A 57671-nucleotide genomic window follows, 5' to 3' on the forward strand; every position below is an offset into this window, starting at 1 on the left:
TCGCAGGCCATTCCGGTCGCCGCACCATACCATTTCAGATGTTGCCCTTGTTGGCGGTGGCGGAAATCCGCAGCCCGGTGAAATTTCGCTGGCACATAATGGCGTATTGTTTTTGGATGAATTGCCCGAGTTTAAACGTACCGTGCTCGAAGTAATGCGTCAGCCGTTGGAAGAACGCCGCGTAACTATATCACGCGCCCGTTTTACGGTTGATTACCCATCGAGCTTTATGCTGGTGGCTTCCATGAACCCATGCCCTTGCGGCTATTATAATCACCCCGAAAAAGAATGCGTATGCCCGCCGGGCGTAGTACAAAAATATATGGCCAAAATTTCGGGCCCGCTGCTGGACAGGATAGACTTGCACGTAGAGGTTACCCCGGTAAACTTCAGCGAACTATCATCAGACCGTTTGGCCGAAAAGAGTGAACTGATCCGCGAGCGGGTAATTAAAGCCCGCGATATACAAATAGAAAGGTTTGGCGAAAGGCCCGATCTTCATGCCAATGCACAAATGAGCCCGCAAATGGTGCGCGATATTTGTAAAATAGACAATGCCGGGCAAACACTACTCAAAAAAGCGATGGAAAAGCTGGGCCTGTCCGCCCGTGCTTATGACCGCATACTCAAAGTAGCCCGCACCATAGCCGATTTGGCAGGAAGCGAAGATATATTATTAGAACATTTAGCTGAAGCCATTCATTTCAGAAGCTTGGATAGAGAAGGTTGGGCGGGGTAAGAGATCGTTGCCTGCTGCTTAGAACAACAATGGTATAATGAAAAATATAAGAATAGTTTTATTTTCTATCATTCTTTTTGCTTGCAAAGTATGCGAGGTTAACGGGCAAGATAACCCATCTTCTGTTGTTGTATTGCGAGGATATCTTGTAAGGCAATTTAAGATTCAGGAATTAAAAACCAAATCAGATAAGAGGTCTGTCCCTATTGACCATCACGAAACAACATTCTTTGTTCCGTTTGGCGAAAGTGGTTTAGATGCTGTAATGGATTCTTTAAATGTGTTTGAGCCAAATCAGGTTGTTTTTCTGCAATCTAAAGTAACAGATCAGTATATAAGAACCTATTGCAAAGGTAAAGAGCATCTGGTTTTAGCAAACAACAAGCCCCCTGTTTATGGAGTAAACCCTAATTATTTTTATGTTAAAAAGAAGGGCGATGACGATACTTTGTTTGCCTTTTACTATATGGAGTGTAAGGCGATAAAAAATATAATTCCTAATAATTCTTATAATACATTTAACCTGAATATTCCGCATAAAAAATCGGTAGATATGCTCACTTGTTATTTCATATATCAAACTACAGTGTTGCAAAATATAGCATCTGTTAACAGTGAAAAAATACTTCGGTATAAAATGTAAGGATCAACATGCTTATTTCTGAATTAATCCCGGATACTTTATAAGTACAATGCCCGGAATAATTATACTTTTCGGATCTTCCTTTTGAATTTTAATAATAGGGGTGGCTATTGCATCGGCTACCTGGTATGGGGAAATCATAAAATCGCCGGGTTGAGGTTTGCAGATCTCCGTATTGTCGACCGAAAAAATAAAGACTATCGGGTGCTGATTGATCTTCATCCTCTTGGGGAACTGGTACCCGATCAGGAAATTAAAGTTTTTAAATGCTTCAAGGGCCTTATTGACTACTATATATTTTACAACCCGGTTCTGCTTATTTGTGGTAACTTTTACAATAGCGTACATCCACTCGCAATTGTTTTTTAACTCTTCGGGCAGGTTGTAATTTTTGCCTACAAAATTAGTGAAATCGGTAAGCGGATTAGTTTGTGCCTTTGTACTCAAGCTTAATATCAGCAAACAAAAAGATATGATAATGGCTTTCAGGTTCCGCATGTTTGAGTTGTTATTTTGCAAAAAAATGCCTGATGCAAAATACTATTTTAAAAATAAATAGGTGTTGCTAAAACAATTATACCATTTTGAAACTTATAGTTAGTTTTACAAGCAACAATACCACAAAACCCACAATGACTACCCCCTCTAAAAAGATCATCATTTTTGATGATGATGAAGATATACTGGCTATATGTAATTACGTATTGGAAGAAAACGGCTGGGATATTACCACCTATAACAACTGCAATAACATTGTAGAAAAGGTATCTGCCACCATGCCCGATGTTATACTGATGGACAACTGGATACCCGATGCCGGGGGAATAAAAGCCACGCAAACTTTAAAAGCTACTGAAGAACTGAAAAATATTCCCGTGGTTTATTTTTCGGCAAACAGCGACATCCAAAAACTGGCCGAAACTGCCGGAGCCGAAACCTGGCTGGCCAAGCCCTTTGATCTGGGTGATTTGGAACGCATTATTACCAGCGTGATTAAACAGTAATTCATTTATCATATACAAGAAAGGCGCTCCTGTATTCAGGAACGCCTTTCTTGTATATTTTACATAGCACCTGGTCCGCCCGGACCGCCACCACCCGGGCCTCTGTCGCCACCGCCGCCTCTGAAATCGCGGGGTTGCTCACTTGGGGCTTTACCGGCAAATTTTTGCAGGCGTAAGCTGAAGGTAAGCAAAAAGTAACGGCCAAGTTTGTTAACATTGGTTTGCGTGGTAATGTTACCTACGTCGGTACTTGAAAAGCCGGTGTTTTGATTAAATAAGTCGAACCCTTGTACACGAACTGTCGCCATATTGTTTTTCAGGAAACGGCGTTCAACATACACGTTCAATATGTTAGGATTTTTAATTGGCACGCTGTAACCGTAGTTTAATGAGCGGGTAAAGTCGTAGCTTAAAGTCCAGTCTTTCCAAAAATAGTTTTTACCGTTAACACCTAAATTAAGCGTACGCACATTGGTGTTTTGGTTAAACAAAGGGTTGCTGTTTAACGAGTTGGTTGTTTTGTTGATAGAATAGCTGGTGTTTACTTCGGCATCAACAATATCGGTAAAGTTGGTACGGAAACGTATGCCCGGACTAACGATCAAACTTTTCGATATATTCTTCGCGATGGCCGACGATACGTTATTGCTATCGATAGAGCCCGAGAAACCGATGTTGTTGGTGTACGATACGTTACCGTTGATAATAAGGGTATACTTACGCTGAGCCCATGGTTTCGAGAACAAACCGAACGCGCTGGCCTGGTAGTAGCCGTCGGCATTGGTATAGGTAGTTAAGTTGGTGTTCTGAAAGTTTTTAAGATTTGGGTTAGCGCTAAGTACACTTTGGCTGAACCTAACCGGGTAAGTGATGGTAGAGGTTACTACCTTATCATTAGTTTGCGTGAACGACAAATTACTGAAAAATACGTTACCTGTTTCAAAGCTGGCATTACGGTACCTTAAATTTAAACGGTTGCTGAACGATGCATCCAGATTTGGATTACCCTGAACCGGGTAAAGCGCGTTTGAAAGATCGACCACCGGCTGTAACTCATTAAACTGCGGCTGATCGGCAGAACCATTGTAGTTAAAGCTTAATGATTTTGCACGGGAGAAGTTATACGTAAAACGGGCCGTAGGCACAAAGTTAAAACCAGTTACACGGGTGTTGGTATTGTTAGTGATAGATTGGCCGTCGAGCACCGTAGGCTGGCCGCCAACACCTAAGGTTAAATTGTATTTGCTTTCTATTAAGCGGTAGTTGGCACCAAACAGGTTGGTAGTAAATGTATAATTATAGTTATTGCTTAACAGCGCGTATTGGTTAAAGTTATCCTGTAAGCCACTGGTAATATCAAGCGTATCGGTTCTTTTATCGCTGGTGGTGTACGAGTGGTTAAAAGCATAGTTTAACTCCAGGAAAGATACCTTGCTTAACGGCTCCATGTACGATAGGTTAGTCCCGTAAGTAGTGGTGCGGCTGTTGGTGTTAATGCGTTGGTTTAACGGCGATGTTGGCACACCTGCGGTATAGTTATATATCGGGTTATCAAACTGTGTATTCTTTGTAGAGTTGAACGACATGTTTACGCTGAAGTTACGGCCATGCGAGTTAAACTTGTGGTTATATAACGCGTTCAGGCCAAAATTTGGCGATGTTGAATTGGTCACCGAGTTTACATTATAAGCCAGATTGGTGCTGTCGCCACGGGTTGACAGTACATCTTCAATGCTGTTAACATCATTTTTTGAATACGAGAATGACGGTACGAACTTAAAGTAGTTCATAGAATCGAGCCTGTACTCAATATTGAAGTTGAAGCGGTGGTTAATCACCCCACGATCCTGGTTACTGGTAGAGTTACTGGTACTTGGGTTTACAAATTTATTGATCTGTAATGATGTTGAATTAGTAAATGTGCTGTTATCGTTAAAGCTGTAGCTACCGTAAACAGATACCTTTTTACCCCACTCGTCCCTAAAGTTTAAGCCGATAGATTTTGAATTGGTGATACCATTGGCGCCTGTTGTTTGGCCGCTGCCTTGCAATGCGTTACCACGACCACCGCCGCCACCACCACGATTACCGCCTCCGCCGCCAACACCGCTGCCGCCCGAGGCAGAAGTAAAGTTGAACGTATTAACGTTGGTGTTGTTCAGGTTACCCATAACAGATACCTGTTGATCGCCATTGAAACGATAATAGTTTAACAAGCCGATGTGCCTGTTATCATTACTAACGCCCGGATTACTTGGTAGTGCATCACTGCCATCACCGGCTGTAGCCTGTAGGGTGTAGCCGTAGTTTTTATCCTTACGGATGTTGATGTTCAATATCTTGTTAGGCTCCCCGGTTTTAATACCGGTAAGGTTGGCCTGATCGCCATAATCGTCAACAATTTGTATGTTATCGATAATATCGGCAGGCAGGTTTTTAGTGGCCGATAATACGTCGCCGCCAAAGTAATCCTTTCCGTTAACGCGCACTTTGGTAACGGATTTACCTTCGGCGCTTACGTTGCCGTCTTTATCCACATCCACACCTGGTAGCTTTTTGAGCACATCCTCAATAGGCGCATTGGCGCGTACCGGGAAGGCGCTCACCTTGTATTCAACCGTATCTTCTTTTACGGTAACGGGCGTTACGCCCACTACGCTAACCCCGGCTAACTGGTTGCTTTGCATTTGCAGCACAATAGTGCCCACGTTGGCGGGTTTTGTATCGGCATCAAGCGTAAAGTGTTTTAAAAGGGTTTGGTAGCCTATTGATGATATGGTGATATTCAGTTTGGTGCCTTTTACTGATGGAAAGCTGAACTTGCCATCAACATTGGCTGCAACAACAGTACTGTCGCCTTTGTCTGATGTTAGTTTAACGCTGGCGCCGGGTACCGATAACTTGGTAGAATCGAGTACCGTTCCGCTAACTTCCCTGCCCGATTGAGCAAAGGTGCGGGGTGTAGCGAGGCAGATAACTGCCATGATAAGTAATAGATATTTCATATATGGTTTAGCAAAGTCTACTGTATATTTTGCAGTAGAGACAACAATTATTATACAAATGTTTAACTATTAAATGTTAAAACAATATGTATACATAGCATTGTTACATAGGCCTGTAGGCCATTTTTGCTACCGGATATGGCGAAAACTAACCGGATATGTCATTATTTGACCTCTACAAGGCTTAATTGGCCACATTTAATATTAAAACAGTATTAAATATGTGTGTTTATCACAATTTAACAATGTTGTTACCATGGCTGCACTAATTGCCATAGTGTTTTATACCGCCTGCATTTTAGTTCAACGTTGTAACATCCGTATTAAATTATGTACGATAGTAGGGAAAGGGTAGCATCGGCGAAAATGCCGTAAGCGGTTGGTTAAGTAATACGAAAGTGTGGTTAATAGCTGTATTATAGCAAATGTGTGTTGTAACAGAGGTTGTTACAATTGTCGCTAACAAGAGGAATCCACACCTGTTGGTAAAATAATAAACAATGGGTTGTAACAAACCATTGGTTGTGTGCGTTAAAGTTAAATTACATCGTCACAATATTAACCTATGGCTAAAAACAGAGCATCGTTGCACTCACGGGTGCACAAGTGGATCAACACGATCGGATTCAGGCTAAATGCCTCGCAAACGGGTAAGGATAACGTTACCACGAACCATTATTTTTTTGAAACTTTTAATTTTATTGAAAGCGAAAAGAACAACGATCATTCAAAATCAAAGTTTCTTTGTTTTGATATGTATGGCGAAAAGATGAACGTAAAGTCATTGCTTGATCTGCAATCGGCGTTTTTCGATAACATCAGTCAGCTTAAATAAGCAAGGGATTTAAATTCTTCGTTTTAATGTTATGATCACCCTTTCAAGAACCTTATCATGGTATATGTCAAGCAGCAAGGTTCGCTGGTCGCGTGACCGGAACAAATTGTCTATTTGTTCCAGTGTCATCTCTGTAACGGGTTTAAAGTTGATGGCTACAATTTCATCATCTTTTTCAAGCCCTATATCATAGGCCGGCGAACCGGGCTCCACCCGGCTAATGATCACCACTTTGTGATCTTTGCCGCTGCCAAAATATTCAAGTCCGCTCATGTCGTGCTCAAAGGGCTCTTTAAAACCGCGGCCTTTTTTTAAATACATGGCGTTGCCGGTATAATCAAATACTATCGTAAACCGCTTTAAAATATCCATCCCCAAATTGCCATCGCGTGCAATAGAAGGCCGTGTATTGGTGTTCTTATCGCCGGGCATGGAAGTGAGCACATCTTTAATCTTATAATTGCCGAGGTCAACCTCGGCCACCCGGCTGATAAAACCACTGATCGGGCCGTTTAAGCCTATACCCAGGTTGGCCGCTATAAACTTTTGCGGCAACCCTTTATTCTTAATAAAATTATCCAGCGAAATGGGGTGCCCAGCACCAAGATCAATGATGAGTTTGTTGATAGACAATGTACCGTCGGTAAGCTTCACTATAGCATCCAAATAAGGCTTTTTCTCTTCAACGGTGATGGGTATACGGGAGCCCTTCTTAAGCATTTTAATATCCGCCGGCCTGCAAACGGTAACGGTGCTATCATTAAAATTTATTTTAACTGCCAGGTTATTAAAAAACTCATACCCCAATAAACCATGAATAGGCATACCTACATAGCTACTCAAGTTGAAATGGTCCCTTTTTAATATAGCAGCCGATACCGCGTAGCTTTTTAAGCCGGGGATATCTACATTCAAAGGCGGGGTTACAAAAGCCTCGGCATCACCACCCTCGCCAAGTCCCGGAATTTTAACGGTTCTTTTATTGGTAAGGTGGATAGAATCAACCAAATTGGGCTCGGTGATGAGCATAAGACCTACGCCGGTATCTAAAATGAAGTTGTACGGGCCCGCGTTATTAATATGCAGTTGTATAACCAGCATGTTGCGCACATGCTTAAAGGGCATGGTTACCTTCCTGCGGCCTTCTTCCAGATCAAAATACTGGGCGTTGGCTGTAGTAAAACAAGCACATAAACAACAAATAAGAAAAATAAAATGTAGTATGTGCTTACCGGTAAATGAACGGGTTAGCAAGGCTTTATAATTAGTATTTAAATTTACGATAAATACTAATTATAAAGCAATTTATATTATTGCCGAAAAAAGCGGGCGGGGGGTAGCTTTGACAACTTTTTAAAAGTTGTCAAAGCTGAAAGTTCATGATAGCAATTAGCAGAGGCTCGCTTCCCGTCAGCAAACAGCTTCGGGTGAAAACGGGCAGAACTGTGATGGCCAATGAGCGCAAAGGCGGGCATAGCGAACTTGTTGCATGTGTGCAGGAATAAGCGCAGTGGGGCAAAAGTTCCAGCCCTAAGTTCTGTACGGTTTGCAGGGAATGGCCTTGTGCGGCAAAGAAGCCTTTTGCTGGACAAGGGTTTTGTTACTTTTGCCCTCAAAAGTAATGGGCCCTGCGGCCAAGAGCAGACTAATGTTAATCATAGCACCACCGAAACCTACGTAGAGATTGCTTCGTTCCTCGCAATAACGCGATTTATATAAAAGCAGAACGCAACCAGATTACTTCGTGCCTTGCAGCAATGACAATAGTAAATAACGTGTTAGACAGGATTACGCCTTCTTATCATCCTTACACTCATCCTTATCCTTATTAGCATCATCATCACATTTTAAAGCGCCTTCCAATTCGGGGTTTTGTGGTGGAATTTCTTTAACATTTCTTTCTACCTCGGTTTGCTGTACATGTACAGCATAATCAGCCGGCTCAATGTGGCTGCCATTGGCTTCAGCATAAACCTGCGTAAACTCGGCTCCGATGTAAAGTATTGCGGCCGTGTAATAGATCCACACCAAAATAATAATGATAGAACCCGCCGTACCATAAGCCGAACCCTGTGCGGTATACTGAATATAGTTACTGATAATGTACTGGCCTAAAATAAATAACAATGCGGTGAAGATAGCACCTGCACGTACGTCTTTCCACTTGATCTTAACATCGGGAAGTACTTTAAAAATGATACCGAACAACACCGAAATCACCAGGAGAGTAATACCGAAATTAATAGCGAAGATGATAGTCCGGCCAACGACTGCCGATATGGAAGACCCCAGTACATGTGGCAGGAATTTAGTGATCTGGTCGCTGAAAGCACTGATAACAACGCTGACCAACAGCGATGTAAGTAACAAAAACCCTAAGCTGACTATGAGCGAGAAGGAGAGAAAGCGGTTTTGGAGCATCTTGACCCAGCCCTTTTTTGGCTTTGCCTTTACCCGCCATATTATGTTCAACGAATCTTGTATCTCTAAAAAAATACTGCTGGCACCCAATAGCAAGGTAACAATACCAACAGCAAGACCAATACCGCTTTTACCTTCAATATCCTGACTTTTAACGGTTGCTTTTATCTGGTCGGTAGCCTTGGTGCCTACATATTGCTCTATTTGTACATAAAATGTATCCCTGTTTTTTTTATCCTTTAAAAAGATACCGGTAACAGACAATATCAATATCAGCAATGGCGCTAACGAAAATATGGTGTAGTAAGCCAATGAGGCGCTAAGCTTTAAACCGTTATCGTTACCAAAACCGCTAAATGTGGCCAGGATAACCTTCCAAAACTGTTTAAGATATTCTTTACTAAATATTTTCATATACAGGCATTGTGTTGATGTTGAATAATAGAACTTACTCGTTAAGCAATTACGCGCGAAAATTGTTTAGCAATTTTGATGCCTTTATGGCCAAAAGCCCAATATTCATGCATATTGCAACAGCACCGTTACGCTTACAGGTCCTCAAACGGAATATCAAGCAAGCCGAATTTATCCCACCCTTTAAAATCGTAATGCCACCATTCGGATGGGTATACGCTGAAACCGTTAGCTTCCATTACCTTTTTTAACAACTCGCGGTTATGCAGTTTTTGGGGCGAAAGCGGACCGTAATTGGCAGCGGCTTCCTTTTTAAAACTATCGTAACCGGTAGGCATATCCAGTTCTTTGCCGGTTTTAAGGTTGATAAGGGTAAGATCAATAGCGCAGCCCCGGTTATGGCGCGAACCCTTACGCGGATCGGCCACGAAGGTGGTGTCCTTTGCAATTTCGTAGAACTTTACGGTAATAGTGTACGGCCGGTAGCCATCAAATATTTTTAAGCCAAGGCCAAGGGGCTTTAAATCGGTCTGTATTTTTTGGAGCGATTTGACCACCGGCAAGCGCGCGAACGCCCGTGCCTGTTTATACACCGGCTGCCCGGTAAAATTGTTTTTTGTAGCATAGCGGATGTCGAGCACGATGCCCGGTATGTACTTCTTTATTTCAACCAGCTGGTTATCCGGATTTGCTTTTACTTCGGCAGCGTATTTTGCGGGTGATGTAATTTTTGAGGCATCAATAAACTTGTACTGTTGCGCATACACCGGCAGCCCGATGGTCAGCAGCAAAAAGTACAGCAATTGTTTCTTCATAAATTATAAGCTGGAAACGATCAGCAGGTCGAGATCTTTACACGGGATGTTGAAACGTTCGCCAATATGTTTATTGGTTAAGTGGCCCTGGTAAATATAAACCGCGTTACGCACCCCGGCCTTTTGCCATATCACATTCTTAATGCTGCCATGTTCTCCAATATCAAGCAGGATTGGCGCGAAGATATTGGTAAGCGCGTAAGTAGCCGTACGGGCCACACGTGAGGCGATGTTAGGCACGCAATAATGGATCACATCATACTTGCGGAAAACAGGATGGGTATGATTGGTTACCTCCGAGGTTTCAAAACAGCCACCCTGATCAATACTTACGTCGATAATTACCGAATCGCGCTTCATGCGGCTCACGGTTGATTCGGAGATGATACACGGACTGCGGCCATCTTCGGCACGTAAAGCGCCAATGGCAACATCACAGGTGGTAATGGCCTTTTCCAAAACAATAGGCTGCACTACGGATGTAAATACCCGGTTGCCAATGTTGTTTTGCAATCGGCGAAGTTTATATATCGATGGGTCGAACACCTTTACCTCGGCTCCTAATGATAAGGCGGTACGTGCGGCATATTCGCCAACGGTACCCGCGCCTAATATTACAATTTCAGTAGGCGGAACACCGGTGATACCACCCAGCATCAGGCCTTTACCTTCAAAAACGTTGCTCAGGTATTCGGCTGCTATCAGTATGGAGGTAGCGCCCACAATTTCGCTCATGGCGCGTACTACGGTAAGCGAACCGCCTTCATCAAGCAGATGTTCAAAACAAAGAGCGGTAATTTTTTTGTTGAGGAGGGCTTGCAGGCTCTCGGCCTTCATGGTAGCTATTTGCAGGGTTGAAATAAGCAGCTGACCGGGTTTCATCAACTCAATTTCGGCCGGGGTTGGCGGCGCTATTTTGATGATCACGTCGGCCTCGTATACCGTTTTGGTGTCGTATACAATTTGCGCGCCTTGCTCGCTGTAATCCTTATCTAAAAAATTAGCGGCTTTACCGGCATTGCTTTCCAGTATTACATCGTGCCCGTTATTTACCAGTAGGGCTACCGAAAGAGGGGTTAGCGGAATGCGGTTCTCCTGGAACGAAACCTCTTTAGGAATACCGATGTAAAGTTTGTTTTTCCTGGTTTTTACTTCCAGCATTGACTCCTGGGTTTGTCTTAGCGCCTGCCTGGCTACATCAGAAAACCCACTGTATTTCCCTGAACTCATTACGTATCAATTTCTGGATGATGAAGATAAGGAAAAAACGCAAATCGCGCTCAAATGTTTTCAACGTTTATCAGCCTCGGTCCATCGTTTTGCGCGGTGATGCTTACACGGGTATAATGGTCGGGCAGCAGATCGGGTATTTTTTCGGGCCACTCAATAAAGCAGTAGTTGCCCGAATAAAAGTATTCTTCATAACCCATATCCAGCGCTTCCGACTGTTGCTTGAGCCGGTAAAAATCGAAATGGAAAATATTATTGCCCCCGCCACGATATTCATTAACAATAGAAAAAGTAGGACTGGTAACCGGTTCTTCTACACCTAACGCGGCACATAATTGTTTAATAAGCGTTGTTTTACCCGCGCCCATGTCGCCATAAAACAAAAATATTTTATTGGTACCGGCCTCGGCCAGCAATTGCGTTGCCGCTTCGGGCAGGTTTGATAATGAGTTGGCGGTAATTAGCACGATTATGATTTTTCGTACAAAACTAAATCAAGTTCTTTAAATTTCTGAAATCCCTTGTCTGCGGTAAGTAAGGGAAGATTGTATTTTAATGCAGAAGCTGCAATTATACTATCAGGTAATTTAGCTTTGGAATCTCTTCTTATGGTTATTGTTTTAGATTTAATGGCATCATCAATATTAACAACGTGCACCGATTGAATAAATTCATCCAGCGCTTTTATTGCAGATAAACTATTGCCATGATAAGAGTAAAGTTCCATTTCAGTAATAATAGAAATGTAAATGCTCTGATCTTGCAATAGTTCAGTCAATACCGAATCGCCATTTAGCAAGTAGATGCAAACATTGGTATCTAAAAAGATATCAGTTCCATTCATCCCTTAACCTTTGTTGAATTGCTACCGCATCTTCTTCAACCTTCAGGATACCACTGAACTTTTTTGCATCAAAAGATTTTTTTAATTGTCTTTTAGCCAGTTCATCCTTTAGTTTATGAATATCCTTATTCGTTTTCAGTATAAGTACCATATTCAAAAATAAGCAAAATAATAATTATTTCGGTCCGTAAGTAACCACCGGAATAATCATTTCTTCTAACGAGATACCGCCGTGCTGGAAGGTTTCGTTATAAAAATTCACAAAGTGGTTGTAGTTGTTAGGGTATACAAAGTAACCATCGCTTTTTGCAAACACAAAGCTTGAGCTTACATGCAGCTTGGGCAGCATGGCATCGTGCGGGTTACGAACATGGAATACCTCTTTCGGGTTAAAATTAAGGTTGCGGCCTTGTTTATAACGCAGGTTGGTATTGGTGTTACGGTCGCCGATGATCTTGCTTGGGTTTTTAACCTTGATGGTACCGTGGTCGGTAGTGATCACTACGCGCACTTGTTTTGAGGCCAAAAATTTCAGCAGATCAAACAATGGCGAATGCTCAAACCATGATAATGTTAAAGAGCGGTAAGCGGCATCGTCGCTGGCCAGCTCGCGGATCATCTGCATATCGGTACGGGCGTGCGACAGCATATCCACAAAGTTATAAACCACCACGTTCAGGTCGTTAGTCATGTAGTTGCTTATCGATTCGTTAAGCGATCTGCCCTCGTCAATGTTCAGTATTTTATGGTACGAGAACTTGCATTCCTTACGTAACGAGCGTTTGATCTGGTCTTCCAGGAAATCGGCCTCATATAAGTTCTTGCCGCCTTCATCCTCGTCGTTCTGCCATTTTTCGGGGAAGCGTTTCTCCATATCCAAAGGCATCAGTCCCGAGAAGATGGCATTACGCGCGTATTGTGTAGCGGTAGGCAAAATACTAAAATAAGTATCCTCTTCTTCCAAACGGAAATATTCTGATATAATAGGGTTGATGATCTTAAACTGATCATACCTTAAGTTATCTATCAATATAAAGAAAACCGGCCCGTTGCCATCAAGCTTAGGGAATACTTTTTTCTTGAACAATTGCGGCGAACTGGTTGGCGCGGTATCCGGGTTTTTAACCCAGTTGAGGTAGTTCTTTTCAACAAACTTGCAAAACTGTACGTTAGCCTCGGCTTTTTGCAGGGTAAGTATCTCGTGCATGCCGGCATCTTCCAGGCTTTCCAACTCCAGCTCCCAATAGATCAGTTTTTTGTATACATCCACCCATTCCTGGTAGCTTAGGTTATCATTAAGCGTCATCCCCAGGTTACGGAAATCCTGCTGATAGGCCATAGTGGTTTTTTCGGTCACCAGGCGCTTGTTTTCGGTAAGTTTTTTAATGGTAAGCAGTATTTGCTTAGGGTGCACCGGCTTAATCAGGTAGTCGTCTATCTTCGATCCGATGGCATCTTCCATCAGGTATTCTTCTTCGCTTTTGGTGATCATTACAATAGGCACATCGTTATTGATGTTCTTGATCTGCGTAAGGGTTTCCAAACCGGTAAGGCCGGGCATGTTCTCATCCAGGAAAACCAGGTCGAAATAGCCATTTTTAAAAGCCTCAATGGCATCGTTTCCGCTGGTTACGGTACTTACCTTGTATCCTTTTTCGTTTAAAAAAAGTATATGTGGTTTTAACAGATCAATTTCGTCATCGGCCCATAATATTGTTGTATCCTGCATGTTGTTAAATATTTAAGATGCCCTTAACCTTTATTTATATTTAAACTGATCAGTTTATAGGTATGGGGCAGTTTGTAATTCTAAAAAAATTTGATCAAGCCTATAACCGCAAAGCAAAGGTTTTGTTGTTGAATATTATATGGTTTAACAAAAAATAACAAATATAAGATACTTTAATAAAGCATATTTGACACATTTGCAAAGTTTTAAAATTAGCATTGAATAAAAAGAAAATTATAAACGACCCTGTGTATGGTTTTATCAGTATCCCATCAGAGCTGATATTCGATCTTATTGAGCACCCATACTTTCAGCGGTTAAGGCATATTAAACAACTGGGGATGACGCACCTCGTATATCCCGGTTCGTTGCATACCCGCTACCACCACGCGTTGGGCGCCATGCACCTGATGGACCTGGCTATTGAAACCCTGCGCGACAAAGGCCACGAGATCTCTGCCAAAGAAGAAGAATCGGTTAAGATCGCCATCTTGCTGCACGATATTGGCCACGGCCCGTTCTCTCACGCGCTGGAGCATACCATAGTTAAGGAGATCAGTCACGAAGATATATCGGCCATGCTGATGGCTCGTATTAATGACGAGTTTGATAGCCGCCTTGAAATGGCAATCAGTATATTCAATGATACGTATCCTCGCCGCTTTCTGCATCAACTGGTTTCAGGCCAGCTGGATATGGACAGGCTGGATTATCTTAACCGCGACAGTTTCTTTACCGGTGTTACCGAAGGTGTGGTAGGTTCAGAGCGGATCATTAAAATGCTCACTGTTAAGGATGATCAGATGGTGGTAGAAGAGAAAGGCATTTATTCGGTAGAGAAATTTTTGGTGGCCCGCAGGCTAATGTACTGGCAGGTGTACCTGCATAAAACAGTAATAGCGGCCGAAGAAGCCCTTGCCAAGATCTTGGTACGAGCCCGTGAGCTGGCATTGAGCGGCACCGAACTGTTTTGTACGCCTGCGCTCCGCCATTTTTTATATAATACGATTACTAAAGAGCAATTCATCAACGAGCCGGTACACCTTAAAACGTTTGCCTGTTTAGATGATACCGATATTATGTCGGCCGTGAAGGTTTGGGTTGATAGCGAGGATATAGTTTTGGCTATGCTATGCCGTAATTTGGTTTACAGGCGCTTGTTTCATGTAGAAATTACCAAAACACAGCCCGATGAAAAGGTTGTTGCCGAATTGCGCCAAAAGGCGATGGAAGTGTACAACATCAGCGCACATGAGGCAGCGTACTTTGTATTTACCGATACCATACTGAACAATGCTTACAAGGTAGATGATGCTAACATACGCATACTGATGAAAGACGGCAGCGTAAAGGATATTACCTCTGCCAGCGATAATTCGAGCCTGGAAGCCTTGACGAAAACAGTAAAAAAATATATTATTTGTTATGCCAAGCACTTATTATAAATATGAGTGTATGTATAATTTGTTGCTTTAATATTAACATTTAAATTTGTACGATGCAATTTACCGCACAGCAAATAAGCTTATTGTTAAACGGAACGGTTGAGGGTGATGCTCTTGCAGCGGTTGATAAGCTGGCTAAGATAGAAGAAGCCACTACCGGAGCCTTGTCGTTTTTGGCCAACCCCAAGTACGAACCGCATTTGTATACCACAAATGCATCCATAGTAATTATTAATAACGACTATGTGCTCACCGAGCCTGTAAAGCCCACGCTGATACGGGTGGAGAACGCTTACAGCGCCTTTTCGATACTGCTGGAGCAGTACAATACCATAAAGCTTAATAAGGCAGGCATAGAAACGCCAAGCTTTATACACCCCTCGGCAACCATTGGTAAGGATGTATATATAGGCGCGTTTGCATACATAGGCCCTAACGTTAAAATAGGCGACAAAAGCAAAATATACCCCAATACATATATTGCCGACAATGTTGAAATTGGTGATAATGTTACGTTATTTGCAGGCGTAAATGTGTACTTTGATTGTGTTATAGGTAACAATGTCATCATTCACTCGGGCGCGGTAATTGGCAGCGATGGCTTCGGCTTTGCACCCGCGGCTGATGGCAGCTATAAAAAAGTGAGCCAGATTGGCAACGTTATTATAGCCGATGATGTGGAAATAGGCGCTAATACCGCTATTGACAGGGCCACAATGGGCTCAACCATTATAAGCAAAGGAGCTAAAATTGATAACCTGGTACAGGTAGCGCATAATGTGGAAGTAGGTACCAATACTGTAATTGCCGGTCAGGCCGGTATATCGGGCAGTACCAAAATAGGTAGTAATGCCGTTATAGGCGGGCAGGTTGGTATTGCAGGCCATTTAACTCTTGCTAACGGTACGCAAATTTCGGCGCAAACAGGTGTTAACAGCTCTATCAAAGAAGAAGCAAAGCAATGGGGCGGATCGCCTTATTTGCCTTATAAGGATTATTTGAGGGCGCACGTTAACATACGCCGCTTGCCCGATATGGAAAAAAGAATATCAGAACTTGAAAAAATAATTGCTGAACTGCAAAAAGCAAACGGCTAATGCGGTTAATGTTAAGTATATGAACATAAAACAAAGAACTATTAAAGGGCCTGTTTCAGTATCAGGCACCGGTTTGCATACCGGTGAACGTGTTACCATGACCTTTAACCCCGCGGCAGAAAACCACGGGTACAAATTCAGAAGGGTAGATATTGCCGGGCAGCCTGTTATTGATGCCGATGTGGATAACGTTACCGATACATCACGCGGTACCACTATTTCGCAAAATGGCGCCAGCGTAAGTACTGTTGAACACGTGCTTGCGGCATTGGTAGGTTTAGAGGTTGATAATGTGCTGATTGATTTAGATGGTCCGGAAATTCCTATTATGGATGGTAGTTCTATCCAGTTTGTTGAGGCATTGATCAATAATGGTTTTTTAGATCAGGATGCTGATCGCGAGTATTACCACATTACCCACAACATTCATTATACCGAAGAAGACAGGAAAGTAGAGATGGTGGCCATGCCGCTTGACGATTACCGCTTTACCTGTATGGTTGATTATAACTCGGATGTGTTGGGCAGCCAGCACGCCAGCATCTCTACCATTACCGAATTTACTAAAGAGATAGCCTCGTGCCGTACCTTCTGCTTTTTGCACGAACTGGAAATGCTGTTAAAGCACGACCTGATAAAAGGCGGCGACCTGAACAATGCCATTGTTGTTGTTGATAAAGAGGTTGATAACGAAGAACTGGCGCACTTAGCCAAGCTGTTTAACCGTAAGGATATTAAGGTAGCCCCGCAAGGCATATTGAACAACATAGAATTACGCCACCAAAACGAACCGGCAAGGCATAAACTGCTGGATATGATAGGCGACTTAGCCCTGGTTGGTGTTCCGTTAAAAGGTCATATTATGGCGGCTCGTCCGGGTCACGCGGCTAACATCGCCTTTGGTAAAAAAATAAAGGCGCTTATTAAAAAAGAAAGAAGCCGCAAATACCAAAAGGTGTACGACCCCAACATGACCCCGGTTTACGATACCGTACAGATCATGAACATATTGCCGCACAGGCAGCCGTTCCTGATGATCGATAAAATTCTGGAACTGACCAAAACGCACGTAGTAGGTTTAAAGAACGTTACCATGAACGAAGATCTGTTTATGGGGCACTTCCCTGGTCAGCCTTTATTTCCGGGGGTTTTACAAATTGAAGCGATGGCGCAAACCGGTGGTATACTGGTGCTGAATACCGTTCCCGATCCGGAAAACTACATTACGCTTTTCCTGAAAATAGAAAACGCCAGGTTTAAAGATAAGGTTACCCCGGGCGACACCGTTATATTCAGGTGCGACCTGATCGCGCCTATCCGCCGCGGTATAGCTCAAATGAGGGGAGTAGGCATGGTTGGCTCAAAAATTGTAGTTGAAGCAGAGCTGATGGCTCAAATTGTACGTAAAAAAGCATAATAACAAGCATGATACAACCTTTAGCATATATACACCCGCAAGCCAAAATAGCCGACAACGTGGTTATTGAACCATTTGTTACCATTCATAAGGATGTTGAAATAGGGGAGGGCACCTGGGTGGGCTCAAACAGTGTGATAATGGATGGTGCCCGTATCGGTAAAAACTGCCGTATATTTCCGGGTGCTGTAGTATCTGCACCGCCGCAGGATCTTAAATACAAAGGAGAGCAAAGTACGGTTACCATTGGCGACAATACGGTAATCCGCGAATGCGTTACCCTTAACCGAGGTACCGCGCTCGATAAAAATACTACCACCATAGGTAAAAACTGTTTGCTGATGGCCTATGTACACGTAGCGCACGATTGTATTATCGGCGATAACGTGATCATTGCCAACGCTGTACAATTGGCCGGGCACATCAACGTATATGATTACGCCTTCATCGGCGGCACATCTGCCGTGCACCAGTTTGTTGAAATTGGCGCGCACAGCATGATCTCTGGTGGTTCACTGGTGCGTAAAGATGTACCGCCTTATACCAAGGCCGGTCGCGAACCGCTGTCATACATCGGTATCAACTCGGTAGGCTTGCGCCGCCGCGGTTTTGCTGCCGAAACCATTAACGAGATCCAGGAGATTTATCGCATCATTTTCCTTAAAAAATACAACGTTACCAAAGCCCTCGATATCATCGAAGCCGAATTTAACCCAACGGTTGAGCGCGACGAGATCGTAAATTTCGTGCAAAACTCGCAACGCGGTATCATGAAGGGCTTCGGGATATAATTTGTCTTCGACCGGAATTTATAGAATTTAGGAATTATCTGAATTTTATAAATTCCAGCAAGCTAAAAGCAACTGTCATTGCGAGGTACGAAGCAATCGCGAACATAAAGAGCCGGTCTGCGTAGCCAAGAGATTGCTTCGTACCTCGCAATGACGAAGTTTTTTAAGTAAATTCTTTAATTGTAAAAATTCCGGTTCCGACGAAATGAAGATCACCCTCGAAAACATTGGCCGCCGCTTTAACCGCGACTGGATATTTAAAGGGGTTGATCATACCTTTACTGCGGGTGAAAGCTATGCGATATTGGGACCTAACGGCTCGGGCAAATCCACGCTTTTACAGGTACTTAACGGCAGCCTTGCACCATCTTCAGGTAAGCTGAACTATTTTTATGGCGATAAACCGCTGGAGGTAGAAAAGGTATTTAACCACCTGAGCCTTGCCGCCCCGTATTTAGAACTTATTGAAGATTTTACGCTGACCGAAGTGATCGATTTTCACTTTCAGTTTAAGGCCTACAAAACTGGGATAGATAAAAACGCGGTGGTAGATCTGCTGAACATGGCTGCCAGTAAAAACAAACCTGTACGCTATTTTTCATCGGGCATGAAACAGCGCTTGAAACTGGCGCTCGCTTTTTGCTCTGATACCCCAATGCTGATGCTTGATGAGCCAACTTCCAACCTGGATACCCAGGGCGTAGATTGGTACCTCGGCCTTGTGCAACAATTCGCCGCCGGCCGCCTCACCATCATCTGCTCGAACCAGCAGCACGAGTACGATTTTTGTAAACACACTTTGAATATTGTTGATTATAAGTAGAGTTGTGGGTTGTGTGTTGTAAGTTGTGAGAAAAGAGTTTTTAATTTACCAATTTATGCTCCACGCAAGCCACACAACTTACAACACACAACCTACAACTAATTTGCATCTTTCCGTGTAAGTGGCTAATTTTGCGCCTCAATATTAAGTTTTTATGGCTAAAGCATCTGAAGTAAAGAATGGTAATATACTACGCTTCAACGGGGAGTTGTTGCAGGTAGAAGAGTTTTTGCACCGTACCCCCGGCAACCTGCGTGCCTTTTACCAGGCCCGTATGCGTAACGTTAAATCGGGCAAATTGGTTGAATACCGTTTCCGTACGGATGAAGAAGTAACCATTGCGCGTGTTGAAACTAATAACTACCAGTATTTATATGAAGATGGCGATTCGTTAGTGGTAATGGATAACGAAACTTACGATCAGCATAATATTCCGAAGGCATTGTTTGGTCCGTCGGTAAAGTTTTTAAAGGAGGGTATCAACGTAATTATAGCTTTTGAAAGCGAAGAGCCTATTATGGGGCAACTGCCTGCATCGGCCGAGTTGGAAGTTACTTACACCGAACCTGCTGTAAAAGGCGATACCTCAACCAACGCGCTAAAATCTGCCACGGTTGAAACCGGTGCCGAAATCCGCGTTCCGTTGTTCATCAACATTGGCGATAAAGTAAAGGTAGATACTGCTACCGGCGCTTATGTTGAGCGTGTGAAAGCATAAGTTTTTTAAAGAAACATATACAAGAGCGCCCTGCACAAGGGCGCTTTTTTTATGGGTTAACATTTTTTGTTAATTTTATTAACAAGGTTGTAACAAATACGCTCAATTGCAATCCAACCAGATAGTTATACTAAATCCTGTAAGTTATGGCTATGAAATGGACCAATATCCTATCCCGCAAAAAGACGGAAACCCCTAAAAAAAAGAAAACAAAAGCCCGCGAATGGCTTGATGCCATTGTGTTTGCAGTGGTGGTATCCACTGTTATAAGGGGGCTGCTTTTCTCGGCTTATGCCATTCCTTCCGCATCAATGGAAGGTACGGAGCTAACCGGCGATTATCTTTTTGTGAGCAAATTATCTTACGGTCCGCGTATGCCGATGACACCTGTATCCATTCCTTTCCTGGAATCGCATGTGGGTGGTTTTAAAACTTTTTGGGATGGCGTAAAGCTGCCTTACTTCCGTTTGCCGGGCTTATCTAAAGTTAAAGCAGGCGATATTGTGGTATTCAACTACCCGCCAACACACGATAACGACCCTGTAGATATGCACACCCACTACATAAAACGCTGCCAGGGCATAGCCGGCGATGTGGTGGAGATAAAAGACGCGCAGGTATATATCAACGGCAAAATAATGCCTAACGCGCCGCAGGCACAAACATCTTACCATGTTATAGTGAACAGCAACGGTATTAACCCTAAACTGTTAACCGATATGCATATTGAAGTAACAGGGCAGGCCGGAGATGCCGATTATATAATGATCATCCCGGCGGATAGCTATAAAGAATTTAAGGCTTGTACAGGCGTGGCTTCTATAAGTCCGGTAATTGAACCTAAAGGCGCGCAGGATTTAAGTGTGTACCCACAAAGCTCATTATTTAACTGGAATCAGGATAATTACGGTCCGCTTACCATACCTAAAAAAGATTGGACAGTAAAACTGAACGATTCGACAATGGCGCTATACAAACAGGCCATTGAGCGCTACGAACACAACACCGTAAGGCAGGAAGGCAAGGACTACTATATTAACAATAAAAAGACCGGCAGCTATACCTTTAAAATGGATTACTACTGGATGATGGGCGACAACCGCCACAATTCATCCGACTCTCGCTATTGGGGTTTCGTACCCGAAGATCACGTGGTTGGTAAAGCGATGATCACTTGGTTGAGCATCGACAGCACCCAAACACCATTGAAAAAAATTCGCTGGAACAGGATATTGAAGCCGATAAATTAATCTAAAGAGATTGTCATTTCGAACGAGGTACGAGGAGAAATCTTCTTCATCAAGCAAATCGCAGACAGGTATGGCGAAGAAGATTTCTCACTCCGTTTCGAAATGACACAGGAACGCCTTAAAATTCCAACTCCAACAAAACCGGGCAATGATCCGAATGCCTTGCTTCGGGTAATATAGCCGCACGTTTAATGTGTGGTTCTAAGGGCGATGTGGCCATGGTATAATCAATACGCCAGCCTAAGTTTTTAGCCCTCGCGTTTGCGCGGAAACTCCACCATGTATAGTTATGCGGCTCGGGGTTTACATGGCGAAAAGTATCTATAAAGCCCGAATTAATAAAGTTCTCCATCCAATCGCGCTCGGCGGGTAAAAAACCGGATGAATTGGCATTTGATTTAGGGTTGTGGATGTCGATAGCGCGGTGGCAAATATTATAATCGCCGCATACTACCAGTTTGGGGAAGCGGGTTTTCAGTTCGGCCAGGTAAGCGCCAAACTCATCCAGGAAACGGAACTTAAAATCCTGGCGTTCCTCACCGCTTGAGCCTGATGGGAAGTAAACGCTCATTACCGATACCTCATCAAAATCAACACGGATATTGCGGCCTTCACGGTCGAAATCGGCAATGCCGCAGCCGTATTCAATGTGGTTAGGGATTCGTTTGGTAAATATCGCGGTGCCGCTATAGCCTTTCTTTTCTGCCGGGAACCAGTAATGCTGGTAGCCAAGCTCCTCAACCAATAAGAGGTCGGTAAGCACATCCGGCGTAGCCTTTATTTCCTGCAAGCAAACCACATCGGCATTGGTAGCCTGTAGCCATTCGAGCCAGTTTTTGCTCATGGCCGAGCGTATGCCGTTAACGTTATAGGTAATTATCTTCATGTATATGAGTATCGAACACTGATTTTGAACGCCGAATATCGAAGTATTAAATCAAAAATAAGAATGGAGCTGTTTATTTCACTGTCATCTCGAAACGCACTGAGAGATCTTCTTCACAATGCCTGCCTGCTACTTGCCAGTTATATAATTCCGCTTGATAGTAGACTTACGAAGTTTTTAAAAACTTCGTAAGTCTTAAAAAACTTGTTGGGTTGTCATGGTGAGCACGTCGGGCAAAGGCCTATGCACGCAGCCTTCGACAAGCTAAAGGGAGTTAGAGAAGATCCTTAGCAATTATCTCTTTTGCCTGCTCATCAAGTTCTTGTTCCAGATCTCCTTTTGTAGGATAGTCTCCAATACGTTTTAACACAGCTATTAGTTCAGCATCAAGCTTATTCGTTGACAGGGCAATTACAGTCATAACGCCTTGCTTCCACTCTGTATCATTATCGTTTAAGATTTTGATAAGTTCATGTTTTATTTCATTTACATAAGGCCTGAAATACGCGACAATTTCTTGAGAGGCATCCCAATGCAAATCTTGCAACCAGATTAAAAGTTCAGGAACGTCCGTTAATATCATTTCAAGCGGAAGTACCTTTAGATACTTGGCGTATTTTGTATCATCCTTAGCTTTTGGAATATAATTTTTCATTTGTTTTTTCGCTATATGTTTAACGGATGCTTATAATAGTTTAAACTTACTTCCTCTCTAAACCCAGCAATTTATCCAACTGTTTACATTCACCTTTACTAAGCAATTCAACCGTCATCGGCACATCAGCCAGCGGGCGATCGTTGCCATCGGTTTTTACCACAGCGATGAGGTCAACCATTTCTATACCTGTAACCACTTCGCCAAATACAGTATAACCCATATCAAGGTGAGGGATACCGCCCACAGCTTTGTAATATTCGCGCTGACTTAGCGGAATCTTGCGGCCTTTCAGGCGGGTTTCCTGTACTTTATCGAGCGTTTCATCAGTAAATCGTTTGCCCTCTGCAATGTAAAACTGCGATCCGCTGGAAGCCTTGTCGGGGTTATCGTCCCTCGCGGCTGCAAGTACGCCCTTTTTATGAAAGATGCTATCTCTGAACTCTGCCGGGACTGTATAACCTACCGATCCTTCGCCAAGCTCGGCACCGGGTTTGGCATTTTTCGAGTCCGGATCGCCTCCCTGTATCATAAAGTCTTTTATCACCCTGTGAAAAAGCGTACCGTTAAGCGTGCCTTGCTTAGCCAGCTTTATAAAGTTATCGCGGTGCAGCGGGGTTTCGTTATATAGCCTGATGATGCACTGGCCATAACTGGTTTTAATGCGCACATACTGGTTTTTAGGAGGTTTGGCAAAAGCGCAAACCGATATGAGCAGCAGCGCGATGGTAGTCAGTTTTTTCATGCCCTAAAATACTATTCCTGCGGATTATCAATCTCATCAAAATAATCAACCATTAACGATTTAATGAGCATTTCCTGCTCAAGCAGGGTATAATTAGGGATGGGTTTAACCGCTTTCCAATGCGGCCAGCCATCCTGATCAAGCCCCTCCAGCTCATAAAAGCCCATTTTGCTGAACAATTTACAATTGGCAATATGCATCAACTCCTCCTTTTGACGCTTGCTGAATTTACGAGGGCCTTGCCCGAGTTCCTGCACGCCTATTAAAAACAGCATCACCTTTAAATCAGGCTTCTCATTGTCAAAATCATCGGCAATGCGTTGCTGTAACTCCTCCCATCTCTTATTTACTTCTGCTGGTTTCATTTGTGGGCAAAGATACGCTTAACAACATTGTTACCGTTAAATGATACTTTGAATATTTTATTAATTATCTTTGCAACTTAGTTACATTACTGGTCTTGAAACGTAATTCTAAAAAGATTATCACCTCAGCAATATTACTGATCTGCTTTATAGCGGGCCAGCTAATAGTGTATACGCACCAGCACCACCTCATTAAACAGGCCGATAAGATCAATACGGCAAAAAATCAGCACCAGCAGATCTTTACAGAAAAGTGTCAGATATGTGATGCCATGCACCATACCAGTATGGATGTGGTACATCACAATTATGCTGTACACTTAACCGCTGCCCCTTATGTATACCATACCGGCGATTTTGATTTTTTAAGTTTCGCGCTTATCCAGTCCGACGGGCTTTCTCCCCCGGTTGCATAACCCATTATGCAACTAACGCTGCTGCTTTTTACGCGGCGGCAATTATTTTCTTGAAATCCCCTTAAAACACTTTAATGAAACTTAAGCTATTTATAGGCATGCTTTTACTATTGGTACAAAGCATCGCGTTCGCTGATAATATCAATTTAAAAGGCCGCGTAGTTGATGGCAATAATCAACCATTACCGGGCGCAACCATTACCATTCCCGATCTTAAAATATCAACCCAAACCAATGTTGATGGTGAGTTTTCTTTCAAAGCCATACCCAACAGAGGCAAGTTTTTAATACAGATACAGTATGTAGGCTTTAAAACGCTTACGCAGGTGATCGATCTGGCTGGCGGAACCGATTTGATTTTTAAACTTCAGGCATCAGTTATTGAAGCCCGTGAAGTAGTAATTACCGGCACGCCTATCAGCGGCAATAACCGTCAGAACAGCACATCGGTAAGCGCGCTTAACCGCGAGGAATTACTAAGACCCGCAACAAACCTGATTGACGCTTTGGCCAAACAGGTACCGGGCGTATCGCAAATTACTACAGGCCAAGGCATTTCTAAACCCGTAATACGCGGTTTAAGCTATAACCGTGTAGTTACCCTTAACGATGGTATTAAGCAACAAGGCCAGCAATGGGGCGACGAGCACGGCGTGGAGGTTGACCAATATGGCGCCGACCGGGTAGAGGTACTACGCGGCGCGGCTTCGTTACTATACGGATCAGACGCTTTGGGCGGTGTAATTAACTTGCTGGAGCCTTTAACCCCGGCCGACGGACAAATTCGTGGTGAGTTTTTAACCAACTATTCTACCAATAACGGTTTAACAGGTTCATCATTAATGCTAACCGGTAATGAAAATGGTTTTGTATGGCGCGGCCGCGGATCATATAAAAACGCGTATTCATTTAAAACCCCAGCGGGATATTTCCCTAACTCGGGCTTTAACGAAACTAACCTGAGCGGTATGCTGGGCCTTAACAAAAACTGGGGTTACTCGCATATCAACTTCTCGTACTATAAAAACAACATCGGCTTTTTTGATCCGGAACCGGGAAGTGGCTATAACTTTTTAAAGGAAGATGGCGATGCATTTACCGATGCCGATTACAAAAACCGTAAACTATTATTCCCGAGGCAGGACATCCGCCATTACAAGATCAACTGGGATAACAATATTATAGTAGGCAGCGGTCACCTGAAATTGAATTTTGGCTACCAGAAAAATCAGCGCCGCGAACTGGAGGACAGTCTTGATCCATCATTGTTCTTCGACCTGAATACTTACTCGGGCGATGCGAAATATTACCTGCCCGAAAGCAATGGCTGGCAGCCCGTATTTGGTGCAAGCACCGAAATTGGCCATAGTGTAAATAAAGGAGCCGAGTTTTTAATACCCGATTATGATACCTATGGCATTGGCGCTTTTGCCTACGCTAAAAAGGCATGGGGTAAAAACACCTTTAACATTGGTGTACGTTATGATTACCGCAAAAACACTGGTAAAGAACTGTTGGAAGATGGCGAACAGAAATTCGGTGCGTTTACCAACAAGTTTTCGAACGTGAGCGGCGCGCTGGGTTATACCCACGAGTTTAACGATAAACTGAACTTTAAAGCCAATGCAGGTTCGGCCTTCCGTGCGCCAAACCCTGCCGAACTGGCTTCAAATGGTGTACATGAAGGCACCTTCCGTTATGAAATAGGTAATAGCAACCTGTCGCCGGAGAGAAGCTACCAGGCCGACGCTACCCTGGAGTATGATGATAAATTTTTAAGCGCGAGCGCGAGCATCTACAATAACTACATCCATAATTTTATTTACTCAAGCCACACGCCCGGCGATATAAGGGAAGAAACCGCAGCCGACGGTAGCACCAGCAGCTATGATGTTTACCATTACGGACAGGTAAACGCCAACTTATATGGCTTTGAAGGTAGCCTTACCCTACACCCGGTGAGCTTTATCCATTTCGAGAACGTATTTGGCTATGTACACGCGCAAAATACTACGCTTAACAGGCCGCTGGCATTTATCCCGGCAGGTTCGCTGAGGAATACCCTGCGTTTTGAGCCTACAATCAGGGGCTTAAAACAATCGTTCATTTATGTGGGTATCGATAACTTCTTTAAACAAGGCCGTTTCGATAGCACCTTTGAAACCGCTACATCGGGCTATACCCTGTTAAACGCGGGCGTGGGTACTACAGTTAACCTGGGCAAACAGCCACTGAAACTATATGTATCAGGTAATAACCTGCTCGATAAAAAATACTACGATGCTTTGAGCCGACTGAAAGCCGGTCGCATCAGCACAGAGGATCCAACCTTTGGTATTTACAACCCGGGGCGTAATATTACGTTCGGTGTTTACTTGCCGTTCTCTATAAAATAAAGCTAATATAAAATACCCCTGTTAGCAGCATCATTTCCTGTAAAAAGGAATGATGCTTTTTTGTTTGTAAACATTTTTAAAGCTATTGTGTATAATTATTATGTACAGAAAACCCGCCCTGCTGATCCTGTTCCTGCTGATCAGATTTGCCGCGTTCGCGCAGCCCGATACCATCTCCATTACGCTGGATAATGTTCAATACCCGTACCCGGTAAAGTTTATGCCGGTAAACACCCATGGGCAGGATCTGCGGATGGCCTATATGGATATTGCACCGGCCAATGCCAACGGTAAAACGGTAATGCTGTTTCATGGCAAAAACTTCGGCGGCTATTACTGGACTAACGAGATCAAGGCGTTTACCGCCAAAGGCTACCGTGTGATAGTGCCCGATCAGCTGGGTTTCGGTAAATCGTCAAAAGCGTTCATCCACTACAGCTTTCATAAGCTGGCGCGGTTAAACAAACAACTGCTGGATACGCTCGGTATAAAAAAGACCTATATTATGGGACATTCAATGGGCGGCATGCTGGCCACACGCTTTACGCTGATGTATCCCGAAACGGTAGAAAAACTATTACTGGAAAACCCTATCGGCCTGGAAGATTACCACGCCTTTGTACCTTACCTGAGTGCCGAAGAGCAGTACAAAACAGAATTGAAAACCACGCCCGAAAGCGTAAAGAAGTACTACCAAAACTCCTACTTTACCCAGTGGAAACCTGAGTACGATTACCTTGTTAAGATAGGCGCCAACGTAAGCAAAAGTGCCGATTTTCCGCGGTACGCGAAAGTGGCAGCATTAACCTATGAAATGATTTACGAGCAACCCGTTTGCTACGAGTTCGGAATGATAAAGGTGCCGACGGTGCTTTTTATCGGTTTAGAGGATAATACCATTGTAGGCAAGGGTCTGCTTTCACCGGCAGAACAGGCCAAACATGGCCAATACAAAATATTGGCCCCCGAAACCGCAAAGAAGATCCCGAACGCAAAACTGATCGCCTTTGAAGGTGTAAAACATATTCCGCATATTGAAGCGCCGGAGAAATTTTTAAAGGCGCTGGAGAGGGAGTTGTAAGTTGTGTGTTGTAAGTTGTGAGGTTTGGGGTTCGAGGTTTCAGTTTCGGGTGGAGAAGGGGCGCGCTATCCGTTAGCAAACAGCTTTGGGCGAAAGCAGGCAGAACTGCGGAAGCCATGAGCCGCAAGGCGGGCATAGAAACTTGTTGCATGGGGGTAGAAATGAGCTTTAGGGCAAAAGTTCCAGCCCCAAGTTCTACACGTTTTGCAGGGGATGGCCTTGTGCGGCAAAGAAGCCTTTGGCTTGACAAGCCGTTATTCGCTGTTTGTTTGTTATAGGTGCTCATGAGATCGCTTTGCTTAGTCTATTACTTTTGGGCTCAAAAGTAATAGACTAAGCGGCCAAGAGCAGACTGGCGTTAATTACTGCACAAGCCTAACCTAAGTAGGGCTTGCTTCATACCTCGCAATTGACAAAAGCCAATTCAGCTTAAATCAGTCCTTTATACAATCCATAATTCTCATCGTCAAAGCAAATAAATATCACTTGCTCAATACTATCGTTCTCCGCTAAAAAATCCTTTACGGTGGTAATAGCAATTTCGGCGGCTTTATCCTTCGGGAAGTGGTATATCCCGGTACTGATATTAGGGAAGGCTATCGTTTTAACATTGTTTTCCACCGCAAGCCGCAGGCTGTTTCGATAGGCGTTGGCCAGCTGCTGTTCTGCTTTTGCGGCACTGCTGCTATTCCAAACCGGACCAACGGTGTGTATCACATATTTAGCAGGGAGATTACCGCCTGTGGTAATTACCGCTTCGCCGGTTTTGCAGCCGCCTTGGCGGTCGCGTATTTTTATACAGTCATCTAAAATGGCTTTACCACCTGCGCGATGGATGGCGCCATCCACGCCGCCCCCACCAAGTAAAGACTTATTTGCCGCGTTAACTATAGCATCAACCGTTTGTTTGGTAATGTCGCCCTGTATTAGTTTTATTCTGCTGTTAGTCATGTTTATATAATTTTAAATAACCCAAGATGTTCAAAATATAAGTTGTGCCCCAATTTTATGAAGAGATCAAAACCGCTTCAGGTACTTTTTATCCACCAATTCCCCATAAGGGATATTAGCCTGTTTATCAAGACTGAACCATGGTCCATGCTGATCTTGTAACACCTGTATGTTTTGCGCGGGCATAAAACTCTGTGCAAGCAGGAATACCTTTTTGTTCTGGCTGTTGGTTGTTACATTAAGCACGATGAAACAATGCCCCGGCGAGCCGCCCTTTATAAATACATCTCCAACTTGCAGCTGATCGGCATTGCCGACCGTTTTTAATTCTTTATCTAACGATAACGTTCCGGCATAGGAGAATACCAGTGTGAGGTAGCGTAAAAAGTTATCGTGTCCGTAATCTTTTTTGCCTTTTAGTATCCAGCGTTCGTTCGCGTAACGGTAGCCATCGGCATAGTGTACCCAATCGCACTTAAAACCGCTGGTAAAGTTAAAGCTAATGCCTTTATGGTTTTGTTTACTGTACAGGTATTCGGCCCGCAGGCGAATCACCGCGTCAGCGCATTGTTGCAGGTCCCGGCTGCCAATGCTCATATCGACTATGGCAGCGGTGTACGCATCGGTACGGGCAATGTCGCCCTTGTAAGTTTTGGCCGGTGTGCCTGCCGGTTTCAGTGTTAAAGTTTGCAGCCAGTGCGCAAAAGAGCCGCTTTCTGTTTTCGCTATCGCATAGCCTTGCGGTGCTTTAAACCTATCGGCAATGGTGTTGTTAGCAAGCGGTAAATAAAGTAGTGTGATTAAGGCAAGGATGGTTTTCATGATCGTTTACTGCTGATGAGTTGCTGATATGGGTTAATAGGCTCAGGGAACTTATTGGTAAGCCCGAACGCGGAGAAATGCAGATGTGTAGGCGAACGTTTTTTATAAGCGTTTAACCCGGTTCGACCAACTTCGGCTATCTTTTGCCCTTGTTTAACCACATCGCCAGGTTTAACAAATATGGCGTTATTGTGGGCATAATAGCTGATGATGTTTTGCTGCGGATGATACACCCAAATATACTTTCCGCCACGCAAAGTACCCTCTGGCAACCACACATTGCTGCACGCGATCACGATGCCGTCATCAACCGCGAGTACATTAACGGGTTGGCGGGTATTGTCGTCGATGCCGTCCTGGTTCTTATCCTTTATAAAAATATCGTGTGCCGGGTGTGCCGAATGTTTGTTGCCATCAAAATAACTATACCCTTTGGCCGAATACCCACTGCCCTTATAGCCGCCAATCGCGCTGGGTCCATAGCCTTGCAGCGGGAAAACCCATGAGCTATGTTTTACGGCAATTGTTGGCGTTGCCTTAAGCTTTAATATAAGCGGGGCGAATTGTGCTGCTGCTGCTTTCTTACTGATAGTATTGTTCAACACGTCGGTATTCAGCTGGTCTATCTGCTTGCAAATACTCGCTGCGTCCTGCGCTATGGTTTGCGCCGATATGCTTAGAAATGTAATAAGGGTTATTAATTTGGTTCTCATATTGGTTTAACAAGATAAAGCTAAAAATATTGTTAGAAGAAGTAACAGTTAAAATTCGGGAGGTAGTATACCCCATTGTTACGGCGAGAAGATTCTGAAGAGTACAGGACGAGGTGACCGGTTTTAAACAGTATTTTTAATTCCCTCCTTGGGGAGCATAGCCGTCAACTTAAATATTGATCAATGAAATATTTACTTGAGAGCGTAAATATTATAGCAGAATATCGACTCACCCCAACTTTGCTTCGCTCGTCACCCCTCTCTCCGCAAGCGGAAAGAGGGGATTTTGTTTTTTTTAGCCCTCTTTGCGCTTGCGCAGAGAGGGCAGGTCCAGCGAAGCGTAGACCGGGTGAGTTAACTATGCGGTTTGCTTAAACCCTTAAGTTGAAGACTATGTCCCAGGGGAGGAAATCCCGCATTGCCACCCACTTATTTTACGCTATCTCGATATCGCCCTCAAATACCTGTACGGCGGGGCCTTCTAAAAATATATCGGTAAACAGTTCGCCGTCGTAATTAAAGCGGATGTTGAGGTCGCCGCCTAAAACCTTGATGGGGGTGGTGATGTGCCCGGTTTGGTTTTTGTGTTTGGCCATGGCCAGCGCGACTGCGGTAACACCTGTTCCGCAGGCAAAGGTTTCATCCTCAACGCCGCGTTCAAAGGTGCGTACAAAGTAGCCCTCATCCTTGGGTTCCACAAAGTTAATGTTGATGCCCTCGGCACGGTAAGTATCGTTATTGCGTATGGCTGATCCTTCGTGGTATACGTCTTTATCTTTCAACCCGTCGGTTAATTGCACGTAGTGCGGCGAGCCGGTATTTAATACATAGGCATCGGCATCGCTGGTGATGGTGTTCACATCTATCATTTGCAGGCTCACCCAATCGCCGCTTGCTGTAATTTTGGCATAATGCGGGCCATCGACCGCCAAAAATTCCGTTTCGCTGTCTATCACCCCTAAAAACTTAGCGAAGGCTACAATGCACCTGCCGCCGTTGCCGCACATGCTGCTTGGCTGCCCGTCGGCATTATAGTATACCATTTCAAAATCAAAACCTTCCTTTTTTTGCAGGAACATGATACCATCGCCCCCAACACCGAAACGGCGGTCGCAAAGGCGCTCCAACAGCTGCGGATCGTTATGATTTACAATGTTTTCGCGGTTATCGATCAGTATAAAATCGTTACCGGCACCCTGGTATTTATAGAAATGTACTTTCACTATATTTTAAAATAATATTCAGCGTTTAATATTACCAATAAGTATAAATATATCTGTCATTTACCTGTTAATTAAGTTTAACATTTTTTAACAAAATAGGCAATAACATACGGGGTATCATATCGTCTATATGGTATTATATTTGAACTAAAGGTTTTAACCCTAAAAAAAGAAAGAATAATTGATATGAAAAAAGTTGGTTTAACATTATTAACCGCGTTTGTAGGCGGTGCAATGGCGTTAGGCACATACAAAGTGTTCGAGAAAAAGAGCGCTGATAATATGTCCTTTGAGGATCGCCAGAAAGTTTATTTTACAAACAACCCTGCAACGGTATCATCTGCCGGCGCGGTTGATTTTACACAAGCGGCGGGCGCGGTAACGCCCGTGGTGGTTTATATACGCACAAGTTATTCATCAAATCAGGGTGGTGGCCGTAATCCGCTCGAAGAAATGTTTGGCGATATGCTGGGTCAGCGTCAGCGCCCGCAGGGAGTGCAGCAGGCTTCGGGCTCGGGTGTTATCATCTCTCCGGATGGTTACATCGTTACCAACAACCACGTAGTTGAAAAGGCCGACAAGATCACCGTTAACACGAATGATCACCGCCGGTTTGAAGCTAAGGTAGTAGGTACTGACCCTAATACCGACCTCGCCCTGATCAAAATTTCGGCAACAGACCTGCCTATCGTAAAGTTGGGTAACTCTGATGAGGTGAAAGTAGGCGAGTGGGTACTTGCAGTAGGTAACCCCTTTAACCTTACTTCAACCGTAACAGCGGGTATAGTAAGCGCTAAAGGCCGTAACATCGGTATCATCGGCAGCGAGAATAACGACGAGGATGAAAATCCGTTTGGCCGTACGCAAATGTCGCAAAAGCCAAGGCTGAATAAGGCTATCGAGTCGTTCATCCAAACAGACGCGGCCATTAACCCGGGCAATAGCGGCGGCGCGTTGGTAAATACCAAAGGCGAACTGATCGGTGTTAACTCGGCTATCGCTTCGCACACCGGTTCGTACGAAGGTTATGGCTTTGCCATCCCTATCAACCTTGCTAAAAAAGTATTGAACGATATTCAAAAATATGGGTCGGTAAAACGTGCCTATGTGGGTATCAGCTTTACAGATCTTGATCCGGATAAGGCGAAAGAACTGAACATCAGCAGGACTACCGGCTTATACGTTAGCGACATTGTTGACGGCGGTGGCGCTGCCGCGGCAGGTATTAAAAAAGGCGATATTATTACCAAGGTAGAAGGTGTACCGGTTTATGAGTCGTCAGACTTGCAGGAACGTGTAGGCCGCCTGACTCCGGGCGATAAATTGAAGATCACCGTACTGCGAGATGATGCGGAGAAAGATTTTAACGTTACTTTAAAAGGTGATATTCCTGCGCCGAAAACAGCAGCCGTATCAAAATCGGCCGAGGAGTTGTTTAACCGTTTAGGTGCAAGCTTTCAGCCGCTTACTAACGCGCAAAAAGCTAAATACCGTGTAAGCAGCGGCGTAATTGTAACACAGGTTCGTCCGGGTCGTTTATTTGACGATACCGAAATTCCTGAAGGTTCTATCATCACCAATATCAACAGGCAGCCCATAAACAGCATTGCCGATATTGATAAAGCGATCACTAACCTGCGCAATGGTCACCTGGTAATAAAAGGTTACTATCCTGATGGTACCGCGTTTAACAATATGTTCCAGGTGCAATAATGCATTGAGTGTATTGAATAGTTTTCTGAAAAACCCGGTATTAGTTTGCCGGGTTTTTCTTTTTTATAGCTGCACCGTTTTGTAACTTAGCCACATGAACGCGCCTAATGATAATGCCTTTTTAAGCCTTCAGTTTGTGCGTAGCATAGTTATGCCCCTGCCCGGTGTAACCGAAAAAATATGTTTTGATACCCCCGCGTTTTACGCCAATAAAAAAATATTTAGCAGGCTTAAAGAGGACGGGCTTTCGTGGGTAATGTATACCGAAGAGCGCGACAAATGGATGCAGGCCGACCCCGAAACATTTTTTATAACCGACCATTATGTTAATTACAACTATATGCTGGTTAACTTAGCCACCGTAAACCCGGCCGATCTGCAATTGCTGCTGATTACCGCGTGGAAGAACCGGGCTTTGAAAAAGCAGGTTGAAACCGCGCTGGCGCAAGGTCTTATCAACGAATAAAACAATACTTAACCGCTACTATGACCCCATTACAGGCCCTGCAAAAATATTTTGGATACAGTGAGTTCAGGCACGAGCAGGAGGCTATTATACAGCAGGTACTAAACGGTCGCGATGTAATGGCGCTGATGCCAACGGGCGGCGGTAAATCATTATGTTACCAATTGCCCGCGGTGTTGCTTAATGGCTTAACCATTGTTATTTCGCCGCTTATAGCGCTGATGAAAGACCAGGTAGATAGCCTGAACGTGGCGGGCATTCCGGCGGCCTTTATCAATTCGGCACAAAGCCCCGATGAGCAGCGGGTGATAGTACAAAAATTGAGAGATAACCAGATCAGGCTTTTATATCTTGCCCCGGAACGTTTGTTCGGCTCGGAAAACAAACTGGTCGACTTTCTGAAATCGCTGCCCGTGGTACAGATCGCCATTGATGAGGCGCACTGTATTTCACACTGGGGGCACGATTTTCGCCCAGAATACCTGATGCTCGCCGGGTTGAAAGTGCACTTCCCCCAAATACCGGTGATCGCACTTACCGCCACGGCCGACAAGCTCACCCAAAAGGATATCCTCGAAAAACTGAACCTGCACCAGCCTGCGGTGTACGTGGCCTCGTTTAACCGGGCCAATATCACGTACCGGGTAATGCCCAAAAACAAAAGCTTTAACCAGCTGCTGGCTTTCTTGCAGGATAGAAAAGAAGATTCGGGTATTATCTATTGCCTCTCGCGTAAATCAACGGAGGCATTAGCCGCCGATCTTCGGGATGAGGGTTTCTCCGCAAGCGCGTACCATGCCGGGTTAGATACCGCCCTTAAGGCCAAAAACCAGGAAGCGTTTTTGCGCGACGAAGTGAAGATTATGGTGGCTACCATCGCTTTTGGTATGGGCATCAACAAATCGAACGTGAGGTATGTGGTCCATATCGATCTGCCTAAAAATATAGAGGGCTACTATCAGGAAACCGGCAGGGCGGGCAGGGATGGTTTGCCGTCGGATGCGATGCTGTATTATTCGCCGGGCGATGCCGTTAAGCTGAAAAGCTTTGTGGCGCTGGAGAACAATGAAGAGCAAAGTCGCATCATGCTCGAAAAGCTGAACGACATGGTGAGCTACAGCGAGCTGCACACCTGTCGCCGTAAGTTCTTGCTTAATTACTTTGATGAGCCGGCCGGCGATCATTGCGGATCGTGCGATATATGTTTGAGCGAGTTTAAAAAGTTCGATGGTACGCTCATCGCTCAAAAAGCACTTTCGGCCGTAACCCGTTTGGGGCAGCGTTTTGGCAGTACTTACGTGGTCGATTTTCTGCGCGGCTCAAAAAGCGAAAAGATCCGCGAGGAACATAAACAATTAAAAACCTACGGCATTGGTGTCGATGTAAGCAAGGTACAATGGCAGCGTTACCTGCGCGAACTCATTGCCTTTGGCTATTTGCAGGTAACGGATGATGCCTACCCGGTGATAAAGCTGACCGCCAAAAGCGAGGCTGTGCTTAAGGGCCTGCAAAAGGTAGAACTCACCGAAGCGCAAATCATTGAAGAGCAAATTACCGAAACACCATATTTTGAGGCCGATCTGCTCAATAAGTTAAAAGACGTACGCCGCGGCATTGCCGAACTGGAAAACGTGCCGCCTTACGTGGTGTTATCAGATGCTACCTTATTGGAGATAGCCACTTACCTGCCACAAAGCCTGGATGAACTAAGATTGATCTCCGGCTTTGGCGATATTAAGCTGGCAAGGTACGGGCGCGAGTTTTTAAAGCCTGTAAAAAGCTATTGCGACGAAATACAGCTATCGTCACGCATCAGCCAAAAATCAGCTAAGCGCGAGCGCAAGGCAAAACCACGCAGCGAAAAGGTGAACGATACCAAAAAGGAAAGCCTGAACTTGTATCGTGCCGGTAAAACTATACCCGAGATAGCCAAAGACAGGGGCTTGTCACCTGTAACGGTAGAAGGGCACCTGGCCTTTTTTGTGCAGTCGGGCGAGATGAACGTATCCGAAATAGTGGTTGAGAGCAAGATCCCGGCTATAAAAGATGCCATTGAAAGTTACGGACAAGAACGTCTGGCCCCGCTAAAGGAAGTTTTAGGCGACGATTACAGCTACGGCGAAATAAAAGCTGTAATAAGCTGGCTGAACCGGGAACAATAAATTTTAACTTTGTTTATAATACAAAAGCGCGAACCCTTTAGCCGGGTAAACAAGCTTACAAAATACCATTGCTTATGATCATCGAACAACTATACCAGCTATTTTTGCAACACCCTGTAATTAGTACCGATACCCGCAGAATAGCACCCGACAGTATGTTTTTTGCCCTGAAGGGAGATAAGTTTGATGCCAATAAATTCGCGGAACAGGCCATTGCATCCGGAGCGGCTTACGCGGTAATTGATAACGCGGCCTATAAAATAAGTGAACAATATATTTTAGTAGATGATGTACTGGAAGCCTTGCAGGATCTGGCACGATACCATCGTAAGCAATTAAATATTCCCGTGGTTGGCCTTACGGGTACCAATGGTAAAACCACCACTAAAGAACTCATTAATGCTGTATTATCCCAGCATTTTAACACACAGGCTACGCAAGGCAATTTAAACAACCATATTGGCGTACCGCTTACCATACTTACTATTAACAGTACTCACGAAGCTGCAGTAATAGAAATGGGGGCCAACCATCAGCTCGAAATAGAGTTGCTGAGCAGTATAGCGCAACCAACACTTGGCCTTATTACCAATGTAGGTAAGGCGCATCTCGAAGGCTTTGGCGGTATAGAGGGTGTTAAAAAAGCAAAAGGCGAATTATACGATTACCTGGCCATCCATCCGGGAGTAGAGCGAGAACTGCGTACGGTGTTTATTAATCATGATGATAGCACGCTGCTAACAATGGCAGGCGCACGTTCCTTTGAAAATGTGGTGTACTACGGCACACAGGGAGAAGGCAATATCATCACCGGTAAGCTGATCGAAAACTCACCGCACCTTACTTTGGAGTGGACTAAGGATGATGCTGCTGAAAACTACACGGTAAAGTCGCAGTTAACAGGTGTGTATAACCTTGATAATATTTTGGCGGCCATCAGCATCGGTACTTACTTGGGCCTTTCGGCAGATGAAATTAATAAGGGCATTGCCGAATATCAGCCTAAAAACAACCGCTCGCAAATAGTACAAACCGGCACCAATACTCTTATCTGCGATTATTACAATGCCAACCCAAGCAGCATGTTTGTGGCTATTGATAATATTGGCAAAATTACTGCCGACCGCAAAGTATTAATACTCGGCGACATGTTTGAAATGGGTGATGAAGCCGCTGCCGAGCACAAAGCCGTTATTGATAAAGCGATGGATACCCCGGTAGATGAACGCATTTTTATCGGCCCCGATTTTTACGGTCAGGCACCACAAGGGTACGAGGGTTTTTATAAAACGGTAGAAGATGTGATAATGGCATTGCAGGCAAAACCGATAAAAGATTCGACCATTTTAATTAAAGGATCGCGCGGTATGGCACTCGAAAGATTGGTAGAACTGTTTGGTTAACAGTTTTTATTTAGAAGGCTTGCAAAGCTTGATTTTTTTTATGTAGTTTGCGGCAATCAATTGCCAACCAATGCGTAAACTTTTATCAATCCTCTGTATTGCTGCGTGCGGTTTTACCGCCCAAGCCCAGCAAAAGCTTTATTTAAGCAAGCCCAAATTCAGTACCGGAAACCAGGATGAATGGAGCGATCCGAAATTTAACGACGCTTCGTGGAAAACCATCGACCCAACCATCCTTTGGGAAAAACAAGGCTACGATTATACCGGCTTTGCCTGGTACCGTTTCCATGTGGTTATCCCTTCGTCGTTAAAAGAAAAATCAGCTTTAAAAGATTCACTTACCGTATACCTTGCCCGTATCGACGACTCTGACGAGGCCTACTTTAACGGCGTTAAAATAGGTAAAACCGGCACTACAATTGAAGATCCGCAAGGCTATAACGGCATGTTTGGCGCCGAAAGAAAATACACCTTCGCCCTCAATAAAGTACCCGTAAACTGGGATAAAGAGAACGTTATTGCCGTAAAGGTGTATGATGGCGGCGGCGATGGCGGTATGTACAGCGAAAAGCCATACCTTGCCATGCGCGATTATATTGACGGCGTAGTTGTAAATACAAGCAAAGGCTTCAGTTTTGCCGGCGCTTTCGCCACCAAAGACATTATTTTAGAGAACAACAATAGCGTAGCCTTAAGCGGTTCGTTGAGCGTTCAGCTAAAAGACGGTCCTGATAAAGTGTTAAAGCAAACGCCTTATACCTTTACCCTTGCCGCGCACGAAAAAAAGGTATTCAAGGTAAAAGAAGCCAACAAAGAAGGCGCGTACCTTAACTATGTTTTCACCGAAAAAACAACGGGTAAAAAAATAGAACAGCGCGAAGAAATTCCATACATACTTACTCCTAAAGCACCGCTTACACCACGCATAAACGGTGCAGAAGTAACCGGGGTAAGGCCAAATTCGCCGTTCCTGTACAAAGTTGCGGCAACAGGCCAAAAACCAATTCAATACTCAGCCGCTCAATTACCCGAAGGCTTAACTATTGATAAAGCAACCGGTATTATCACAGGCGCGGTAAGCAAAGCGGGCGATTACCCGGTAAAACTTACCGTTACCAATAAGTTAGGCAAAGCACAACGCACGCTTACCATTAAAGTGGGCAGTTTATTAGCGCTAACCCCGGCTATGGGCTGGAACAGCTGGAACTGCTGGGGCCTTTCTGTCACTACCGATAAAGTGAAGGCATCGGCGCAAGCCTTAATTGATAAAGGCCTTATCGATCACGGCTGGACGTACATCAACATTGATGACGGATGGGAATCAGCAAAACGTAATGACGACGGAACCATCGGCACTAACGAAAAATTTCCTGATCTGAAAGCGCTTGGCGACTGGCTTCACAGTCACGGTTTAAAGTTCGGGATCTATTCATCGCCGGGCGACCTTACCTGCGGCGGTTATTTAGGCTCGTACAAACACGAGTTACAGGATGCCGAAAGCTATGCCAAATGGGGTGTGGATTATTTAAAGCACGACTGGTGTTCTTATTCATCAGTAGCGGGCAGCGATACTTCGCTGGAAACCTTTGTGAAACCTTACCGTGTAATGGAGCAGGCCCTGCGTGCCCAACCACGTGATATTTACTATAGCTTGTGCCAGTACGGTATGAAAGATGTTTGGAAATGGGGCGACAAGGTTGATGCCAATAGCTGGCGTACTACCGGTGATATTACCGATACTTGGGAGAGCCTGCACGATATCGGCTTTAGCCAATACAAAATTGCCGACTACCCTAAACCCGGCCGCTGGAACGACCCGGATATGCTGATAGTAGGTAAAGTAGGCTGGAGCGGAAACCTGCGTAATACCCGCCTTACACCTAACGAGCAATATACCCACATCAGCTTGTGGAGCCTGCAAGCTTCGCCCTTGCTGATCGGTTGCGACATTAGCCAGTTGGATGAATTTACGTTGAGCCTGCTTACCAATGATGAAGTGATCGCTGTTAACCAGGATGTGCTGGGCAAACAAGCGCACAGGGTATTAGCTAATGACGATTTCCAGGTATACGTAAAAGAACTGGCCGATGGCAGCAAAGCGATAGGTATCTTCAACATGAAAACTACCTACACTAAAGCCTCGGTTAAATGGAGCGACATTAAGTTAAGCCTTCCTAAAAAGGTGCGCGATCTTTGGCGCCAAAAAGACTTAACTGCCGTAACAAGCACCTTCAGCAACACCCTGCCACCGCACGGTGTAGTGATGGTGAAAGTGAAATAAGCGGGGTTAACCTGTTTTAAAGTTGGAATGTTGTAAGGTTGAAATGTTCTGATAACCGTTTAAAGGTTGGAATGTTGCAAAGTTGAAATGTTGTGTTTCGCTTCGCAGTGTTCCAACTTTTTTATCTTTGGGGCAACGTTACAACATTCAAACCTTTAAACCTTTCAACATTAGGGCAACCTTACAACTTTCAAACATTCCAACCTTCCAACAAAAACATCATGATCTTCCCTGCTCAATACTCTACTTTATCATCATCTGCTTTAAATGTGCGTTTGCAGGAGAGGTATGGCTTAACAGGTAGCACCTGCCGCTTGTTGATGCGTAATGTGAGTGATACCTATTTACTGGAAGATGCGAACGGCAGGTATATTTTCAAGATATATCGTGATGCCCACCGTAAGCACGATGAAATAAAGGCGGAAGTAGAGTTACTTAATGCTTTAAAAGAAGGCGGCGCAAAGGTTGCGTATCCGCTAACAGATCTTTCGGGGCAGCAAATACAGGAATTTAACGCCATTGAAGGTACCCGCTACGGCGTAATGTTTGCCTATGCCGAGGGTAAAGTGGTGGCTGACCTTACCGATGAACATCTCGAAACTATAGGCCGTGAAATGGCCGCTGTACATAATATCTCCTCATCAATAAAGCTGAAATATCCCCGAAAGCCCTACACTGTTGAAACCATGCTTCGTGAACCGATAGCGACCATAGTGCCCGCGTTTAAGGAGCTTCAGGATGAGTACGCGTACTTATCGTCGGCTTCGGCAAAAGTAGCGGCGCATATTGAAGCGTTTGATCTTAGCCAATTCAGCACAGGCTATTGCCATTACGATTTTCTGCCCAAAAACTTTCACTTTACCGATGCCGCAAATGTCACCTTTTTCGATTTCGACTTTGCCGGATACGGATTGTTGGCTAATGATATCGCCTCGTTCTATATCCATTTATTTTTAGAGGTAATGAATGGCAAGCTAACACAAGAAAAAGCCGATGAACAGTTCGCCGTATTTGTGGCCGCCTACCGTATGGTAAGGCCATTATCAAATGAAGAATTGGCTGCGGTGCCTTATCTCGGCTTCGCGTTTTGGGTGTTCTATTTCGGTTTTCATTATGAAAATTTCGACGACTGGTCGAGCATATTTTTCACCACCGGCTTCATTAAAGGCCGCGTAGCGCTGATAAAGAAATGGGCGGATAGGTATTTTGTTGAGGTGAAAGCGGAAAGGTAAAAGGAGAAAGCGGAAAGCTTAAAAAAAGCAGCCTGTAAGGTGGGCTTAGTTGATGTATTAACTGCTTGTTGATCTGCCTGTTATTTGCCGGGGTTTGAATAGTTGTTTTTTCTTGCTTTCTTTGTGTGGAATTATTCTAAATAACAAATGAAAAAACTATACATCGTACTGCTGCTGGTTTGTGTTGCCGCGGTTGGCGCTTCAGCACAATCAAAATTGGAACAGGACAGGCAGGCTATAAAGGCCTTTGCGGGCTTTTACAAGGTGACCTTTAATTATGCCGAAACTTTTGCGCCAGATACTGCTTATAAATTCCACCCACGTTACAACTCCTGGGGTTACGAGTGGGCGGTAATTGAAGAAGACTCGCCGAAAAGAATAGTGATACAGCACCTTTTGGTAGTTGCCGATAGTATGGTTATTAAGCACTGGCGCGAGGATTGGGAGTACGAACAACCAACCATGCTGGCCTTTGATAAAGAAAACCGCTGGACCAAAGTAACCTTAAAGCCTGCCGAAGTAAAAGGCCGCTGGGTACAAAAGGTATTCCAGGTAGATGATAGTCCGCGTTACGAGAGCATAGGCACCTGGGTGCATGTGGATGGCCGCCACCAATGGCAAAGCGAAACCGACTCGCCGCTGCCGCGTCGCGAGTTTACCAAACGCAGCGATTATAATGTACTGCGTCGTGGTAACCGTGTTTACCTAACGCCGGAAGGCTGGATGTTTGAGCAGGATAATAAGAAGATCATCCGCTCGGAAAGCGGCGATAAACTGCTGGCACAGGAAAAAGGCTATGAAGAATTTACTAAGGCCGACGAAGCTAAATTTGCTTTCGCCAAAGGCTGGTGGGCCGAACAAAAAGGCTATTGGGCCGATGTTCGTAAAGTATGGGCCGATACCTTCGCTAAGAATGCCTCGATAAAACTTACCTCAAAGGTGAATAAAAAGCTGCTATTCGAACAGTTGTTTGAACTTGGCGATCAATCAGTAAAAGAAAAATGGTCGTCAGCAAAAAACAAGGAAGAGGCGGAGAAAGCCATTAAGCCATATTTAGGATCGTAAGGATCAGATTTAATTGTGATAATATAAGAAAAGCCGCTTGTGAGAATTTCACAAGTGGCTTTTTTATTTATTGAATATCTGTCATCTCGAAACGCAGTGAGAGATCTTCTTCGCCCTTCTGATCTGCTACTTGTTTGAAGCAGAAGATTTCTCCTCGTACCTCGTTCGAAATGACAAGTTTTATATAGTATTAACGCTTTAATTCCCTGATCACATTCCTACAGCCATTCTCTATTAAATCGTAAACCGGGGCGAACTGATTATCGTCGTAATAAGGATCGGGTACTTCTTTGTCGGTTAATAGTAACCGTACCTTTTCAATATCATTGGCGTTGCGGGCTTTGGCTATCACATCGCTCAGGTTGTTGCGGTCCATCACCAGTATCAGGTCGAAATTATCGAAATCTCCGGTTTTAAACTGGCGGCAAACCTGTTTGCTGATATCCACCCCACGGTTAAGCGCTGCGCGGGTAGAACGCCTGTCGGGTCCTTCGCCCACGTGCCAGCTGCCTGTCCCGGCCGAATCAATGGTCCAGTCTAAACCTTCTTCTTTTACCAGGTGCTGCATAATCCCCTCCGCCAGCGGCGACCGGCAAATATTACCCAGGCAAACCATTAGTATCTTCATGTGGGATGTTTAATGTTGGAGAGTTTTAATGTTGTAAGGTTGGAATGTTTTAATGTTGTAAAGTTTTTTGCTTGGTAACCTTACAACCTTAAAACATTCCAACCCTTAAAACCAAGGTATTACCCAAATATCTCATTAAGCAAGCCTGCCAGGCGTACGCCGCCTTTAAGCAGTTGCTGGTTTACAATATCTATATTATTATAGTTGTATTTATAACCAAGGTCATCATCGGCTTTAACTTCGCTATACAGCTTTTCTGCCAGGTGATGCGACTCATAGATCCATTGGCTTAACGGTGATTTTTGCCATGCTGCGCGTTGCGCGGCGGTGGTGTGGTTAATCATGGAAGTATATTCGGTATAGCTTAACTGCTGAAAATCTATCAGTTTTGTATCCCAAACCGAATGCAGGTTGGTTGGCGCCTTAAACCAGGTAAGTTTAACATCGTTACCACCTTTATCGGTAGCATGCCCTGCATGGAAGGGTTGGTGAATATCCTCGGTAATGTGGATGAGCATGCGCAGGTAAAGCAGTTTTTTAGGCGCGGCGAGATTTTTCTTTTTAAGCTCGGCGGTTAAAAATTGCAGTTTGGTGTAGGCGTTTGTTGTGGTGTCTGTTTTTAAAAATGCCTGCATTTCAACAGGGGTATAATCCTTATCAAAATCAACAAAGTGCCAGTTGTAAAGATAATCGTAAGCCGGGTTTGATTTTATAAAATCGGCCCAGTTGCTGGTAATAGCAAGGGTTTCGGTACCTAATATGGCCTGTATGGCTTTGCGGGCTTTAGGGTTAAGGTAGCTATCGGCTATTTGCCCGCTGATGCGGTGACCCAATGTACCCCATGCCATGCTTTGCGCGGGAATATAAAGTACGGCAATAGCCAGTACCATCTTTTTTAAGAAATTGATTTTCATACGAAAGGGAATTAATATGCGGTAAAGATAAAGCTTAGGTTACGCAATTAATTGTTAATATTTTGTTACGAAGCCTTTAACTACAGCGGTTTAGGATTGCAGGTGATGCGTTTAACCAGGTGAAGGTCAACCGGGATCATATCGGCCGAGCCGGATAGTTGTATAACAGAATCTGTCTTTGTGGTTACCCTCAAAAAATCCTCATACACACCTACACGTAAGCAAGTGCCCGGCGATTTGATGCTGTAATCGGCATTGCAAAACAGGCCTTTGAGGTGCAGGGTATCATTCTTTTGCTCATAATGACCTTTAGCGTATTCGGTCCATTGGCCTTTGCCCATGCAGCTGTCGGCAACGTATTTTACTTTGGTGGTGGTATTTATGCGTACGTAAAAGGAGTCGCAGGTAAAGGTAAAATCTGCCGAAGCGTAGGTGAGTAGTTTTTCCCGTCCGGCTAAGCTGTCCTGCTGCCATTGGCCCTGCAAATAGGCTTCGCCGCTTCCCTGTACAGCAGGATTTATATGACAGCCGCTCAGTACTAACCCTAATGCCAAAAACAAAAGCGGAAAGCCGGTTAACAGAAAACGAAAAGTATTGCGGGGTTTAAACATATAAAGTAAAAAGCCCCTTTCCGTATACCGGAAAGGGGCGAAGGTGTTTTCTTATTTCAGGCTGCCGATCATATCTTCCGGGCGTACCCATTGGTCGAACTGCTCGTTGGTCAGCAATTCAAGGGCAAGCGCCGCTTCGCGCAGCGACAGGTTTTCTTTCAACGCTTTCTTAGCTATTTTAGCCGCGTTTTCATAACCGATGTGCGGGTTAAGCGCGGTAACCAGCATCAGCGAGTTTTCGAGGTGCTTTTTAATCCCCTCGTAGTTTGGCTCAATACCAACTGCGCAATGATCGTTAAACGATACGCAGGCATCACCAATTAAGCGTGCCGATTGCAGGAAGTTAGCCGCCATTACCGGCTTAAACACGTTCAGCTCGTAGTGCCCGTTTGAACCACCGATGGAAATAGCCACATCGTTACCCATTACCTGTGCGGCCACCATGGTAACAGCCTCGTTTTGGGTAGGGTTTACCTTGCCCGGCATAATTGATGAACCCGGCTCATTATCAGGAATGTGGATCTCTCCAATACCCGAACGCGGACCGGAAGCCAGCATACGGATATCGTTAGCTATCTTCATTAATGATACCGCGATTTGCTTAAGCGCGCCGTGGCTTTCTACAATTGCATCGTGCGCGGCAAGGGCCTCAAATTTATTTTCGGCAGTAATAAACGGCAAGCCGGTAAACTGCGCTATGTATTCGGCTACCTTAACATCATAACCTTTAGGGGTGTTGATGCCAGTACCAACAGCGGTACCACCCAAAGCCAGTTCGCTCAGGTGATCGAATGTGTTGCGAAGGGCCTTTAAGCCGTGATTTAACTGCGATACATAACCCGAAAATTCCTGACCTAATGTAAGCGGTGTGGCATCCATCAGGTGAGTACGGCCAATTTTAACCACGCTTTTAAATGCCTCGGCTTTAGCTTGCAGTGTATCGCGTAGTTTTTCAATCCCCGGAATAGTTACGTCGATCAATATTTTGTATGCCGCGATGTGCATAGCGGTAGGGTAGGTATCGTTTGATGATTGTGATTTGTTCACGTCATCATTCGGGTGTATAAAGGTTTTGCCTTCGCCCAGTTTGTTACCCTGTAACACGTGCGAGCGGTTGGCAACCACCTCGTTCACGTTCATGTTTGATTGTGTGCCCGAACCTGTTTGCCATATTACCAGCGGAAACTCACTTACCAGCGCGCCGGTTAATATTTCGTCGCAAACCTGTGCTATCAGGTCACGCTTTTCGGCGGTTAACACGCCCAGATCGGTATTGGTATAGGCGGCAGCCTTTTTTAAGTATGCAAAGGCATCAATTATTTCCTTCGGCATTGATGATTCGGGCCCAATTTTAAAGTTGTTGCGTGAGCGCTCTGTTTGTGCTCCCCAGTATTTGTCGGCAGGTACCTGTACCTCGCCCATGGTATCATGTTCAATTCTGAAACTCATAAGGATGTGTTTTTGCAGCCCCAAAGTTAGGGTTTTATCCTATGCGAGTAACCCTTGTGCAGGTAAACTTTTTATAACAATTTATCAGGCCGAAAGCCTCAGCGCTTAAAACTGACGCGGATTGGTATTAAACCAGGTTTGAAAAGCAGGCAAGGCATCCTTATGGTCATCAAACCATTTCAGGTTTTCATCTTTATAGGCCGAAAAACTAACGTAGCGTGTAAACGCAGGCATATTGGTGGTTTTGGCCAGGGCCGCGAAATAGTTGATATAGCCGTTTTTAAAGAATCCCTTATCCCTCGGGTCGGCTTGCTTTTCGCTCGCAAGCTCAAAGGCCGATTTTAAAAGTTCCTGTAACTGCTCAACCGGCGCCAGGTTTTTACCAATAACATTCGCTGCCGAAAGTTGCAACGACATGTTGGAGAGAGAGCTTTCATCTTTGGCATCTAAGGTTGATGCAGGTAAGCTGATATTGATGTTTTTTTCGTCCTTTTTGGTAACGCCGAAGGTCAGCAGGTCTTGTAAACGTACAAATGCTTTCTCTGCACGATTGCCCGAGGGTTCAAGCAGCAGGTAGCTGCTAAAGCCCAATATGGCTTTCATTTTTTTATTTTGTTCGGCATTAATTGTGGCATATAACCATTGGCAGCCGGGGTGTTTAGCATCCAGTGTGATGCCCTTAATGGCGCAATCTTCGGCTTCGGTATATTTTTTTAAGCCCATGTATACAATACCCAGGTTATAACGCAGGCGCGCGTAATCGGGTTTTTCGGCTATGCCCAGGTTATAGGCCTTAATGGCTTCATCCTGTTTGCCCTGTATATCGTAAATATTACCCAGCATCTCGTACGATTCATATTTGGATGCACCGGGCGATTTAATAATTGTTTCCAGATAAGGGATAGCCTCGGCCATTTTATCAGATGAGTATAGTGTATAGGCCAGTTCATAATCTGCCTGCAAGTTGCCGGGCTCTACTTTTAGGGCTTCTTTGTATTTGGCTATCGCTTCGTCGTATTTCTGTTCATCGTGCAGTTTTATGCCTTCTTGCACCAGTTCTTTAGCTGTTTTGGTGGTGGTTTGCGCTGTTGCGAATGTAGTGCCGAAAAGCACGATAAGGATTGTAGCTTGAATAATGCGATACAGGTTTCTCATGCCTTAAATGTAAATACAGGTTTTTAAATAAACAATGGTGCAACGTGTATTTGAGAAAATATTTGTGAAATAGTGTGCTGTTATTTTTGTGGTGATTATCAGCAATATTCAACATCAACTCAATGTTAATAATATTTAAAAACAAATGTTATTTACCTGATGTATAATTTCTATTTTTCGCCCTCGTTTTATCGAGGGATATATTTTATATGAGATTAGTGTTTAAAAACGTTTCCGCATTTACCGCCGCTTTGCTTTTATTAGCATCCTGTTCATCAAACAAAAACAAAACCGACCAGCAAAAAAAGGCCGAAATAGCCTTTGATACCACCGCGCTTTTAAAATACGACCCTAAAAACGAGGATAAAAATATTGATGCCGTTATGAACGACCTGCATAAGCACCGTGGGTTTAACGGCAACGTACTGGTAGCTAAAAAAGGAAAGATAGTTTACGAAAAATCTTTCGGGTGGGCTAATTATCTCATCCGCGATAGCCTGGAGTTAAGCTCGAAGTTTGAGCTGGCCTCGGTAACTAAAACCATGACGGGTACCGCCATTTTAATGTTGCTGGAAGAAGGCAAACTAAAGCTTGATCAGGATGTAAAGGAGTTTTTTCCGAACTTTCCTTATACCGGTGTTACTATTCGCTTGCTGCTTACGCACCGCTCGGGTATGATGAACTATGTTTATTTTGTTGATGATTTGTACCGCAAGCAACACCTCGATCAGCGTAAGGGCCTTACCAATGCCCAGGCAATGGATCTGATAGCAGAATACAAGCCCAATCCTTTCAATAAACCTAACGCCCGCTTTTTGTATAACAATTCCAACTATATGGTATTGGGCGCTATTATTGAAAAGGTAAGCGGTAAGCCTTATGCCGAGTTTATGAAAGAGAACGTTTTTAAACCGGCAGGCATGTCTCACACGGCAGTGTATTCTAAGGCGGTTTACGAAAAAATTCCGGTGGATGTGGTTGGGCATGATAGGGGCCAGTGGCGTTACTCGGTAGCGCAAAACTTTTTAGATGGCCCTGTTGGCGATAAAGGTATTTACAGCACTGTTGCCGATCTGTTCCTGTTTGATCGGGCTTTACGCGCGGGCAAACTGTTGCAACAAAAAACGCTCGACTCGGCCTACGTACCCCGCAACCCGATGCTGCACGGCCACTTTAGCTATGGCTACGGCTGGCGTACATTTGATGCCCCGGGGCAAAAGGTAGTATACCATACCGGTTGGTGGCATGGTTTCAGGCACATATATTTGCGCGATCTTAAAAACGATGTAACCATTGTGTTGTTATCAAACTTAGCCAATGGCAGCTTGCTTAAACTGGACGACCTGTTTAAAGCGGCGGGCATGCCGATAGTGCGTAAAAGCGCTTACAACGGTAACGGCGATAACACAGAGGATTAATTAAAAACACAAGCACCATGTTTGATAAATTATTTGAAGCCCAGCAAAAGGCCGGCGAAGTAAAGAAAAGATTAGACGGCATCACCGTAACCGGCACAGCCGAAGGCGGCAAGATCACCGTTACCGCTAACGGTAATAAGGTGATACAATCTATCACCATTGCGGATGGCTTTTACAAGGAAGCCGATAAAGAAGAACTGGAAGAGTTGCTGCAATTAGCCGTTAACAAGGCCCTTGAGCAAGCCGAAAACGTAAGCCAAAGCGAAATGGCGGCCATGACCAAAGAAATGCTTGGCGGTATGGGCGGTTTGTTTGGCCAATAAGCGATTATAAAGACTCTTTAAAACAGAAAAGCCCGGACATTTGTCCGGGCTTTTCTGTTGTTTGGCGGCATTACATTTTTGAAGTAGTATCCTTCATTTTCATGTCGGTACTATCTTTCATGTGATGCTTTTTCATCTTTTTCTTGTCTTTCTTCACTTTCTTGGTGGTATCCTGTTGCATAGTTGTTGTTGGTACGCCCGCCGCGTAAATGCTGCCGAAAGAGAAAGCCCCGAGAGCTAACATACAAAGTGTCTTTTTCATGGTGGTTGGTTTTTAGTAGTTTAGTTATTATATCTACAGATTAACCCATCCGATAGTTTTTTAATTTTCAAAAAATGAGTATTACTGCGTGCGATAGCAGTGTGAACTATTTAAATCGGTTACGTTGTACCTACAAATTACAACCCTACTGCACCATAAACACCGCGTTACCGAACAACAGTTTTCCGTTTTCCCAAAAACTGCGGAACAGGGGATCGTCGGCTAAGTAAACGATAGTGCCGCGACCTGATGATTGCGTGCCGATCAGCATACCGTCGACCAGTTTGGCTTTACTTTTTTGGCCTACAAAGCCCGATACGTAGGCGTTCTTTTTAATAGTGCCTACATTCCAGCCCTCATTATCGCCAAGGTAATCGTACACCTCATCGTTTAGTTTGATGGTGTAATAATCGCTTGGTAAGCCGAAGCCCAGCGGGTGGGTATTGTCCAGTGCCATTTTGTATATGGCACCCGGTACATTTGTTTTTATGGCTTCGCGATCTCGATCTGCATAAATGCGGGCGCTGCCTTTATCGTCTTTCTTTTCTTCCTTCTTTTTAATGGCGAATGTTTTTTTATCGGCCAGTTGCGATACCGCGTTCTGTAAAGCGATCAGCTTGCCGCCGCCCTGCACCCAGCTTTGCAACCTTTCCGTTGGGAAGTCATCATAATCACCATCGGGAAAAATGGCTACATCCACATCGGCCCAGCGCACACGGTTAAGGTTATCATAGTTCACTAATGTTACGGGATAGCCTATTTGCTGCTCAAAAAAGTGCCATATTTCACCCATCGCTTCTGATGATACATCGCTTCCGCTTACCAATACAATTTTAGGCGCCCGGATGTAGCGGATATAATCTGACCCGATATCGGCCCCTTTATCTACAAAGCCCGAATTTAGCGCGACCAATGAGCGTTGGTTTTTATCGGCAATAGTGTGGATCACTTTGTCAAAGTCGGCACGGTCATTCCCGGCACGGGTAATAATGAGCGAACCTGCCGTAAACTTTTTGCCGCCCGCCTCAAACGGTTTTTCAGAGTAACGTACTTTTATCTTGTTTTTTAGCAGCTCTGCCAAAAACTTAACATCGTTTACCGATTGCCATTGCGAAACGTACGCATAAGCATGCTCCGCATTGGTGGCGTTAACTACAGGTGCCGGTTTATAGGCAGCACTTACCGGTTTTACACTTTCTTTTAAAGCATAAGCTTTTAGGCCATACGCGTAAGGCAACGACCAGCCCGTGATATCGTACGTGTTAGAATCAGCAATGAAGGTTTTAGGCTCCAGCAGTACATTTAACAATACCGATTTTGGCTGATACGCGTTGATTACCAGATCGCCATCGCCGGGTTTATATTGCTCGGTTTTACCCGATGTGTAGCTATAGCCGCTAACCGGCTTACCAACACCATAGCCATATTCAATGCCGTTTCTGCTTAGCAATTGGGCAAGGGCGGTTATCTTATCATTGTTGTCGTTTTTAATAACAAAGGTTTTGTATTCGCCCGGCGGATTGGTGCGGCTGTTATCATAATACTTTTTAAACTCGGCAAGTCCTTTTTGCGCATTTGCCGAAGCGGCTTCCACGGTACTTAAACCATTGGAATGGTGATGCGCGATGCGATCTGCAAGGGTAAGCGTATCTCCAACGCGGGTTTGTACCGCCAGACCAGCTCCTATTCCCCCCTGCTCATACGTCATGCCGATAGATCCATTATATAACGGATAAGTATCACCATACGATGGGTATAGCAGATCGAAGATCTCTTTAGTAAAATATGTCCAGCCGTTTTGGTCAAAGTACTTGGCATTGTTTTTACCGATTAGGGTTTGAAACTCGCGCTGCCACGGCGTAATGTCTTTATGAAAAGGCTCTGCCGCCGGGGCGAAATAATAGGGTGAGTTATAGCCTTGCTCATGAAAATCGACGTGTACCTCGGGTAGCCATTTATTGAACAAGGCGACACGCCCCTGGGTTTCTTTTTGCAGTTGCCAGGCCCAGTCGCGGTTAAGATCGAAAAAGTAATGGTTGGTCCTGCCGCCAGGCCATGGTTCGCTGTGTTCGCGAGCCGCGGGCTCGGCATTCGGGGTTTCGCCCTTAACCGCATTGTAGAAGTTTACGTAGCGGTCGCGGCCGTCAGGATTTAAACAAGGGTCGATAACCACCACAGTGTTTTTTAACCAGGCCTGTGTACGGGTATTGCTGCGGTCAACCATATCGTACAGCGTTTGCATAGCCGCTTCGCTTGAGCTTGGCTCGTTGCCGTGCACGTTATAGCTTAGCCATACTATTATAGGTGTATTTGCGCTAACTGTACCGCTGCCGCCGATACCGGCAAGGTGCAGGTTATTGTTGCGAATTTCTTCCAGCCGGCCAATGTTCTCGTCGGATGCGATGAACATGGCCATCAGCGGCCTGCTTTCATTGGTGGTGCCATAAGGTACCAGCTTTACATTTTTAGCCGTTTTGGCCACATAATTAAAGTATTCGGCAATGCGGGCATGATAGGTAAACTGCGAACCAAGTTTGTATCCTAAAAACGCGGAAGGGGATTGTATGCTTTGTGCAAAGGCCGAAACAACACAGCCAAGGCAAACCAGCAGAACGTAAAATTTTTTAGCCATATGATAAAGGCTAAGCTAAAAAATAATTACCTAATTAAATAGCAAGTATTTGCGCGGCAGTGTGGAATAAGTAAGGTGTATAAATAACAAGGGGCGATAGATGATTTATCTATCGCCCCTCGTTAAGAGTGATCAGCCATTATAACTAATAAAAAACGCGTCTTTGCGAGAATTTACTTCTTTTTGGACTTTGAAGGTAAAATGACTCACAACCACTCTCCACTGTCATGCTGAGGAACGAAGCATCTATCGCAGATAAACATAGCGAAGAAGATTCTTCACTATGTTCAGAATGACAGCTTTTTTAACGCGTCGTTCCTCCTCGCAATGACGGCTTTTTTGTTTTTTAACACCTTCTTTGGTTATTTAATACCGGTGGTTCGGCGTTGGTGATTGTATTAAGCAACATTTTCCTGCGGCAAATCATACAATGCCATTTCATCGGCACTCGGACCATAGCTCCCCGGGATAGGGATATCAAGCAGGCGAAGGAATACCCCCAATTGTGCGCGGTGGTGCACTATCTGGCAAAAGGCGGTACGGATCATTTCTAACTTGGTACACACCAGGTAGATCTGCTCACCGTTACGCAATGTCCAGTCGGGTAGCAGGTCATCTTCGGTGGCTTTTTCCAGGCTGTTCTTAGCGCCGGCTAATGATTGCTCCAATTTTTCGAGCAGGAGCGCGTTATTGTCTATCTGTTCTTCTTTAAAGTCGCCTGCGGCAAAATCAAGTTCGGCAGTATTAAGTGCCAGGCCTACCCAGTTAGGCAGATCAACAATGTGCGAAGCCAGGGCACGAATGCTCATGCTTTTTGGATGCGGTTTCCAATCATATTTATCAGCCGGAATTTGTGCCAACATTTTGCGGGTAGTTACCGCTTCTTCACTCATTTCTTTTAACAGGATCGGGATAATTTTCATGACGTTTGGTTTTTGTTATTGTTTATGATTCAAAGTAACCAAGCGCCGGTGACAGCCCTATGTCAGCAGGAAATTGAGGAGTGAAGTTTTTTTGAAAATAATATTGGAGGATGGGTTTTAAAGGGGGATTTCGACAGACAATAATGGGACTTTCAGACTTACGAAGTTTTCAAAGCTTCGTAAGTCTCCCTATCAAGCTTCCCTCAGCATGTGACATTCAAATTTAATGTTTGATTCTCCTCCCTACTTCAACACCTCATTCAAAAAGTCGATCACCTTTTTTTGCATGGCGGGTGCAGAGAACTCTCCGCCGGCATGGCCTACGCCGGGGAGCTTTACCAGTTCGGCTTTTACACCGGCCAGTTTAAGGCGGGCGTAAAACTGGCGGCTTTCCCAAAACGGCACCAGCTGGTCTTTATCGCCATGGAAGATAATGAACGGAGGGTCATCCTTATCAATATAAGTAACCGGACTGGCGTAGGCCGCAATATCGGGCCTGTCCAGCGTCATGGCGCCTAACAGGCGGGTTACTGCCGACTTTTCGTCATCGTAATCAAAAGACAGGGTGGCGGTGCCGTGCACCACGTTAAAATCTGCCGGACCGTAAAAATCGAGCACGCCCCTAATGCGGATCTTACTGCTCTTATTAATATCGTTATAAAACCCCTTTACCGTATTATTATAGCTCAACCCAATTAATGATGCCAGGTGCCCGCCCGCCGATCCGCCGCCGATTACGAAGCGGTTTACATCGAGGTTATATTTGGCCGCGTTCTTCCATATATAATAGATGGCCTCGTTGCAGTCAATAGCCTGAGCCGGGAATATGGCATGCTGCGAAAAGCGGTAATCGATACTGGCAATGGCGTAACCCTGCCCCACCAGGTAAGCTACATCTATCCATTTTTTAAAGCCACCTTCCCAGGCCCCGCCATGGATCCACAAAATAACGGGCATTGGCTTTTTGGCATTGTTAGGGATATACAGGTCGAAATTTTGCTGCGGATGTCCGTTCGCTACATAGGGGATATTGCGGATGAGTTTGGTATTGGGCAAAGCGAGGGTATCTGCCTCCTGCGCGCTGGCACCGGCACACACCAATAGCAATAGCATAATAAGGTAGCTGAACTTTTTCATTGGGTTTATAGGTTTATATAGTAAAAGTAATATTTAAAAACGCGGTAAATAAATCAAAACAAAAAATCGTTAGCGGCTGTATACCTCTTGTTTTATTTACCATTCATGAAAATACTTTACCCTGCGTTCCGGTTTTATTCAGCTATAGTGCCTTTGTTCAGTCTATTCAAAGCATTTTGTAATTAACTATAATACACGCTTGTTACCGCATGTTTTATAACTTGCCCTTTCTTTTTTAGTAATATTGCCAAAATTCAGCTCTTGACCATCTACGCGAAAAAGATATTATCATGGTTAATTAAAGCCGCTATACTGGTTTTAACCTTCTATTTTATTTACCACCAGTTTGTTAAAAAGCACGATGCCCTTAGCGATTTTACCAACCACCTTAAAACGGTAGGCCAAAACCAGGTGATCATTACTCTTGGCTTTGTGGTGCTGCTGATGCTGGTTAACTGGGTGCTCGAATCTTTTAAATGGCGCTACCTTACTCTCGAACTGGCCAACCTTACTATATGGCAGGCAATAGAAGGGGTTTTCCATGGTTTAACCTGGGCCATTATTACGCCCAACCGTCTCGGCGAATACGGTGGCCGCATTATGTTTTTACCTCCGCGCAAACGTATTCATGGTGTTTTCGCTATGGCCGTGGGGGCGTTCGCTCAAAATGTGATTACCAATGTGCTGGGTGCAAGCTCGGGCATTCTTTTCCTTTATTTATATGTACCGGTAAATTCTTTGCTTTTTGCGGGGCTGTGTGTTGGCGCGTTCTTTTTAATAGCGGGCTTCCTCGTTTTTTACTTTAATATCAACTGGCTGGTAAGGTTTCTGAACAGCATCCGTTTCCTTAAAAAGTATCACCGCTTTTTTGATATAATGGGTCGCTATAAAAAGGCCGATCTGCTGAATATCATGTTCTTTTCGCTGGCGCGTTTCTTCGTGTTCTCGTTCCAGTATTATTTGGTGATCCATTTGCTGATCCCTCAAATTTCATTGGCTACCATGATGCTGGTCATCTTTGTGTTCCTTTTCATCCAGTCGGCCATACCATCGCTCGATGTGATAGATATTGGCGTACGCAGCCTCACCGCCACCACTTTATTTAGCTATGTAACGCAGCAGCCCGTTGCCGTTATTGCCGCTGTTTCGTCAATATGGTTCATTAATTTAATAATTCCCGCTATTTTAGGCTCGGTATTCGTTTTAAAACTCAAATTCTTTGATCGCAATTCATAGCGCGGCCTCGTTGCTGCTTACTTCCTTATATTTAATTGTTGTACTTTACCTGATACGGGGCTGGAGCAATTTAAGGCGCCCTAAAACCACTACTACTGATTTTACCACCAAAGTAACCGTGCTGATTGCCGCCCGTAACGAAGAGGAAGGCATACACCTTACTATTGAAGATATTTTAGCGCAGGATTACCCCAAACATTTAATAGAGATCATTATTGTTGACGACCACTCAACCGACCGCACTGCCGACATTATTCGCAGTTACGCGCCGCAAGGGGTACGCCTGCACCAGATGAACGAGGGCGAAGTGCTCAACTCCTATAAAAAGAAAGCCATTGCCGATGCCATCCGCCTCTCGCAGGGGGAACTGATGGTGGCTACCGATGCCGATTGCCGCATGGGTAAGCGATGGCTATCATCCATCGTGAGTTATTACCAAACCAGTGGTGTGTCCATGATCTCGTCGCCGGTAACCTATTTCCAGGAGCGGTCTGTTTTTGAGCGGATGCAAACATTGGAGTTTAGTTACCTGATAGGTATCGGGGCTTCGTTTATCGGCAATAACCGGGCATCAACCTGCAACGGCGCTAATTTCGCCTACCGAAAAGATCTTTTTTACGAGGTTGGCGGCTTTAAGGGCATCGATGATCTTGCCTCGGGCGACGACGAGCTGCTGCTGCAAAAGGTAGCCGCCATTTACCCCGACCATATTGGCTTTTTAAAAGAACGCGAAGCCATTGTATACACCCATGCCAAGCCTGATCTGGCTGCTTTTATGCAGCAACGCCGCCGCTGGGCATCAAAATCAACCCGGTATAAAGATAAAAAAGTGGTGGCTTTAGCAGTTGGGATGTGGTTGTTCAACCTCTCGTTATTGGTGAATGCCTTGCTGGGCTTTTATGATATTTATTTTTTTTACCTGTTTTTGGTGCAGTTTGCCTTGAAAACGGTATTTGAGGCGACATTCCTGCTGCCTGTGCTTTCGTTTCTTAAACGGGTTAGTCTTATTGCTTTGCTTATCCCGCTCTCGCCATTGCACACCTTATATTTGATATATATTGGTTTAATGGGCAATGCCCGCAAGTATGCCTGGAAAGGGCGCATAGTACGATAACACCATGACCACGAGCCAAAAAGAACCTACACGCTGCCGTTGGGCAGGCACCGATCCGCTTTACATTAAATACCATGATGAGGAATGGGGCAAGGAAACGCATGATGATAAGGTGCTGTTCGAGTTCCTGGTGCTGGAATCGGCCCAGGCCGGTTTAAGCTGGATCACCATTTTACGCCGCCGCGAAGGTTATCGTAAAGCGTTCTCTAATTTTGATGTACATAGGGTGGCTGCTTTTAACGATGATGACGTGGAACGATTGATGCAGGATACCGGCATTATCCGCAACCGCTTAAAAATAATGGCCGCTATTAATAATGCCAAACTGTTCATCGGCATACAAAAAGAATTTGGCTCGTTCGATAAATACCTGTACAGCTTTATGCCTGATGGCAAACCGATCATTAACCATCCGGTAAGTTCGGTACCTGCAAGTACGCCAGAAAGTGATGTCATCAGTAAGGATATGAAAAAACGGGGCTTCAAGTTTTTCGGCACCACTATTTGCTATGCCTACATGCAGGCCACCGGCATGGTGAATGATCATTTGGCGAGTTGTGATTTCAAGTAAACCTTGATTTATAGGATTAAGGGGATTACCTTGATTGGCTTCACTTGTTTTATAAAGAAACGTATTAGGGGTCATCCTGAGTTTGTCGAAGGATCTATAAGTCATTTCTCTTTCATGCGTAGGAATCACACTTTTCACACACAGAAACCCCGAACCTGAAACCTGGCAACCCATTACGTGAAACCCGGCAACTCATTCCCTGAAGACTCATAACTTACAACCCAAAAATTGTACTTTTGAAATATTATGCTAGAGGGGTTCATTGCGCTAAAAGACCGATAAAATCTTTTTGCTGCGGTGAAATCAATCCCCCAATCGGTGTAATCCATAAAAAACACTATGAAGAAACTCTTTCTATTGGATGGCATGGCCCTTATTTACCGGGCTCATTTCGCGTTAAGCAAAAACCCGCGTTTTACTTCGGGCGGATTAAACACTTCGGCTGTGATGGGCTTTACCAACACTCTGCTCGATGTGCTTAAAAAAGAAAAGCCTACCCACATGGCCGTGGTATTTGATACCGATGCGCCAACCGAACGCCATACCGATTTTGAAGCATACAAGGCACACCGCGAGGCTATGCCCGAGGATCTTTCGAAAGCTTTACCTTATGTAATTAAGGTGATACTGGGTTTCAACATCCCGGTTATTACCAGCGATGGTTACGAGGCCGATGATATTATAGGCACCCTTGCCAAAAAAGCCGAACTAAAAGGCTACCAGGTATACTGCATGACCCCCGATAAGGATTTCGCGCAACTGGTGTCTGACAATATCCGTATTTACAAACCGGCCCGCATGGGTAATGAAATGGAAATACTGGGTGTTAAAGAGGTATTGGCCAAATGGGAAGTAGAACGTGTTGAACAGGTGATAGATATTTTAGGTCTTTGGGGCGATGCCGTGGATAACATACCGGGCATACCGGGTGTGGGCGAAAAAACTGCCAAAACACTTATCAAACAATACGGCTCGGTTGAAAATATTATAGCCAACAGCCACGAGTTGAAGGGTAAATTGAAAGAGAACGTAGAGAACTTCGCGCAGCAGGGTCTGTTATCGAAAAAACTGGCTACTATTATACTGGATGTTCCGGTGGAACTGGATGAGGAAGGCCTGGAAATTTGCGCGCCGAGTAAAGACCTGCTGGAACCATTATTTGCCGAACTGGAATTCCGTACGCTTGGTCGCCGTGTATTTGGCGATGAGTTCAGCATCACCGAAATGAAGGCGGCATCGGTACAAACCGACCTGTTTGGCAACCCTGTTAACGGCGGCTATACCAGCCTAACGGTAAATACTACCGAAATTTCAGAGCCGGAAGTTCCTGTCAACATAAAAAACATTAATACGGTTGAGCATACCTACCATTTAGCCGACACACCCGAAAAGCGTGCCGAACTGATAGCCATGCTTAAACAACAAAAGGATATTTGCTTTGATACCGAAACCACCGGTACCGATGCCAACTTTTGCGAATTGGTAGGCTTATCATTCGCGGTA

Annotated in this window: 54 protein-coding genes (2 of these 54 only partly in view); 27 read left to right on the forward strand and 27 right to left on the reverse strand. The window is 44.6% G+C overall.

The features are described 5' to 3' along the window. A protein-coding gene (locus AC07NA_RS12630; RefSeq protein ID WP_494897908.1) for a YifB family Mg chelatase-like AAA ATPase crosses the window boundary here: on the forward strand, positions 1 to 739 show its 3' end. 800 nt of this gene lie to the left of the window's left edge; 739 of the gene's 1539 nt are visible here — the last part of the coding sequence; its start codon lies off the left edge, out of view; it ends in the stop codon at positions 737 to 739. 37 nt (positions 740 to 776) lie between these two features. Continuing rightward, complete coding sequence (locus AC07NA_RS12635) at positions 777 to 1382, forward strand: hypothetical protein (protein ID WP_494897909.1); 606 nt, start codon at positions 777 to 779, stop codon at positions 1380 to 1382. Between the two features lie 12 nt (positions 1383 to 1394). Here the strand turns inward: AC07NA_RS12635 and AC07NA_RS12640 are convergent, their stop codons facing one another. Beyond that, positions 1395 to 1880 carry a hypothetical protein gene (locus AC07NA_RS12640; protein ID WP_494897910.1) on the reverse strand — a complete coding sequence of 162 codons (486 nt, stop codon included), beginning with the start codon at positions 1878 to 1880 and terminating at the stop codon, positions 1395 to 1397. A gap of 134 nt (positions 1881 to 2014) precedes the next feature. On the opposite strand from AC07NA_RS12640, the gene AC07NA_RS12645 reads away from it, so the two are divergent. Continuing rightward, positions 2015 to 2386 carry a response regulator gene (locus AC07NA_RS12645; protein WP_494897911.1) on the forward strand — a complete coding sequence of 124 codons (372 nt, stop codon included), beginning with the start codon at positions 2015 to 2017 and terminating at the stop codon, positions 2384 to 2386. 59 nt (positions 2387 to 2445) lie between these two features. Here the strand turns inward: AC07NA_RS12645 and AC07NA_RS12650 are convergent, their stop codons facing one another. Beyond that, positions 2446 to 5370, reverse strand: a complete 2925-nt coding sequence (locus AC07NA_RS12650) for an outer membrane beta-barrel protein (protein WP_494897912.1) — start codon at positions 5368 to 5370, stop codon at positions 2446 to 2448. 586 nt (positions 5371 to 5956) lie between these two features. On the opposite strand from AC07NA_RS12650, the gene AC07NA_RS12655 reads away from it, so the two are divergent. Next, a complete protein-coding gene (locus tag AC07NA_RS12655) occupies positions 5957 to 6226 on the forward strand; it encodes a hypothetical protein (RefSeq protein WP_345213644.1) in 270 nt (89 codons plus the stop codon). Positions 6227 to 6235: 9 nt separating this feature from the next. Here AC07NA_RS12655 and AC07NA_RS12660 read toward each other — a convergent pair whose 3' ends face one another. From AC07NA_RS12660 to porX, 8 genes are all read right to left on the reverse strand, one after another. Further along, a complete protein-coding gene (locus AC07NA_RS12660) occupies positions 6236 to 7480 on the reverse strand; it encodes an aspartyl protease family protein (protein ID WP_494897913.1) in 1245 nt (414 codons plus the stop codon). 534 nt (positions 7481 to 8014) lie between these two features. Continuing rightward, positions 8015 to 9061 carry a YihY/virulence factor BrkB family protein gene (locus tag AC07NA_RS12665; RefSeq protein ID WP_494897914.1) on the reverse strand — a complete coding sequence of 349 codons (1047 nt, stop codon included), beginning with the start codon at positions 9059 to 9061 and terminating at the stop codon, positions 8015 to 8017. A 134-nt stretch (positions 9062 to 9195) separates the two neighbouring features. Beyond that, complete coding sequence (locus tag AC07NA_RS12670; protein ID WP_494897915.1) at positions 9196 to 9876, reverse strand: M15 family metallopeptidase; 681 nt, start codon at positions 9874 to 9876, stop codon at positions 9196 to 9198. Positions 9877 to 9879: 3 nt separating this feature from the next. Then, a complete protein-coding gene (locus tag AC07NA_RS12675; protein ID WP_345213639.1) occupies positions 9880 to 11106 on the reverse strand; it encodes an alanine dehydrogenase in 1227 nt (408 codons plus the stop codon). 50 nt (positions 11107 to 11156) lie between these two features. Next, positions 11157 to 11573 carry a tRNA (adenosine(37)-N6)-threonylcarbamoyltransferase complex ATPase subunit type 1 TsaE gene (tsaE, locus tag AC07NA_RS12680; protein ID WP_494897916.1) on the reverse strand — a complete coding sequence of 139 codons (417 nt, stop codon included), beginning with the start codon at positions 11571 to 11573 and terminating at the stop codon, positions 11157 to 11159. Between the two features lie 2 nt (positions 11574 to 11575). Then, a complete protein-coding gene (locus tag AC07NA_RS12685) occupies positions 11576 to 11950 on the reverse strand; it encodes a type II toxin-antitoxin system VapC family toxin (RefSeq protein WP_494897917.1) in 375 nt (124 codons plus the stop codon). Continuing rightward, positions 11937 to 12101 carry a hypothetical protein gene (locus AC07NA_RS12690; protein ID WP_494897918.1) on the reverse strand — a complete coding sequence of 55 codons (165 nt, stop codon included), beginning with the start codon at positions 12099 to 12101 and terminating at the stop codon, positions 11937 to 11939. Before AC07NA_RS12690 ends, AC07NA_RS12685 begins: the two co-directional genes overlap by 14 nt. 24 nt (positions 12102 to 12125) lie before the next feature. Then, positions 12126 to 13679: a T9SS response regulator signal transducer PorX gene (porX, locus tag AC07NA_RS12695; protein ID WP_494897920.1), complete on the reverse strand. Its 1554-nt coding sequence runs from the start codon at positions 13677 to 13679 to the stop codon at positions 12126 to 12128. Between the two features lie 218 nt (positions 13680 to 13897). Here porX and AC07NA_RS12700 point away from each other — a divergent pair, with 218 nt between their 5' ends. The 7 genes from AC07NA_RS12700 (at position 13898) to lepB (ending at position 21220) form a co-directional block, all read left to right on the forward strand. Next, positions 13898 to 15124, forward strand: a complete 1227-nt coding sequence (locus AC07NA_RS12700) for an HD domain-containing protein (RefSeq protein WP_494897921.1) — start codon at positions 13898 to 13900, stop codon at positions 15122 to 15124. A gap of 53 nt (positions 15125 to 15177) precedes the next feature. Then, positions 15178 to 16221 carry a UDP-3-O-(3-hydroxymyristoyl)glucosamine N-acyltransferase gene (lpxD, locus tag AC07NA_RS12705; RefSeq protein WP_494897922.1) on the forward strand — a complete coding sequence of 348 codons (1044 nt, stop codon included), beginning with the start codon at positions 15178 to 15180 and terminating at the stop codon, positions 16219 to 16221. 19 nt (positions 16222 to 16240) lie between these two features. Then, positions 16241 to 17638 (forward strand): bifunctional UDP-3-O-[3-hydroxymyristoyl] N-acetylglucosamine deacetylase/3-hydroxyacyl-ACP dehydratase, encoded by a 1398-nt coding sequence (locus tag AC07NA_RS12710; protein ID WP_345213633.1) that lies wholly within the window; start codon positions 16241 to 16243, stop codon positions 17636 to 17638. 8 nt (positions 17639 to 17646) lie between these two features. Further along, the gene (gene lpxA, locus AC07NA_RS12715) at positions 17647 to 18429 is read left to right on the forward strand and encodes an acyl-ACP--UDP-N-acetylglucosamine O-acyltransferase (RefSeq protein ID WP_345213632.1); all 783 of its coding nucleotides are present in this window, start codon (positions 17647 to 17649) and stop codon (positions 18427 to 18429) included. Positions 18430 to 18634: 205 nt separating this feature from the next. Further along, on the forward strand, positions 18635 to 19252 hold the full coding sequence (locus AC07NA_RS12720) for an ABC transporter ATP-binding protein (protein ID WP_494897923.1): 618 nt from the start codon (positions 18635 to 18637) through the stop codon (positions 19250 to 19252). Between the two features lie 154 nt (positions 19253 to 19406). Then, positions 19407 to 19970, forward strand: coding sequence for an elongation factor P (gene efp / locus AC07NA_RS12725; RefSeq protein ID WP_494897924.1), 564 nt, complete (start codon positions 19407 to 19409; stop codon positions 19968 to 19970). Between the two features lie 146 nt (positions 19971 to 20116). Beyond that, positions 20117 to 21220, forward strand: a complete 1104-nt coding sequence (gene lepB / locus AC07NA_RS12730; RefSeq protein WP_494897925.1) for a signal peptidase I — start codon at positions 20117 to 20119, stop codon at positions 21218 to 21220. A 118-nt stretch (positions 21221 to 21338) separates the two neighbouring features. On the opposite strand, the gene AC07NA_RS12735 is transcribed toward lepB, so the two are convergent. The 4 genes from AC07NA_RS12735 to AC07NA_RS12750 all read right to left on the reverse strand — a co-directional run bounded on the left by AC07NA_RS12735 (position 21339) and on the right by AC07NA_RS12750 (position 23871). After that, a complete protein-coding gene (locus tag AC07NA_RS12735) occupies positions 21339 to 22106 on the reverse strand; it encodes an exodeoxyribonuclease III (RefSeq protein WP_494897926.1) in 768 nt (255 codons plus the stop codon). Positions 22107 to 22380: 274 nt separating this feature from the next. After that, positions 22381 to 22761: a DUF5071 domain-containing protein gene (locus AC07NA_RS12740; RefSeq protein ID WP_494897927.1), complete on the reverse strand. Its 381-nt coding sequence runs from the start codon at positions 22759 to 22761 to the stop codon at positions 22381 to 22383. Between the two features lie 46 nt (positions 22762 to 22807). After that, positions 22808 to 23506 carry a peptidylprolyl isomerase gene (locus AC07NA_RS12745; RefSeq protein ID WP_494897928.1) on the reverse strand — a complete coding sequence of 233 codons (699 nt, stop codon included), beginning with the start codon at positions 23504 to 23506 and terminating at the stop codon, positions 22808 to 22810. Between the two features lie 11 nt (positions 23507 to 23517). Then, positions 23518 to 23871 (reverse strand): hypothetical protein, encoded by a 354-nt coding sequence (locus AC07NA_RS12750; RefSeq protein WP_345213626.1) that lies wholly within the window; start codon positions 23869 to 23871, stop codon positions 23518 to 23520. Between the two features lie 95 nt (positions 23872 to 23966). Here AC07NA_RS12750 and AC07NA_RS12755 point away from each other — a divergent pair, with 95 nt between their 5' ends. The 3 genes from AC07NA_RS12755 to AC07NA_RS12765 all read left to right on the forward strand — a co-directional run bounded on the left by AC07NA_RS12755 (position 23967) and on the right by AC07NA_RS12765 (position 27764). After that, positions 23967 to 24287 carry a hypothetical protein gene (locus tag AC07NA_RS12755; protein ID WP_494897929.1) on the forward strand — a complete coding sequence of 107 codons (321 nt, stop codon included), beginning with the start codon at positions 23967 to 23969 and terminating at the stop codon, positions 24285 to 24287. Between the two features lie 74 nt (positions 24288 to 24361). Further along, entirely contained in the window at positions 24362 to 26683 is a 2322-nt protein-coding gene (locus tag AC07NA_RS12760) for a TonB-dependent receptor (protein ID WP_494897931.1), read from the forward strand. Between the two features lie 100 nt (positions 26684 to 26783). Then, positions 26784 to 27764: an alpha/beta fold hydrolase gene (locus AC07NA_RS12765; RefSeq protein WP_494897932.1), complete on the forward strand. Its 981-nt coding sequence runs from the start codon at positions 26784 to 26786 to the stop codon at positions 27762 to 27764. Between the two features lie 429 nt (positions 27765 to 28193). Here AC07NA_RS12765 and AC07NA_RS12770 read toward each other — a convergent pair whose 3' ends face one another. The 4 genes from AC07NA_RS12770 to dapF all read right to left on the reverse strand — a co-directional run bounded on the left by AC07NA_RS12770 (position 28194) and on the right by dapF (position 31473). Next, positions 28194 to 28715 carry an O-acetyl-ADP-ribose deacetylase gene (locus AC07NA_RS12770; RefSeq protein WP_494897933.1) on the reverse strand — a complete coding sequence of 174 codons (522 nt, stop codon included), beginning with the start codon at positions 28713 to 28715 and terminating at the stop codon, positions 28194 to 28196. A gap of 66 nt (positions 28716 to 28781) precedes the next feature. Next, entirely contained in the window at positions 28782 to 29537 is a 756-nt protein-coding gene (locus AC07NA_RS12775) for a DUF4846 domain-containing protein (RefSeq protein ID WP_494897934.1), read from the reverse strand. Then, positions 29534 to 30250 (reverse strand): peptidoglycan DD-metalloendopeptidase family protein, encoded by a 717-nt coding sequence (locus AC07NA_RS12780; protein WP_494897935.1) that lies wholly within the window; start codon positions 30248 to 30250, stop codon positions 29534 to 29536. The genes AC07NA_RS12775 and AC07NA_RS12780 overlap by 4 nt, the downstream gene beginning before the upstream one ends. Before the next feature lie 434 nt (positions 30251 to 30684). Next, the gene (gene dapF / locus AC07NA_RS12785) at positions 30685 to 31473 is read right to left on the reverse strand and encodes a diaminopimelate epimerase (protein WP_494897936.1); all 789 of its coding nucleotides are present in this window, start codon (positions 31471 to 31473) and stop codon (positions 30685 to 30687) included. 186 nt (positions 31474 to 31659) lie between these two features. Here dapF and AC07NA_RS12790 point away from each other — a divergent pair, with 186 nt between their 5' ends. The 7 genes from AC07NA_RS12790 (at position 31660) to AC07NA_RS12820 (ending at position 41795) form a co-directional block, all read left to right on the forward strand. Continuing rightward, positions 31660 to 33186, forward strand: coding sequence for a Do family serine endopeptidase (locus tag AC07NA_RS12790; protein ID WP_494897937.1), 1527 nt, complete (start codon positions 31660 to 31662; stop codon positions 33184 to 33186). Positions 33187 to 33280: 94 nt separating this feature from the next. Continuing rightward, the gene (locus tag AC07NA_RS12795) at positions 33281 to 33652 is read left to right on the forward strand and encodes an MmcQ/YjbR family DNA-binding protein (protein ID WP_494897938.1); all 372 of its coding nucleotides are present in this window, start codon (positions 33281 to 33283) and stop codon (positions 33650 to 33652) included. Positions 33653 to 33672: 20 nt separating this feature from the next. Further along, positions 33673 to 35814, forward strand: a complete 2142-nt coding sequence (gene recQ / locus AC07NA_RS12800) for a DNA helicase RecQ (protein WP_494897939.1) — start codon at positions 33673 to 33675, stop codon at positions 35812 to 35814. Positions 35815 to 35888: 74 nt separating this feature from the next. Next, positions 35889 to 37217, forward strand: a complete 1329-nt coding sequence (locus tag AC07NA_RS12805) for a UDP-N-acetylmuramoyl-tripeptide--D-alanyl-D-alanine ligase (protein ID WP_494897940.1) — start codon at positions 35889 to 35891, stop codon at positions 37215 to 37217. Between the two features lie 70 nt (positions 37218 to 37287). After that, positions 37288 to 39498 carry a putative Ig domain-containing protein gene (locus AC07NA_RS12810; RefSeq protein ID WP_494897941.1) on the forward strand — a complete coding sequence of 737 codons (2211 nt, stop codon included), beginning with the start codon at positions 37288 to 37290 and terminating at the stop codon, positions 39496 to 39498. A gap of 221 nt (positions 39499 to 39719) precedes the next feature. Further along, positions 39720 to 40730, forward strand: coding sequence for a phosphotransferase enzyme family protein (locus AC07NA_RS12815; RefSeq protein WP_494897942.1), 1011 nt, complete (start codon positions 39720 to 39722; stop codon positions 40728 to 40730). Between the two features lie 147 nt (positions 40731 to 40877). Continuing rightward, positions 40878 to 41795 (forward strand): DUF6607 family protein, encoded by a 918-nt coding sequence (locus tag AC07NA_RS12820; protein WP_494897943.1) that lies wholly within the window; start codon positions 40878 to 40880, stop codon positions 41793 to 41795. A gap of 190 nt (positions 41796 to 41985) precedes the next feature. Here the strand turns inward: AC07NA_RS12820 and AC07NA_RS12825 are convergent, their stop codons facing one another. The 5 genes from AC07NA_RS12825 to AC07NA_RS12845 all read right to left on the reverse strand — a co-directional run bounded on the left by AC07NA_RS12825 (position 41986) and on the right by AC07NA_RS12845 (position 46552). Beyond that, positions 41986 to 42423 carry a low molecular weight protein-tyrosine-phosphatase gene (locus AC07NA_RS12825; RefSeq protein ID WP_494897944.1) on the reverse strand — a complete coding sequence of 146 codons (438 nt, stop codon included), beginning with the start codon at positions 42421 to 42423 and terminating at the stop codon, positions 41986 to 41988. Positions 42424 to 42542: 119 nt separating this feature from the next. Then, positions 42543 to 43337, reverse strand: a complete 795-nt coding sequence (locus AC07NA_RS12830) for a S1/P1 nuclease (protein WP_494897945.1) — start codon at positions 43335 to 43337, stop codon at positions 42543 to 42545. An 80-nt stretch (positions 43338 to 43417) separates the two neighbouring features. Further along, positions 43418 to 43948, reverse strand: a complete 531-nt coding sequence (locus tag AC07NA_RS12835; protein WP_494897946.1) for a fumarate hydratase — start codon at positions 43946 to 43948, stop codon at positions 43418 to 43420. A 51-nt stretch (positions 43949 to 43999) separates the two neighbouring features. After that, positions 44000 to 45397, reverse strand: a complete 1398-nt coding sequence (gene fumC / locus AC07NA_RS12840) for a class II fumarate hydratase (RefSeq protein WP_494897947.1) — start codon at positions 45395 to 45397, stop codon at positions 44000 to 44002. 105 nt (positions 45398 to 45502) lie between these two features. After that, positions 45503 to 46552, reverse strand: coding sequence for a tetratricopeptide repeat protein (locus tag AC07NA_RS12845; protein ID WP_494897948.1), 1050 nt, complete (start codon positions 46550 to 46552; stop codon positions 45503 to 45505). A gap of 209 nt (positions 46553 to 46761) precedes the next feature. Here AC07NA_RS12845 and AC07NA_RS12850 point away from each other — a divergent pair, with 209 nt between their 5' ends. After that, positions 46762 to 47970, forward strand: coding sequence for a serine hydrolase domain-containing protein (locus tag AC07NA_RS12850; RefSeq protein WP_494897950.1), 1209 nt, complete (start codon positions 46762 to 46764; stop codon positions 47968 to 47970). A 17-nt stretch (positions 47971 to 47987) separates the two neighbouring features. Continuing rightward, positions 47988 to 48293: a YbaB/EbfC family nucleoid-associated protein gene (locus tag AC07NA_RS12855; RefSeq protein ID WP_494897951.1), complete on the forward strand. Its 306-nt coding sequence runs from the start codon at positions 47988 to 47990 to the stop codon at positions 48291 to 48293. A 70-nt stretch (positions 48294 to 48363) separates the two neighbouring features. On the opposite strand, the gene AC07NA_RS12860 is transcribed toward AC07NA_RS12855, so the two are convergent. The 4 genes from AC07NA_RS12860 to AC07NA_RS12875 all read right to left on the reverse strand — a co-directional run bounded on the left by AC07NA_RS12860 (position 48364) and on the right by AC07NA_RS12875 (position 53247). Continuing rightward, entirely contained in the window at positions 48364 to 48555 is a 192-nt protein-coding gene (locus AC07NA_RS12860; protein ID WP_345211474.1) for a hypothetical protein, read from the reverse strand. A gap of 145 nt (positions 48556 to 48700) precedes the next feature. Continuing rightward, positions 48701 to 51187, reverse strand: coding sequence for a M14 family metallopeptidase (locus AC07NA_RS12865; protein ID WP_494897952.1), 2487 nt, complete (start codon positions 51185 to 51187; stop codon positions 48701 to 48703). Between the two features lie 398 nt (positions 51188 to 51585). Next, complete coding sequence (locus tag AC07NA_RS12870) at positions 51586 to 52110, reverse strand: DinB family protein (protein ID WP_494897953.1); 525 nt, start codon at positions 52108 to 52110, stop codon at positions 51586 to 51588. A 243-nt stretch (positions 52111 to 52353) separates the two neighbouring features. Next, complete coding sequence (locus tag AC07NA_RS12875; protein WP_494897954.1) at positions 52354 to 53247, reverse strand: alpha/beta hydrolase fold domain-containing protein; 894 nt, start codon at positions 53245 to 53247, stop codon at positions 52354 to 52356. A 261-nt stretch (positions 53248 to 53508) separates the two neighbouring features. Here AC07NA_RS12875 and AC07NA_RS12880 point away from each other — a divergent pair, with 261 nt between their 5' ends. The 4 genes from AC07NA_RS12880 to polA form a co-directional block, all read left to right on the forward strand. Then, positions 53509 to 54483 (forward strand): hypothetical protein, encoded by a 975-nt coding sequence (locus AC07NA_RS12880; RefSeq protein WP_494897955.1) that lies wholly within the window; start codon positions 53509 to 53511, stop codon positions 54481 to 54483. Next, entirely contained in the window at positions 54467 to 55597 is a 1131-nt protein-coding gene (locus AC07NA_RS12885; RefSeq protein ID WP_494897956.1) for a glycosyltransferase, read from the forward strand. Before AC07NA_RS12880 ends, AC07NA_RS12885 begins: the two co-directional genes overlap by 17 nt. 4 nt (positions 55598 to 55601) lie before the next feature. Further along, a complete protein-coding gene (locus AC07NA_RS12890) occupies positions 55602 to 56168 on the forward strand; it encodes a DNA-3-methyladenine glycosylase I (protein ID WP_494897957.1) in 567 nt (188 codons plus the stop codon). Positions 56169 to 56507: 339 nt separating this feature from the next. Continuing rightward, positions 56508 to 57671, forward strand: partial view of a DNA polymerase I gene (gene polA, locus AC07NA_RS12895; protein WP_494897959.1) — the 5' end (the start) only. Its footprint extends 1647 nt past the window's final position; only the first 1164 of its 2811 coding nucleotides appear in the window; it begins with the start codon at positions 56508 to 56510; its stop codon lies beyond the right edge, outside the window.

Source organism: Mucilaginibacter sp. GW821-FHT07G05, assembly GCF_059418565.1.

Bases quoted from the DNA above. Each gene is read 5' to 3' on its own strand.
- AC07NA_RS12635 (WP_494897909.1), top strand. From the start codon at position 777: ATGAAAAATATAAGAATAGTTTTATTTTCTATCATTCTTTTTGCTTGC.
- AC07NA_RS12640 (WP_494897910.1), bottom strand. From the start codon at position 1,880: ATGCGGAACCTGAAAGCCATTATCATATCTTTTTGTTTGCTGATATTA.
- AC07NA_RS12645 (WP_494897911.1), top strand. From the start codon at position 2,015: ATGACTACCCCCTCTAAAAAGATCATCATTTTTGATGATGATGAAGAT.
- AC07NA_RS12650 (WP_494897912.1), bottom strand. From the start codon at position 5,370: ATGGCAGTTATCTGCCTCGCTACACCCCGCACCTTTGCTCAATCGGGC.
- AC07NA_RS12655 (WP_345213644.1), top strand. From the start codon at position 5,957: ATGGCTAAAAACAGAGCATCGTTGCACTCACGGGTGCACAAGTGGATC.
- AC07NA_RS12665 (WP_494897914.1), bottom strand. From the start codon at position 9,061: ATGAAAATATTTAGTAAAGAATATCTTAAACAGTTTTGGAAGGTTATC.
- AC07NA_RS12670 (WP_494897915.1), bottom strand. From the start codon at position 9,876: ATGAAGAAACAATTGCTGTACTTTTTGCTGCTGACCATCGGGCTGCCG.
- AC07NA_RS12675 (WP_345213639.1), bottom strand. From the start codon at position 11,106: ATGAGTTCAGGGAAATACAGTGGGTTTTCTGATGTAGCCAGGCAGGCG.
- AC07NA_RS12685 (WP_494897917.1), bottom strand. From the start codon at position 11,950: ATGAATGGAACTGATATCTTTTTAGATACCAATGTTTGCATCTACTTG.
- AC07NA_RS12690 (WP_494897918.1), bottom strand. From the start codon at position 12,101: ATGGTACTTATACTGAAAACGAATAAGGATATTCATAAACTAAAGGAT.
- porX (WP_494897920.1), bottom strand. From the start codon at position 13,679: ATGCAGGATACAACAATATTATGGGCCGATGACGAAATTGATCTGTTA.
- lpxD (WP_494897922.1), top strand. From the start codon at position 15,178: ATGCAATTTACCGCACAGCAAATAAGCTTATTGTTAAACGGAACGGTT.
- AC07NA_RS12710 (WP_345213633.1), top strand. From the start codon at position 16,241: ATGAACATAAAACAAAGAACTATTAAAGGGCCTGTTTCAGTATCAGGC.
- lpxA (WP_345213632.1), top strand. From the start codon at position 17,647: ATGATACAACCTTTAGCATATATACACCCGCAAGCCAAAATAGCCGAC.
- AC07NA_RS12720 (WP_494897923.1), top strand. From the start codon at position 18,635: ATGAAGATCACCCTCGAAAACATTGGCCGCCGCTTTAACCGCGACTGG.
- efp (WP_494897924.1), top strand. From the start codon at position 19,407: ATGGCTAAAGCATCTGAAGTAAAGAATGGTAATATACTACGCTTCAAC.
- lepB (WP_494897925.1), top strand. From the start codon at position 20,117: ATGGCTATGAAATGGACCAATATCCTATCCCGCAAAAAGACGGAAACC.
- AC07NA_RS12735 (WP_494897926.1), bottom strand. From the start codon at position 22,106: ATGAAGATAATTACCTATAACGTTAACGGCATACGCTCGGCCATGAGC.
- AC07NA_RS12740 (WP_494897927.1), bottom strand. From the start codon at position 22,761: ATGAAAAATTATATTCCAAAAGCTAAGGATGATACAAAATACGCCAAG.
- AC07NA_RS12745 (WP_494897928.1), bottom strand. From the start codon at position 23,506: ATGAAAAAACTGACTACCATCGCGCTGCTGCTCATATCGGTTTGCGCT.
- AC07NA_RS12750 (WP_345213626.1), bottom strand. From the start codon at position 23,871: ATGAAACCAGCAGAAGTAAATAAGAGATGGGAGGAGTTACAGCAACGC.
- AC07NA_RS12760 (WP_494897931.1), top strand. From the start codon at position 24,362: ATGAAACTTAAGCTATTTATAGGCATGCTTTTACTATTGGTACAAAGC.
- AC07NA_RS12765 (WP_494897932.1), top strand. From the start codon at position 26,784: ATGTACAGAAAACCCGCCCTGCTGATCCTGTTCCTGCTGATCAGATTT.
- AC07NA_RS12770 (WP_494897933.1), bottom strand. From the start codon at position 28,715: ATGACTAACAGCAGAATAAAACTAATACAGGGCGACATTACCAAACAA.
- AC07NA_RS12775 (WP_494897934.1), bottom strand. From the start codon at position 29,537: ATGAAAACCATCCTTGCCTTAATCACACTACTTTATTTACCGCTTGCT.
- AC07NA_RS12780 (WP_494897935.1), bottom strand. From the start codon at position 30,250: ATGAGAACCAAATTAATAACCCTTATTACATTTCTAAGCATATCGGCG.
- AC07NA_RS12790 (WP_494897937.1), top strand. From the start codon at position 31,660: ATGAAAAAAGTTGGTTTAACATTATTAACCGCGTTTGTAGGCGGTGCA.
- AC07NA_RS12795 (WP_494897938.1), top strand. From the start codon at position 33,281: ATGAACGCGCCTAATGATAATGCCTTTTTAAGCCTTCAGTTTGTGCGT.
- recQ (WP_494897939.1), top strand. From the start codon at position 33,673: ATGACCCCATTACAGGCCCTGCAAAAATATTTTGGATACAGTGAGTTC.
- AC07NA_RS12805 (WP_494897940.1), top strand. From the start codon at position 35,889: ATGATCATCGAACAACTATACCAGCTATTTTTGCAACACCCTGTAATT.
- AC07NA_RS12810 (WP_494897941.1), top strand. From the start codon at position 37,288: ATGCGTAAACTTTTATCAATCCTCTGTATTGCTGCGTGCGGTTTTACC.
- AC07NA_RS12815 (WP_494897942.1), top strand. From the start codon at position 39,720: ATGATCTTCCCTGCTCAATACTCTACTTTATCATCATCTGCTTTAAAT.
- AC07NA_RS12820 (WP_494897943.1), top strand. From the start codon at position 40,878: ATGAAAAAACTATACATCGTACTGCTGCTGGTTTGTGTTGCCGCGGTT.
- AC07NA_RS12825 (WP_494897944.1), bottom strand. From the start codon at position 42,423: ATGAAGATACTAATGGTTTGCCTGGGTAATATTTGCCGGTCGCCGCTG.
- AC07NA_RS12830 (WP_494897945.1), bottom strand. From the start codon at position 43,337: ATGAAAATCAATTTCTTAAAAAAGATGGTACTGGCTATTGCCGTACTT.
- AC07NA_RS12835 (WP_494897946.1), bottom strand. From the start codon at position 43,948: ATGTTTAAACCCCGCAATACTTTTCGTTTTCTGTTAACCGGCTTTCCG.
- fumC (WP_494897947.1), bottom strand. From the start codon at position 45,397: ATGAGTTTCAGAATTGAACATGATACCATGGGCGAGGTACAGGTACCT.
- AC07NA_RS12845 (WP_494897948.1), bottom strand. From the start codon at position 46,552: ATGAGAAACCTGTATCGCATTATTCAAGCTACAATCCTTATCGTGCTT.
- AC07NA_RS12850 (WP_494897950.1), top strand. From the start codon at position 46,762: ATGAGATTAGTGTTTAAAAACGTTTCCGCATTTACCGCCGCTTTGCTT.
- AC07NA_RS12855 (WP_494897951.1), top strand. From the start codon at position 47,988: ATGTTTGATAAATTATTTGAAGCCCAGCAAAAGGCCGGCGAAGTAAAG.
- AC07NA_RS12860 (WP_345211474.1), bottom strand. From the start codon at position 48,555: ATGAAAAAGACACTTTGTATGTTAGCTCTCGGGGCTTTCTCTTTCGGC.
- AC07NA_RS12865 (WP_494897952.1), bottom strand. From the start codon at position 51,187: ATGGCTAAAAAATTTTACGTTCTGCTGGTTTGCCTTGGCTGTGTTGTT.
- AC07NA_RS12870 (WP_494897953.1), bottom strand. From the start codon at position 52,110: ATGAAAATTATCCCGATCCTGTTAAAAGAAATGAGTGAAGAAGCGGTA.
- AC07NA_RS12875 (WP_494897954.1), bottom strand. From the start codon at position 53,247: ATGAAAAAGTTCAGCTACCTTATTATGCTATTGCTATTGGTGTGTGCC.
- AC07NA_RS12890 (WP_494897957.1), top strand. From the start codon at position 55,602: ATGACCACGAGCCAAAAAGAACCTACACGCTGCCGTTGGGCAGGCACC.